This window comes from Microvirga pudoricolor (genome assembly GCF_016892705.1).
Taxonomy (GTDB): domain Bacteria; phylum Pseudomonadota; class Alphaproteobacteria; order Rhizobiales; family Beijerinckiaceae; genus Microvirga; species Microvirga pudoricolor.
The window spans coordinates 1,580,245-1,634,660 of the sequence record NZ_JAFEMB010000001.1 but is presented as its reverse complement, the minus strand read 5'-3'; the positions used below and the strand labels follow the sequence as shown (position 1 = coordinate 1,634,660).

The window sequence follows — 54,416 nt, the reverse complement described above, 5'->3', positions numbered from 1 at the left end:
TGGCGGGTGGCCGAGGAGGCGCGCCAGCTCGCCCAGGCGCTCGCCGCCACGGAGCTCGTGCTCGCCCGCGAGCAGCACCTGTCCCAGCTCGACGGCCTCGCGGCGGCGGCCGCCCATGAACTCGGCACGCCGCTGGCCACCATCGCCCTCGTGGCCAAGGAGATGGACCACGCCCTGCCCCAGGACGGCCCCGTGGCCGAGGACCTGAAGCTCCTGCGCGAGCAGGTGGAGCGCTGCCGGACCATCCTGACCAAGCTCACCTCCATGGGCGATGACGGGTCGGGGTTCCTGCAGACGATCTCGCTGCACCATTTCGTCGAGGAGCTGGTGGCGCCCCAGCGGTCGCTCGGTGTCGACATCGACGTCGTTCACGAGGGGCGAGGGCCCGAGCCCATGGGGCGGCGCAATCCGGGGGTGGTCTACAGCCTGTCCAACATCCTCGACAACGCGGTGGATTTCGCCGCCGAGACGGTGACGATCACGGCCCGTTGGACCCCCGACGAGGTCAGCCTGGAGATCCGCGACGACGGCCCGGGCTTTGCCCCGGACGTGCTCCTGCGGGTGGGCGAGCCCTATGTGACCACCCGCGCGGCCGTCGACCGATCAGACGATAGTGAAGAGGGGGGAGGCTTGGGCCTGGGGCTGTTCATTGCTAAGACTTTGATCGAGCGGTCGGGGGCCGAGCTGACCTTCGGCAACGCCCTTCCGCCGGCCTCCGGGGCGGTGACGCGGATCGTTTGGCCTCGTCATGCGTTTGAAAGGGGTGCGGCAATATCGCCGCAGGGGTCTTAGAGTCCGACCCTCACGAAACATGGGGAGCGTTCCTATATTGGATTCAAGCATTTGAGCTTGAATTTCAAGGAGTTCCCAGGATGCAGGGAGACGTTCTGATGGCCGATACCCCCGTGGCGTTCGAGGATCGAGCCGACAAGAGCCTCTTGATCGTGGACGACGACCGTCCCTTCTCCACCCGCCTCGCCCGGGCCATGGAAACCCGTGGCTACCAGGTGCGCGTGGCCGAAAGCGTGGCGGAGGGCCTGTCGGCCATCGAGAGCGAGGCTCCGGCCTTCGCGGTGATCGACATGCGCCTCGGCGACGGCAACGGCCTCGACGTGATCGAACGCCTGAAGAACCGCCGCCCCGAGGCCCGCGGCGTCATCCTGACGGGCTACGGCAACATCGCCACCGCCGTGACGGCCGTGAAGATGGGCGCCTTCGACTACCTCGCCAAGCCGGCCGACGCCGACGAGATCCACGCGGCCCTCATGGCCATGCCCAATGAGCGCGCGACGCCGCCGGAGAATCCCATGTCGGCCGACCGGGTCCGGTGGGAGCACATTCAGCGCGTCTACGAGCTGTGCGGCCGCAACGTGTCGGAAACGGCCCGCCGCCTCAACATGCACCGCCGCACGCTTCAGCGCATCCTGGCCAAGCGCGCGCCGCGCTAGAGTGCCTCTCCGCCCATCGGGCAACGGATGAAGACAGGCCGGATTCCCGCAGGGGTCCGGCCTTTCTCATGACTCGCAGATGTAGCTCACGGTACGGATGCGCCGCTCCCGCAGGTTGGCGACCTGGTTGCGGGCCATGGCGGGAAAATCGTTCCCCATGAACGTCTGAAACGTCACGGCCGGAGACCCCTGGGCAAGCCGCTCCGCCGCCGCCTCGAACCAAATTCGGCTCTCCTCCGTCGAATCCCGGACGCTCAGCACCGTGAATCCGGCCCCGGACAGAAGGGCCGACATCTCGTCCGGCGTCGCCAGATGGCTGATCGACGGCTCCCGCGCCCAGGGCACCGGAAAGTGGATCGCGCCGCCCTCGCCCTGCAGGACGTCGTAGATCGCGAAGCGCGCGCGGGGCTTCAGGACGCGCCTGGCTTCCGCGTACATCCGGTCCTTGGCGGCGACGTTCATGGCCACATGAAGGGTCATGGCGGCGTCGAACGTCGCGTCGTCGAACGGGAGGGCGGTGGCGTCGCCCTGGCGGAAATCCACCCGGCCGCTCAAGCCGACCCATTCGCTGAGAACCGTCGCGGCGTTGCAAAAGTCCGGCGTCAGATCGATGCCCGTCACGCGGCATCCGTAGGCTTCGGCCAGTGTGCGCGCCGGTCCGCCCAGGCCGCTGCCGATATCGAGCACATGATCGGTGGCCGCGATGTCGAGGGATGCCGCGAGCTCGAGGGTGGCCTTCCGTCCCCGGATATGGAACTCGTCCACCGATGCCAGATCGGTCGCGGTCAGCCGATCCGGATCTTTTCCGGCCTCGCGCAGCCCCGTGGAGATCGCGTCCAAGAGACCGCCACCGCCGCTGTAGTGAACGGCCACCTGATCGTTCATGAGCTGTCCCCCGCAGATGCGGTTCGCTACGGCGTCTTCCGCGCAAGATCCTTACGCGCAGGGCCCGTGCTTAAGCCATCGTACCAGAGCGCGGCCTGGCCCCGGAATCGCAAACGTTAGGCCGCCGCGACCCGGCCCAAGGCGGGTTCAGAGCCTGCCGTCGCTCACCGCGTCGGGATCGCTCAAGGAATGGAGCGTGGAGGCGGCCGCGTGGGCGAAGCGCAGGGTGACGGCCTTGCGGCGGGCCCCGGCCAGCGGCACGTGAACGGCCTCGCGCATGATCGCCGCCCCAAAGGAATCGGCGACGATCAGGCCGCGATCCTCCGGCAGGATGTCGAAGGGAATCGTCTCGGAGATCGCAAAGTAGAAGCGGTCGCAAAAGCCCTCGTAATCCGGCCATTTGCGATCCGCCCGGAAGTCCGCCACGCTCGACTTGATCTCCACGATGGTCAGGCCCCCGTCCGGCGCGAGCGCGATGAGGTCGGCCCGGCGCCCGTTGGCGAGGGTGAATTCCGGCAACGTCACGTGGCCGAGCTGCGCGAACAGCCGGCGCACCCCGCGCTGGATCCCGGCCGCCACGGGCGATTGCCGCCGGTCGACGGGCAGGATGATGGGCGCTGGGAGCTGAATCGGGGCGGGCGAATCGGACATCCGGCCAGCTTAAGGCGCGAGCCTTCCGCCGCAACCGCCGGAATGTCGCGCGGGGCCGGGCGCGCCTTCAGTGCAGCATCAGGGTCTGGGGATCGAGCTCGTCGATCAGCTCCCGCAAGCCCAGAAGGTGAGGGTTCATCGAGAGCGCCACCTGGAAGGCTACGCGGGCCTCGTTGAGATGGCCGTTGCGCAGGCAGATCTGCCCGAAGCCCGACACCGCCGCGAAGTGGCGCGGCTCGCGGCGCAGCACCTGCTCGATGTCCCGCACGCTGTCGGCGTCGCGCTTCTCGATGAAGGCCAGGGTCGCGCGCTTGTTCCAGGCCTCGGCCCAGTCCGGATGCGTCTCGACCAGATGGTCGAGCAGGGGACGGGCCTGCTTCAGGGCTCCCGACGCCATGGCCTCGATGGCGGCCGCCATGGTCTCCTCGGCCGCCGGGTCTTCGTGGGAGATCCAAAGGGCCCAGATCAGGTCCTCGATGTCGTCGGCGGCCTCGGGCGGCTCCGGCCGGGCGAGATCGCGGAACAGCCCCTTGAGCCGGCGCGGCGCGGCCGGCGGCTGGCGGGAGGGCAGCTCGACGATGAGCCCGAAAACCGCATCGATCGGAAGGGATGACGTCATGATGAAGGAAGCATTCCTCCGTCCGGGAGCAACGAGAGGGGGCAGATAGGGCCCGCCGGGGCGTAGGCGAGACCTTGACGGGGCACCGATCGACGCAAAGGGGCTGGTTTTCCGTCACGTCTTGTGTAGCGTCCCGGGCGTATGCCCAATTTCGGGCCGGTGAACGTCGAGCGCCCGTCGGATGTCCGGGCCCGTCGCAGTCTTGGGATGTCACATGGAGCGCGATCCGCTTCGCCTGGCGTGGACGACGGCCCCCGGCCGGCACGCCGCCGCGTTGATCCTGCTGGTCGTGGTGGGCGGGCTCCTCCTGTGGGAGATCGACCTCGTGCGCGCGGTGGTCGACGGGGTCGTTCCGGGCGCCGCCACGGTCCCGTTCGGGCGCATCGCGCTCCCGATGCCCCAGCGCCTGGGCTTCGAGCCCGTCGTGCTCTATCCCGGCATCCCGTTGGAGGCGGCGTTCTTCGAGCGGATCGCCATCGTGAGCCTGGGGCTCATCCCGTTCGTGATGGGATCGCTTCTCGTGGCGGTGGACTGGATCGCCGTCGGGATCGGCGGCCGGGTGCTGCAGCGGGTCCGCACGACGATCCTCGACGCGATCCTGCGCTCCTCGCCGTCCGCCCGCGAGGAGGCCGTCGCGGCCTCGGCCCTGGCGGGCGACGCGCTCGCCCGGGAGAGCGACATCCTGGGCTTTGCGTGCGTGACCTCGGTCCGGGTCGGCGGGATGGTCGCCCTGGGCGTGATCTACACCCTCGTCACGGACTGGCATCTCGGCATCGCCCTGGCGGCGGTGCTGGGCGTCGGCGCGATGCTGTTCTCCCGCCGCCTGCTCGGCCGTGTCCGGGCCGGGCACGCCCGGCGCACCGAGGGGGAGCGGACCGGACAGATTCTCCAGGATCTCCTGAACCGCATGCCGGCGCTCCGGGCCCACGGCACCGGCCCCTACGAGCGCGGCCGCATCGGCGAGAAGATCGTCAAGGTTCACGGCCCCGTGCAGGGCCTCGAGCGCCGGGCCGCCGCGACGGACATCTTCGCCCCCATCGTCCTGATGCTGGCGCCGGTCGCTGTCCTGGGCCTGGGGCTCTGGGACGTGGCGGAGCGGCAGATCACACCGGGAAGCCTCGCGGCCTGCACCCTGGCGGCGGCGCTCAGCGCGGGCGGCACCCGGGAGCTGGTGCAGTGGCACCGGATGGCCGAGCGGGTCCGCGGCCTCCTCGTGGACATCGCCCGGGGCATCGCGAGCCTCCAGACCCGCGACCGCCGCACCGCCCCGGTGCCCCTGCCGGCCTCCGGGGCGCTTCTGGCCAGGGGCGTATCCGCCTATGACCCATCGAGCGGCGGGCGCATCGCCAATATCGACCTGAACATCCCGTTCCCGGCCCACGTGGCCCTCGTGGGCGACGGGGATTCCGGCGCCCGTCTCTTCGCGGCCCTGGCCGGCGGGCACCTCGACGCCTCGACCGGAAACCTCACCTACGGGGGCGTCGACCTGTCGGCCGTCGATCCCGCCACCCGGGCTCACCGCATCGCCTTCGCCGGGGATACGATCCTCATCCCCGGAACCCTGCGGGACAACTTCCTCTACGGGGCGCCCGCCGACGGGGACGTGGAGGCCCGGCTCGCGCAGGCGGTCCAAGCGGCGGGGCTCGACCGGCTGGTTCATGCCCGCGGCATGGAAGGAACCTTCAATCCGGCTCGGGAGCCCAGGCTGGCCGCCTCCATCCTGGAGGCCCGCGGGGCCGTCCAGGCCGCCCTCCTGGCGGAGGGCATCGCGGGCTTCGTCGATCCGTTCAACGCCAGCCGCTACAACAGCCACGCCTCCATCGGCCGCAACATCCTGTTCGGGAAGCCGATCGGCGACACGTTCAGCGAGGAGCATCTCGCCTCGCATCCCTTCGTGCGCGCCGTGCTGGAGGCGGGCGACCTGACCAAGCCCCTCGTACGCATGGGCTTTTCCATCGCCACCAGCATGATCGAGATCTTCGCCGACGTGCCGGACGGGCATCCGCTGTTCGAGCGCTTCGCCTTCTTCTCGGCCGCCGACCGCCCCTATTTCGAGGACCTGGTCGCCCGCCGCAACGAGAAGCGTCGGGGCGTGGAATCCGCCCGCGACCGGGAGCGCCTGATGGGGCTCGCCCTGCGCTATTCCGAGAGCCGCCACCGCCTGGGCCTTCTCGACGAGGCTCTGCAGGCCCGCATCCTCACGGCCCGCGCGGATTTCGCCAAGATGCTGCCCCCAAGCCTCCAGGCCGCCATCGAGTTCTATCACGAGGACCGGTTCTGCACCGCCGCGAGCGTTCTGGACAACCTCCTGTTCGGCCGCATCGCGTCCGAGCAGGCCGGCGCCGAGGCCGCCGTCCAGGCGGTGATCCGCCGCGTCCTCGCCGAGCGCGGCCTCGACGGCGATCTGTCCCGCATCGGCTACGACACCCCTGTCGACGTGCGGGGCGGCGACCTGACGCTGAGCGAGATCGCCGCCATCGACCTCGTGCGCTGCCTGGTGCGCCGGCCCGACATGCTCATCGTCGAGCGGGCGCTCGACGGCCTGCCCGGGCCCGCGGCCGACCGGATGGTGGCGGCCCTGCGCCGGGCCATGGCGGGACGCGGTCTCATGATCGTGACCCCGGCCGTCTCGGCCGCCATGGACGATCCCCCCTTCGACGCCGTGATCCGCTTCGCCCGCGGCGTTCCCACCCTGGAGGCCCGCGCCTTGAGGAAAGAGGAGGCCCTGGTATGATCATTGGGGCAACAAAAGGACAGTTCCGGAAGTTCATGTGCGCCAGCGCACGTGACAGGGGGGTCGAACGGACCATGATCGAGCGATGAATAGGCGGGCGGCATCTTCCGACGGGCTTCAGATCTGCTTCTGGGGGACCCGTGGCTCGACTCCCGTTTCGGGCGCGGCCTTCTGCGAGTTCGGCGGCCACACGCCCTGCGTGGAGGTGCGCTGCGGCGAGCGCCTCTTCATCGTCGACGCCGGGACGGGCCTCAGCTCGCTCGGCGAGGCCTGGGGCGACGAGCTGCCCGACAACGTGGACATCCTGCTCAGCCACCTCCACCTCGACCATGTGGGCGGCTTTCCATTCTTCAAGCCGGCGGTCCTGAACAAGGACCGGGTCATCCATACCTGGTGCGGCCACCTCAACGGCGCGAGCGCCGAGGAAGGGCTCGACCGGCTCTTCTCGCCTCCCATCTTCCCCATCAACCTGGAGCGCCTGCCCGCCCGGTTCCGCCACCATGGCTTCAAGGCGGGCGAGACCCTGACCTTCCGCGATGGAACGACTGTCGAGACCCACCTCCTCAACCACCCGGGCGGCGCCACGGGGTTCCGGTTCCGCCACGGGGGCCGGTCCGTCTGCTATATCAGCGACATCGAGCACACCACGCCCTGGCCCGACCCCGCCCTCGTGGCGTTCGTGCGAGGAGCCGATCTCATCATCTTCGACGGCATGTTCACGGAGCGGGAATATTCCCATTGCCAGGGCTGGGGCCACTCGACCTGGCAGAAGGGCGTCGAGCTGTGCCAGGGCGCGGATGTCGGCGCGCTGGCGATCTTTCACCTCTATCCGGGCCATAACGACGCTTATCTGCGCAAGCTCGAGGCCGAGATGCAGGCCGTGATGCCCACCGCCTTCGTGGCCCGGGAACGCCAGAGCTTCACCCTAGCCCCGAGGGCGGCGGAAGCCGCGCCGGCGGAGGGGCGGACGGTGCCGGCCGGGGCCTAACGGGTTGTCCCCATTCCGGCCCCGCACCCGCACGAATCCGGATCCCCTTCCGGGAAAAATGCTCTAAGGTGCCGGCCGTCCCGAAGCAGCGAGCCACCCCCCGTTGAACGCCCCCATTCTCGTGACCGGCGCCGCCGGATTCATCGGCTATCACACGGCCCGCCGGCTTCTGGCGCTGGGCCACCCCGTGGTGGGCGTCGACAGCTTCACGCCCTATTACGATGTGGCCCTGAAGGAGGCCCGCTTCGCGCGGCTGACCCCCCATGAGGCCTTTCTGCCCGAGCGCGTTGACCTCGCGGACGCGGCGGCCACGAAGGCGTTGTTTTCGCGCCACCGCTTCGAGCGCGTCATCCATCTGGCGGCCCAGCCCGGCGTCCGCTTCGTGGACCCGCAGCCCTACGCGGCCTCCAATCTCAACGCCTTCATGAACATGCTGGAGGCCTGCCGCCACGGTGGCGTCGCGCATCTGGTCTACGCCTCGTCGAGCTCGGTCTACGGCGCCAACCGCACGCTGCCGTTCTCGGAGCACGATTCCACCGAGCATCCGGTGAGCCTCTACGCCGCCACCAAGAAGGCCAACGAGATGATGGCGCATTCCTACGCGCATCTCTTCGGCCTGCCCGTCACGGGCCTGCGCTTCTTCACGGTCTACGGACCCTGGGGCCGGCCCGACATGGCGGTCTATGCCTTCACCCGCGCCATCGCGGAGGGCCGGCCCATCGCGGTGTCGAATGCCGGCCGGGTCTGGCGCGACTTCACCTATGTGGACGACATCGTGGAAGGCATCGTGCGCCTCGTGGGACAAGCGCCCGCGCCCGATCCGCACTGGGACGCCCTGCATCCCGATCCCGCCACGAGCGCGGCCCCGTACCGGATCTACAACATCGGCAACGACAACCCGGAAGAGCTGAACACCCTGATCGCGCTCATCGAGGACGCGCTCGGAAAAAAGGCCCTCCGCAGCGAGCGCCCGCTGCCGCCCGGAGACGTGCCGGAGACCCGCGCCGACGTGTCGGACCTGCGCCGGGCGGTCGGGTTCTCGCCCGCTACCTCCCTGAGGGACGGGGTCGGGCGGTTCGTGGAGTGGTACCAAGAGTTTCACAGCGCGTGAGATGATGTCGACATCTTTCGTCATCGCTCTAGCCTCGGGCGTGATCGCGGGCGCGGCCGCCCTCAGCGCCGGGCTGATCGTCGTCCTGCGGCCGCTCCTCGTCCGCTATGCGTTGGCCCGTCCCAACGCGCGCTCCAGCCACCGCACGCCAACCCCGCAGGGCGGCGGCATCGCCATCCTGGCCGCCGCGCTCCTGGTCTCGGCCGGAATCCTAGCCTTCGCGCCGCCGCTGCTCGGCGCGTTCCTGCCGGTGGCGGCGGCGGCCCTCCTGCTCGCCGTGGTGGGCGCAGTCGACGACATCCGTCCGCTGCCGGCCCGCCCCCGGCTCCTGCTGCAGGTGATGGCCGTCATCGGCGTCCTGTTCGCGGCCGACCTGCGCATCCTGCCGGACTCCGTGCCGCTTCTCCTGGAGCAGGCGATCCTGCTCCTGGCCGGCGTGTGGTTCGTCAACCTCGTGAACTTCATGGACGGGCTCGATTGGATCACGGTGGCCGAGATGGTGCCCGTCACGGCTTGGCTGGCGCTGTTCGGCGCGCTGGGCGCCGTGCCTCCCGGCCCCGCCCTGGCGGCGGCGGCGTTGTGCGGAGCGCTCCTGGGCTTCGCGCCGTTCAACAGGCCGGTCGCGAAGCTCTTTCTCGGCGACGTCGGATCCCTGCCCATCGGGTTGCTCGTCGGCTGGATGCTCCTCGAACTGGCCGGAACCGGCGCGCTCGCGGCCGCGATCCTGCTGCCGCTCTACTATCTCATGGACGCCACCATCACGCTCCTGAAACGCCTCGCCCGGCGCGAGCGCGTGTGGGAGGCCCACCGCAGCCATTTCTACCAGCAGGCGACCGATAACGGGTTTTCCGCCCTGCAGGTGAGCGCCCAGGTCTTTGGGTTGAACCTTCTCCTGTGCGGTCTCTCGGCCGTCACGCTGATCTGGCCGACCCCGCTCGTCCAGGCCGCCTGCCTGCTCGCGGGCCTCATCCTCGTGGGCGGGCTCCTCCGCCGCTTCGCGACCCCGCGCCGGACGTATTCGCCATGATCGCGTCCCCCCAAGGTCGCGCCCTCCTGATCGAGCTCCCATGACCCAGCCCCTCATCGCGCTCACCGGCGCCACCGGATTCATCGGCCATCATCTCCTGCGCGAATTGCCGGGACGCGGCTATCGCGTCCGGGTTCTGCTGCGCCGTCCGAGCGAGGTGCCGCCGGGCGCCACCAGCGCCGTGATCGGCGACATCGCGTCGCCGCACAACATGGCGGCGGCCCTGCGCGACGTCGACATGGTGATCCACTCGGCGGGGCTGGCGCACGCCATGTCGGGCCGCCCAGAAGACGATTACCGGGCCATCAACACGCAAGGCACCCTGGCGCTCGCGCGGGCCGCCGAACGCGCGGGCGTGCGGCGCTTCGTGTTCCTATCCTCGATCCGGGCCCAGAGCGGCCCGGCGGCCGACAGCATCCTGACGGAGGATGGGGAGCCGCGCCCCACGGACGCCTACGGGCGCTCCAAGCTGGAGGCCGAGCAGGGCTTGGCGTCCTCCAGCCTCGACTGGGCGGCCCTGCGCCCGGTCCTGGTCTACGGCCCCGGCGTGAAGGGCAACATGGCCCAGCTGCTCGGCCTGGCGCAAAAACCCTGGCCGCTGCCCCTCGGGGGCCTCAAGGGCCGTCGCTCGCTCCTGTCCCTCGACAATCTCGTGGCGGCCGTGGACACGGTCCTGAGGGCCGATGGCCCGATCCGCCGCCCCTTCATCGTGGCGGATCCTGAGCCCGTGACGGTGCCGGAGATGATCGCGGCCCTGCGCCGGGGGCTTGGCCGCGAGCCCGGACTCGTCCCGGTTCCGGCCTTCGTGCTGAAAACCGCCGCGACGCTTACGGGCAAGGCGGAAGCCTATGAGCGGATCGCCGGTTCGCTGGTGGCGAGCCCGGACGCGCTCAGGCGCTTCGGCTGGCAGCCGCCGGTCGCGACGCCGGAGGGTCTGGCTGCGCTGGCGCGGGAATCGGCTGCAGCCGGCGCTTGAATTCGGGGATCGCTTCCTCGAAGACCCGGTCGGCCGCCGCCCGGTCCCCCGCCACGAGAGCCTGCTTCAGGGCGTCCAGCCACTCGTTCACCCGCGCCCGGTCGGCGAAAATGGGCTTGGCCGCCATCACGCCCGCGATGCCGATCTCGGCCATGGGCTCGTCCCGGGCGAACAGGATCTCGTGCAGGCGCTCGCCCGGCCGGGTGCCCGTGACGTTGATCTCGATATCCTCGCCCGGCTCGTAGCCCGCAAGCCGGATCATGCGCTCGGCGAGCTCGTAGATGCGCACCGGCTGGCCCATGTTGAGCACGTAGACCGAGGCGCGGTCGTCCGTGTTGGCCCGAGGGTCGAGGGTGCGGCCCTCCTGGTTGGCGTGGCTGGCCGACGTCAGCACGAGGTCGGCGGCCTCCCGGATGGTCATGAAGTAGCGGACCATGTCGGCATGGGTGACGGTGATCGGCCCGCCGCGCGCGATCTGCGCCTTGAACTTCGGCACCACGGAGCCGACGGAGCCCAAGACATTGCCGAAGCGCACCGCGATGATGCGGGTCGCGTCGCCCCGGCCCCGGAACTCAGCGTCGAGCGCCTGCCCGTACATCTCGGCGAAGCGCTTGGTGGCGCCCAGCATCGAGACCGGGTCGATGGCCTTGTCGGTGGACACCAGCACGATGGCGCGAACCCCCGCCTCCACGGCCGCATCGGCCACGTTCACGGAGCCGAACACGTTGGTCTTGATGCCCTCCATCCAGTGGGCCTCGAGATAGGGCACGTGCTTGAGCGCGGCGGCGTGGAACACCACGTCCGGCTTGAAGGCGCCCATCACCTCCCGCATCCGCTCCCGGTCTCGCACGTCGGCGATGACGCCTTCGACGGCCGTGTCGGAATCGATGAGCGTCGGGTTCTCCAGGATGTGGAACAGGGACGGCTCCGAGCTTTCCACGATCATGAGGTCGCTCGCCCCGAACGCCACCACGCGGGTGCAGATCTCCGACCCGATGGAGCCGCCCCCGCCCGTGACCAGCACGCGCTTGCCGCGGATGAACGTCTCGAGCCGCGTGCGGTCGATCTGCACGGTCGGACGCAGGAGCAGGTCCTCGATCTCCAGGGGCGCCAGCTCGGCGTTGCGCATGCCCTCGCCGAGGCTCGTGACCCGCACCAGCGGCAGCCCGAGGCGGCGGGCCCGGGCGATGAGCATGTCGGGATGGGCCTCCGGCGACAGGGCGCTGGGGGTCGCCACGAGGCGGCGGATGGGCGAGCCGCGCTCCTGGAAATCCTGCACCACCTGGTCGAGATCCGTGAAGGTGCCCAGCACCGGGACGCCCCGGATCGACTGGCCGAGATCGTCGGACCGGTAGGAGAGCACGCCCTTGGGCTGCATCTTCTTCACGGTGCCGGACTCGATGGCCCGCAGGATCACCTCGATATCGGCGCCGCGCCCGAGCAGCAGGGTCGGGGTGTTGGAATCCCGCTCCAACCCGGTGCGCGACTGGGCATATTTGAAATAGCGGAAGGCCAGGCGCGGGCCGCCCAGCAGGAACATCTGGATCAGCCAGTAGAGCGCGATGGTGATCTTGCCGAAGTAGAAAAACCCGAACAGCTGCGGCGACACCAAGATGTAGTCAGCCACCAGCAGGGCCAGCGCCAGCACCGTCGAGGCCCGGAAGATGTTGAACAGGTCCGGCAGGGAGGCGAAGCGCCATTTGGACCGGTACAGCTGGAAGAACCAGTAGACCAGCCCGGCGAACACGATGAAGGGCGGCAGGAACAGGGGCAGCTGCTGCAGGCGCTCGTTCAGAAGCCAGCCATCGAACCGCACCACGAAGGTCAGGACGACGGCGAGGGCCGTCATCAGGAGATCGTGCGCGATGATGAGCGTTTTCTTGAGAAGCTGACGATTCATGAACCCGGCCGAGAAACGCAACGGGGTATCCGCCGGGACCGGGGCTTTGTCAATGTGAGGGCCGGGCAGGCGGAAGTGCCTTCTCTCGCGTTCAGACCTGCCTGACCGGCCCTGGATAACGGGCGATCGTCGCATCCGCCGTCAGCAAAACGACCCCTTCCACCATGGCTTGGGCGATCAGGATCCGGTCGAAGGGATCTTTGTGAATCGCCGGCAATCCATCGATTGCCACCGCGTGATCGCTGGTGACCGGAATCTCCCGGTAATCCCTGTCCAACAATCCCTGCCGGAGCACCCGAGCATCAATGAGGAAATCGGCACGCGCGAGGCTATTCTTGATGGCGATCTCCCACAGGCTGGCCGCACTGAAGAAGAGTTGGTTATCCTCTGCCTCGATCAACCGGACGGCTTCCGTGGACAGCCTGTCCGGATCCCCCGCGATCCAAACCAGGAGATGAGTATCGAGCAGATATCTCACGTCTCACCGTTGAAGAGTGCCTCGATCTCGTCTTGGGCCATTCGATCAAAATCGTCCGGGACTTTGATTTGACCGATCATGAAACCGGTGCGCTTGAGCTTGGTGGGATTAGGGGTGTCCAACGGCACGACCTTGACCAAGGGCTGGCCAGCCTTGGCGATCACGAAGGATTCTCCTTTGGCGGCCCGATCAACCAGCCGGGACAAGTGAGTCTTGGCCTGATGAATGTTGACCGTTTCCATGGCAATCCTCCGAACTTAGTCCACTGAACTTAGTTCAATAGCAACCTGCCTTCAAGGGGTGTTTGGTCAGATCACGGCAAAGGCCGGTCCGGCGTGACCGTCAGGCGGCCGTCCTGGTGGGTGACATGGGCCGCGATGCCGAAGCTCTCGGCCAGGTGCGCCTCGGTCAGGACCGTCTCGGGCGGCCCTTCGGCCCGGATGCGGCCGCCCTCCAGCAGCACGATCCGGTCCGCATGGCGGGCCGCCAGGGTGAGGTCGTGCATGATGGCGACCACCGTGGCGCCGGAACGGGCCTTGGCGCGCAGAATATCCAGAACGATGAGCTGGTGACGCGGGTCGAGGGCCGCCACGGGCTCGTCCACGAGCAGGACCGGGGCTTGGGTCGCGAGAGCCCGGGCGAGCAGGACCCGGGCGCGCTCGCCGCCGGAGAGGTCCGTCGCGGGGCGGGTCTCGAAACCCTCGAGGCCGACAGCGTGGAGGGCCGTCCGCACCGCCTCCCGGCCCTCCAGGGTCAGGGCGTCCGGGGTCTCGCCATGGGGCAGGCGGCCGAGCGCCGCCACGCCCGCGACGGGCAGCGGCCAGGCCAGCGTGGCGGATTGCGGCAGATAGGCGATGGACCGCGCCCGCTCATGGCCGGACAGGTCGGACAGGGCGCGCCCGTCGAGCCTCACCGCGCCCTGCCGGGGCTTGAGGAGACCGGCGAGCGCCCGGATTAAGGTGGTCTTGCCCGCCCCGTTGGGCCCGACGACCACCGTGAGGGACCCGGCCTCGAACGCGAGGTCGATCCCGCCGAGCACCGGCTTGCGGCCGAGATCGACGGCGAGTCCTCTTGCGTCGAGCCGGGTCACGCGGGCGTCTCCGACAATTCGGCCTTCCGGCGGGCGATGATCCAGAGGAAGAACGGCACGCCGATGAGCGCCGTCAGCACCCCGATCTTGACCTCGGCGGGGGTCGGGATCAGCCGCACGGCGATATCGGCGGCAAGCAGCAGGGCCGCGCCCGCGAGTCCCGCCGGCACGAGGGCGCGGGCCGGGTCGTGCCCCACCAGGGGCCGGATCAGGTGGGGCACGACCAGGCCCACGAAGCCGATCGACCCGGCCACCGCCACGGCCGCGCCCGTGCCGAGCGCGGAGGCGAGCACGATCCCGAACCGCAGGCGCGGCACGTTCACGCCGAGGCTCGCGGCGGTCTCCTCGCCCAGCGCCAGGGCGCGCAAGCCGGGCCCGCAGGCGAGCAGGAGCCCGCTCGCGAGAAGGCAGAACGGAAAGGCGAGCCACAGATGGGTGAGGGACCGGTCCTCCAGGGAGCCCAGGAGCCAGAACACGATCTCGGTGACGGCGAAGGGATTGGGCGACAGGCTGATGGCGAGCGACGTGGCGGCCCCGGCGAGGCTTCCCACCGCCAGCCCGGCCAGAACCAGCACCACGACCGTGGTGGACCGGCCCGCCACCGCCACCACGAGCCCGATGGACAGGAGGGCCCCGCCGATGGCGGCGGCCGGCAACGCCCACGACAGGGCGCCGACGAGCCCGAAATACAGCACCGACACCGCCCCGAACGCCGCCGCCTGGGAGGCGCCGAACACGGAGGTGTCGGCGAGGGGGTTGCGCAGGAGCCCCTGGAGCGCCGCTCCCGTAAGCCCGAAGGTCCAGCCGATCAGGAGCGCCAGCAGGGTGCGCGGCAGGCGGATCTCCCGCACCACCACGCTGGCGCTGCCCTGGTCCGTCACGAGCGCTTTCAGGGCAAGTCCCGGCGATAGGGGCGCGGGCCCGAGCATCAGGGATGCGAGCGCGAGCCCGCCCGCGAGAGCCAGGAGGCCGAGGATCAGGGGCTTGGTCGAGCGGAGCATGGCGAGCCGGGTTGCGTCCTTGTCGCGATAGCAAGGGCGGGGCTGTGAGTCACGCGGGCTGTGCTCTCTGGCCTTGCGGGAAGGGTCATGCGCCGTGTCTGCGATCCACCAATCCCGCGTGTCATCGCGCCCGCACCGTGCTACGAACCCGACCCGGCCCAACAACCAACCCGTGAGCGCGGCATGAACCCGATCTTCGCCAACCTTCCGACCACCATCTTCGAGGTGATGTCGAGCCTCGCCCGGGAGACCGGTGCGGTGAATCTCGGCCAGGGCTTTCCGGACGATCCGGGGCCGGAGGACGTGCGGCGCAAGGCGGCGGAAGCCTCGCTCGACGGCTACAACCAGTACCCGTCCATGATGGGCATCCCGGAACTTCGCTCCGCCATCGCGGCCCATTACGGGCACTGGCAGGGCCTCGACCTCGACGCCAACACCGAGGTGATGGTCACGTCCGGCGCCACGGAGGCGCTGGCGGGCGCGATCCTGGGCATCGTGGAGCCCGGCGACGAGGTGGTGCTGTTCGAGCCCATGTACGACGCCTACCTGCCCCTGGTGCGGTTGGCCGGCGGCATCCCCAAATTCGTGACGCTCCAGCCGCCGCATTTCCGGCTGACTGAGGAGGCTTTGGCCAAGGCTTTCTCGCCCAAGACCAAGGCGGTCGTCTTCAACAACCCGCTCAACCCCACGGCCACGATCTTTTCCCAGGACGACCTGAACCTGCTGGCCGATTTCTGCCGCCGCTTCGACGCCATCGCGATCTCCGACGAGGTCTGGGAGCACGTGGTGTTCGACGGACGCCGGCATCAGCCGGTGCTGGGGCTTCCGGGCATGCGCGAGCGCTCGGTCAAGATCGGCTCGGCGGGCAAGATCTTCAGCCTCACGGGCTGGAAGGTCGGGTTCGTCTGCGCCGCGCCGCACATCCTGAAGGTCCTGGCGAAATCGCACCAGTTCCTCACCTTCACGACCCCGCCCAACCTCCAGGCGGCCGTGGCCTACGGGCTCGCCAAGGACGACGTCTATTTCGAGACCATGCGGGCCGGCTTCGCCCGCAGCCGCGACCGCTTCTCGGCGGGGCTGGAGACCCTCGGCTTCAAGGTCATCCCGAGCCAGGGCACGTATTTTCTCAACATCGACATCGCGCCCCTGGGCGAGAGCGACGACGTGGCGTTCTGCCGCCGCCTGGTGATGGATCACGGGGTCGCGGCCATCCCGGTCTCGGCCTTCTACGCGGAGGGCGCGGTCAAGAATGTGGTCCGGTTCTGCTTCGCCAAGCGGGACGCGACCCTGGACGCGGGCCTTGAACGGCTCGCGGACGCGGTGCGGCGCGCGGCGTGAGGCGGTGCATGCGCTTGTTTCCAAGCCCGGAATTTCCTAGCTTCCGAGGGGCCGCATCGGCGCGGCCGGCTTAACCTTACGGAGTTCCCACCCCTGATGATCCGCACCCTCGTGTCAGCCGTTCTCAGCCTCGGCGTCGCCCTCGGGGCAACGTCGGCCGCCCTCGCCCAGGACAAGACGGTCAACGTCTATAACTGGTCCGATTATATCGACCCGAAGGCCCTGGACGCATTCACCAAGGAGACCGGCATCAAGGTCGTGTACGACACCTACGACAACAACGAGATCGTGGAGACCAAGCTGCTCGCGGGCAAGTCGGGCTACGACATCGTGGTGCCGTCCGGACCGTTCCTGCAGAGGCTCATCGGGGCCAAGATCTTCCAGCGCCTCGACAAGGCCAAGCTGCCGAATCTCTCCAATGCGTGGCCCGAGATCGCGCAACGCCTTGCGGTCTTCGATCCCGGCAACCAATACGCTGTGAACTACATGTGGGGCACCACGGGGATTGGGCTCAACACCAAGAAGGTGCGCGAGATCCTGGGCGAGAACGTGCCGCTCAACACCTGGGACCTGCTCATGAAGCCGGAATACGCCTCCAAGCTGAAGGCGTGCGGCATCTACGTGCTGGATAGCCCCGAGGACCTGTTCCCGGGCATCCTGGCCTATCTCGGTCTCAACCCGGATTCGAAGCGCACCGACGACCTGACCAAGGCGGGCGACGCCCTGTTCCGGGTGCGCGGCAACGTCCAGAAATTTCACTCGTCGGAATACATCAACGCCCTCGCCAACGGCGACATCTGCATGGCGGTGGGCTATTCGGGCGACATGATCCAGGCCAAGAACCGGGCCGAGGAGGCCAAGAACGGCGTCGAGATCTCCTACGTGATCCCCCGCGAGGGCGCCCTGATGTGGTTCGACAACTTCGCGATCCCGGCCGACGCCCGGAACGTGGCCGAGGCGCACGCCTTCATCAACTTCATGATGCGGCCCGAGATCGCCGCCATGAACACGAACTTCGTGTCCTATGCTTCGGGCAACCTCGCCGCCAAGGCGGCGGTCAAGCCGGAGATCCTCAACGACCCCGGCATCTACCCGGACGAGGCGACCTTCAAGCGGCTGTTCACCAACACGGCCTATGACGACCGCTCGCAGCGCACCGTCACCCGGCTCTGGACCCGGGTGAAGACGGGCCGTTAAGCGCCCCTTCAGGCCCACCTCGGTAAGGTCGCGAACTCCTGGTGACGCCGGATCGTAGGTTCGGCTTCACCGTTCTTTCGCCGCATTTCCGACGGCAAACCGGCGTCCGCTTTGCCGGGAATGCTCCGGGGCGGAGTTCGTTTTCGAGGATCCCTTTCATGCGCCTTTTGTCTGCATCCGCTCTCGCGGCCGTTCTTCTTGCCTCCCCGGCCATGGCCCAAGACCCGTCCGTCCGCGGCCCGCGCCCCGCCACGATCAGCGTGTCGGGCACCGGCGAGGCGGAGCTGAAGCCCGATTTCGCGCGGGTTTTCGTGCTGGTGGAAACGCAAGGCGACACCGTGGCCAAGACCGTGGACCAGAACCGCACCTCCTCGGAGGAGGTGCTGGCGCGCATCCAGGGCCTGGGCATCAAGAAGGACGACATCCGCACGGAGAACTTTCAGGTCTTCCAGACCCCGCTCCGCGCCGACCGCAACGGCAATGAGATCAAGCAGCCCAAATTCACCGTCCATCACCGCCTGCGGATCACCACCCGCGACCTGAGCGGCGTCGGGCGGCTGGCGGGCGAGATTCTGGCCAGCCCCAACATGCTGTTCCAGTCGGTCTCCTTCGGTCTCGACCGGCAGGAGGAGGGCGGCGACGAGGCCCGGCGGGCGGCGGTGCGGGATGCCCGGCGTCAGGCCGAGCTTTATGCGGAAGCCTCCGGCGTGAGCCTCGGGCGCATCCTGGAGATCCGGGACGGCTCGGCCCAGCCCTATATGGAGCGCAACGACGGCATGATGCGGATGCAGGCCATGAAGGCCGCCCCGGCCGAGGAGGTGCCCATCGTGCCGCCCGCGACCCTGCGCTACACGTCCGGCATCCAGATGGTGTGGGAGATCGCCCCGAAGCCATGAGAGGGCCCGGGTTCCCACCCGGTCCGGCCCGCCTCCGAGGCGGCCGGCCGGGATCGCGGCGCGCGCCTAGCGGTGGATCCCGATCATCGCGGTCAGGCCGCCGTCAATGGGCAGCACCGTACCGGTGATGTAGGCTGCGGGCTCGCTCATCAGGAAAGCGGCGAGCCCCGCGATTTCCTCCGGCTTGGCGAAGCGGCCCGCCGGGATCTGCTTTTCCATGGTGTCGCGATAGGCCGCGTAAGGCGCCATCATGTCGGTGTCGATGAAGCCCGGCGCGATGACGTTGACGGTGACGCCGCGCTTGGCGGTCTCGATGGCGAGGGTGCGGCAATAGGAGATCAACGCGCCCTTGGAGGCCGCATAGGCGGCGTTGCCGGGATTGCCCTGGAGCGCCGCCACCGACCCGATGCCGACGATGCGGCCCGCTTTCGCCCGGATCATGCCGCGCATGAGGGCCTTGGCGATGCGGGTCATGGACCAGAAGTTCACCTGCATGGCGGCTTCGGCCTTGTCCTGCTGCATCATGGCGGCGAGTGCGTCGTAGGGCTGGCCCGCATTATGCACGAACCCGAACCAGCTCTCGCCTTCGATGCTCTCGCAGAAGGCTTCCACGGCCTGCGTGTCGGAGAGGTCGACGGGATGGATCGCGACCGTGCGGCCCGGATGGGCACCCATGAGCTCGTCGGCGAGCGCGGTGGCCGCATCGGCCGACGACCGGTAGGTGAAATCCACATCGTGGCCCGCCGCCACGAGGGCCCGCACGATAGCGGCGCCGACGCCCTTGCCGCCGCCGGTGACGAGAACACGGGTCATGGATGGGACTCCAATCCCCTCCCCCCTTGTGGGGGAGGGCTAGGGAGGGGGGTGGGCGCAAACGGGCCGAAGGCGCACTTGCTCATCCCGATGGCGACATACCCCCCTCTCCATCTCTCCCCCACCGCAAGTCGGGTGTTCCCGACTTGCGTTTTTCCGACGGGATATCGGGCAGGCCCGATATCCTTGGGGGAGAGGGTTAAGTGGTGTTTCCGAGCAATGGCTGCGCCCAGACTCGTCACGCCGGTTCCGCCCCGAGCACGAGGCAGGTGTTCTGCCCGCCGAAGCCGAAGGAGTTCGACAGCACGGTGGTGACATTGGCGTCGCGGGCGACGTTCGGCACCACGTCCAGCGGGATCGCCGGGTCGGGCACGTTGTAGTTGATCGTCGGCGGGATGCGGCCGTTGAGGATCGTCATCAGGGACATCACGGCCTCGACGGCACCCGCGGCCGTGAGCGTGTGGCCGATCATCGACTTGTTGGACGAGATCGGAACGGTCGCCATGCGCTCGCCGAACACGGCTTTGCAACTCATGGCCTCCATCTTGTCGTTCTCGGGCGTCGAGGTCCCGTGGGCGTTGATGGTGTCGATCCGGTCCGGATGCAGGCCCGCATCGTCGAGCGCCGCCCGGATGGCCGCGATGCCTGGCGCACCGTCCGGGCTCGATCGGGTGCGGTGGAAACCGTCGCCCCGCTCGCCTGCGCCAAGGACATATCCGAGAATCTTGGCGCCCCGTGCGATCGCGGCGTCGGCGTTCTCCAGCACGAGGGCGGCCCCGCCCTCGCCCATCACGAAACCGTCCCGGTTCTTGGAGAACGGCTTGGAGGCCCCTTCCGGGTTCTCGTTCTGGGTCGAAAGCGCGGAGAGCAGCGAGAAGCGGATGAGGGATTCCGGGTTCACGGACCCGTCGGTGCCGATGCAGAGCGCCGCATCCGTCTCGCCCCGCCGAATCGCCTCGACGCCGAGCTGGATCGCGGTCGCGCCGGACGAGCAGGCGGTGGAGAGCGAGATCGGCGAGCCCTTGGTGCCGAAGCGGTCGGCCACCCGATCGGCCACGGTGCCGAAGATGAACAGGTTGTGCCAGGCCTTGAAGCGGCCCGTCTCGGCGGCCTTCAGGAGATCCGCGTAGGTGATGTCCCCGGTTTGGCCGGAGGCATCGGCCAGGGCCTCACGCTGGGGCCACTCCATCTCGACGGGCGGCACCGCGATGAAGAGCGCACCCGGAAAATCGTTGTGCGACAGGCCAGCCTGGGAGACCGCCTCCTCGGCGGCCAACACGGCGAAGCGCTCGGACAGCATGGGGGCGCTGAACGGATCCTCCACCTCCACGTCGTCGACGGTGCCCGCCATGGTGGTGCGCAGGCCCTCGGTGGGAAAGCGGCTGATGCGCTTGATGCCCGACCGGCCCGCGGTCAGCGAAGCCCAGGTCTCGTCCTTGCCGTGGCCGATGGACGTGACGGCGCCCATGCCGGTGACGGCCACGAGCGGTCGGCCCTGTTTGTCGCGAAGCGCCATGGTGTTGTCTCCCTTACGCTCCCGAAGCGCGGACGAGCCGGACGGCCCCCTCGCCACGCTGGTGGCCGACCGAGGTCACGAGGGCCTCGGAGGCCTGTCCGTCGGCAATGAGCGCGGCCGCGAGGCCCACGCCCGCCGGGGCTTGGCCCTCCATCGTATGCCCGATCAGGTCGCCGGTCATCCGAACCGCGGCCTGCGGGGCCAGGGCCGCGATGGCTGCCATTTCCTCCCCCGTCATCTCCGCCACGCCCGTGGCGCCGGAGATCACGAGATCGGGCTTGGCATCGAGATCGCCCGCCAGTTTCGTGAGGGCTTTCGTAACGCTGCCCGGTTCGCGTCGCGCGCGGTCGGAGGCCACGCCCGCGATGGCCGCCAGGGGCTTCGCGCCCCGCGCCTCCGCGTGCTCGCGGGATTCCAGCACCAGGAAGCAGGCGCCGCTGCCCAGGATCATGCCGCCCTCCGGGCCGCGCTCGCGCACGGGCCGGTAGGGCTGCTTCCAAAGGAAGCCGCCCATCTCGTAGATGAGAAGCACGTCGGGGCGCTCGGCATTGTAGGCGCCGCCCACGAGGAAGATGTCGTTCTGGCCCGACGCGATGCGGGCTTGGGCGATGCGGATCGCGTCGACGCCGCTCGATTCCTCGCCCATGAAGGTGCGCGACGCGCCCGTGACCCCGTGCACGATGGAGATGTTGCCGGCGAGCAGGTTGGAGAGCTGGGCCAGGAACAGGGTCGGCCGCAGGTCGCCCATGAGGCGCTCGTTGAGGAACACGCCGGGATTCTCGGCCTGGCGCAGGCCCGTCAGGATCTGGCCGTCGACCGCGTAGTCGCGCTCGCCGCCACCTGCCGCCACCACGAGGTGCATGCGGGCCTTCAGCTCGGCATCGTCCTTCACGCCCGCCGCGTCCAGCGCTAGCCCCGCCGCGTAGACGCCGATGCGCTGCCAGGCTTCCATCTGGCGCTGGTCGGACTTTTTGGGGATCTGCTTGTCGTAGTCCAGCGCCGCCAGGGGATGGACCGGATGGGGCGCGAAGCGCTCCGCGTCGGTCCGGGGCGGAGCCCCCGCCGCCAGGGCCTGGAGGTGCGCCTCGACCCCCTCGCCCGCGTTGGACACGAGCCCGATGCCGGTGACGACCACTTCCCGCGTCATGCTGCCTCCAGAAGGCCGATCCGCCGCGCCTGTCCGCGCATCTGCTCGCTTAAATCCGCCGGGAAGGGCATGATCCGGAAGCGCAGCTCCGCGTCGCAGATCGGCTTGCCCTCCACCGCGATCCTCGCCTTGGTGACGGCATAGCCCGAACCCTCATGCTCCAGGGTGGCGGTGATCGCCAGCACGGTTCCGGGCCCTACGAAAGTGCGGAAGCGCGCCTTATCGACCGCCATAAGGAACGGCATGTGCGAGAAATCCATCAGGCCCAGCACCAAGTAACCGGAGGCCTGGGCCATGGTCTCGGTGAGCAGCACGCCCGGCACCAGGGGATGACCCGGAAAATGGCCCTCGAAGACGGGGCTTTCGGTCGGCACCGTGGAGCGCGCCTCGATCCGCTTCGCGTCGCGGTCGAGCCCGACCACGCGGTCGATCATCTCGAAATATTCGAGGCGCATGGGTTTGTCTTTTAAGCGTTCTTGGCAGCGATGAGGGCGTCGATGCGGGCCACGAGGTTCTTCAGTACGAAGTATTCCTCGGCCGGAGCCTTGCCCTCGTTCACTTCCTGGGTCCACTGCTCCAGCGGCAGCTTGATCCCGAAGGCCTTGTCGATCGCGAACGCGATGTCCAGGAAGGCGAGCGAGTCGATGCCGAGATCGTCGATGGCATGGCTCTCGGGGGTGATCTGGTCGCGCGGAATGTCGGCCGTATCGGAAATGATGCCGGCGACGGTCTCGAAGGTGGACGACATGCTCGTCGCTCTCCTGAAATGATGGATCGTCGGGAAGGCGTCGGGCGGCATGAGCGCCGGCCGAGGCGCCTCCCGCCGTGGAAGACGGATCGAACCGCACCCCTTACACGACGGGCCGCAGGGCGGCAACTGATCCGACGCAACTTGTCGGGCGAGCGGCGGCGGGATGGCCCCTGCGACACGCCTGCCTCGTCGGAAGCTGCCCCAGAGGCGGCCGAGCCCGGCATCGGACCACGCAGGCCTCGCCGCCGGTTGTCCCTGCTTTCCCCGTGGCCACGAAAAAATTCGCGGGGCGGCCTTGTCTTTCGCAACGTAATGTCATATCGATATCGGCAAGCCGGTCAACCGGCAGGACAAGGCGGGCGACAAGGCCCGCACGACAGAGATCCGGGCCCCAACCCGGGCACCTCTCGGGGCTCTCCTAAGAACGGCAGCGCCATCCCGGCCGGTTTTCGGCCGAAGTTTGGATCGAGTCTCGGAGCCGACGCCGAGGCAGACGACGCGAAGGTGCGTGCCTTCGCGCGGACTGCCGATGCCGAACCGCTCCCACCGAACGTCGACGGCACCGGGACCAAGGCCCCGGTCTCCTCCGCAGGGCTTGTCCCTGGCCTGAGTTTGAATCACGAAAGCTTTCTGATCTACGCGTAAACCAAAGTCATGTTGATCCGGCAGCGTTGGGCTGCCATTGCAAAGAGTGCGGCCTGGGGCAACCTGGGCCGCTTTTTTGCGAGGTGGGTGGAATTTTGCCCGACGAGGGCGTCGCGTTGCCCTCGTGGCCGCGCACTGGTAAGGGCTGGCGGCCTCGAACCCGATAACCGAACGCTTGTGATCAACCGCTTCCTCAAACCCGAAACCCGCTATGCCCGCCGCATGGCCCGCATCGCCCGTTGGGATCAGCCGATCCAGGGCGGTCTCGGGCGTCTGCGCGCCTGGACCAACATGCTGCTGGTGGACCACGGGGTTTTTCGCCTCGCCTATCTCAACAAGCACCGGGTCTCGGAGCGCCTGTGGCGCTCGGCCCAGCCGGCCCCCTACCAGATCGCGCGCCTGAAGGCGGAGGGCGTGCGGACCATCGTGAACCTGCGCGGCGGGCGTGAGCACGGCTCCTGGCAGCTCCAGAAGGAGATCTGCGAGCGGCTCGGCATCCACCTGACCGAGTTCATCGTGCGCTCGCGCGGCGCGCCGGACCGGGACACCATCCTGAGCGCGGTCGCGTTTTTCGACAGGCTCGAATATCCGGCCGTGCTCCACTGCAAGTCGGGCGCCGACCGGGCCGGATTCGTGGCGGCGCTCTACCTCATCGTGCACGAGGGCAAGCCCGTCGCCGAGGCCCTGCGCCAGCTCTCCGTGCGGTTCGGCCATTTCCGCTTCTCGAAGACCGGGATCCTGGACGCGTTCTTCGACCGCTACCGGGCGGAAGGCGAGGCCAAGGGCATCCCGTTCCTCGCCTGGGTCGAGACGATCTACGACCCGGAGGCGCTGGAGCGCGATTTCAAGCCCGGCTTCTGGTCCAACGTGCTCGTCGACCGCGTCATGCGGCGGGAGTGATCGGGCCCACGGAGACCGGATCGAGGTCGTTCGACAGCTGGAGCGCGTGCAGGCGGGCATAGATGCCCGATTCGGCCACCAGGTCCGCGTGCGACCCCACCTCGGCGACCCGGCCCGCCTCCATCACGACGATCCGGTCCGCGTCGCGCACGGTGGAGAGCCGGTGCGCGATGACCAGCGTCGTGCGTCCGCGCATCAGCTCCTTGATGGCATTCTGGACCAGCCGCTCCGATTCGGAATCAAGCGCGCTCGTGGCCTCGTCGAGAAGCAGGATCGGGGCGTTCTTCAGGAACGCGCGGGCAAGCGACACGCGCTGGCGCTCGCCTCCCGACAGTCGGCTGCCGCCGGTGCCGACCCGGGTCTCGTAGCCCTCCGGCATCCGCCCGATGAAATCATGCGCGGCGGCGGCCCGCGCGGCCGCTTCGATCTCGGCGTCGGTGGCCCCCGGCCGCCCGAAGGCGATGTTGGCCCGCACCGTGTCGTCGAACAGCAAGACGTCCTGGCTCACCACCGCGATGGCGTCGCGCAAGGTGGTGAGCGACACGTCGCGCACGTCCTGGCCGTCGATGAGGACCGCGCCGCCCGTCACGTCGTAGAGGCGCGGCACGAGAGACAGCAGCGTCGACTTGCCGGAGCCCGATCGCCCGACCAGGGCCGTGGTGCGCCCGCCCTCCGCCACGAGATCGATGCCTTTCAGGGCCGCGCTCTCGGACCCGTAGGCGAAGCTCACATCCATGAAGCGGATCTCGCCCTCCGCCACGGTGAGCGGCGCGGCATCCGGCTTGGCCCGGATCGTCGGCTTCTCGTCCATCACGTGGAAGGTGCGCTGGAGCGCGGCCGCCGCCTCCTGCACGATGGCGTTGAGGTTGCCCAAGGCCCGGATGGGTTGGGCCGCCAGGATCAGGGCGCTCACGAAACCCGTGAAATCGCCGACTGTGCTCTCGCCCGACAGGATGCGCCAGCCGATGAGCACCAGCACCGCCGCTACCGCGAAGCCGCCGCCCGCCTCCAGCAGAGGGTCGAGCCGCCCGCGCGCGTTGGCGGCCTTCATCTTCAACGCCCGCACCTCGTCGAAGGTGTGGGCGCCCTTGGCCTTGAGATAGCCTTCGAGATTGTAGGTCTTGGCCACGCGGGTGCCGGCAAGGCTCTCGGTGATCAGCGACGCCATCTGGCCCGTCTGCTCCTGGGTCGAAATCGCGACCCGGCGCAGCTTCTTGCCGATCTTGCCGATGGGATGCGCGATGAACGGCACCGTGACGGCGGCCACGAGCGTGCCGACAGGGTCGATCCACAGCATGGCGCCAATCAGCGCGATGATCGTCGTGACCTCGCGCAGGAACACCGTGGACAGGCGGGTCAGCGCCTCCTTGATGAAGAGGAAATCCGTGGTGAAGCGCTGCGTGAAGGCGGCGGGGCTCTCCCGCGACACCTGGGCCAGGTCCGCGTCGACGAGATGCCCGAAGAGCGCCGTCTGCATGTCGGCCTCGATGCGGGTGACCACCTTGTTGGTGAGGACAGTCAGCGCCAGGAGCGAAAAACCCTTCACGGACGTGACCGCGATCACAAAGAGCGGCGCCAGCAGGATCGCCCGCTGGTCCTTGGCCGTGAAGGCGTCGAAGGCCGCCTTGATGAGCACCGGGTAGAGCCCCGTCGCGCCCGCCACGAGGGCGACCAGCACGAGGACCACGCTCAGGGTGCGCGCGTGCGGCCGCATCCAGTCGGCCCACAGGCGCCGGATCAGGGGAAGCGTGTCGCCCTTGACGGGGCTTTTGCCGAACAGGCTCTTGCGGACCATCGCCGTTCCGTTTGCCGCTCTCACGAGGCCTGCGGGGTAGCATGCGGCGCGCGAGGCGGCAAACGGGTGAGCGCGCCCGCTGGGCCGCCTTGCGGGTGGCTGCGCGTCGGCGTAAGCCCGCTCGGGGAGCCTTCGCCATGCCCGATGGACCGACATTTCTCACCTTCTACGCGGCCGTGCTGGCCCTGCAGCTCGCGCCCGGACCCGACATGATGCTGCTGCTCAGCCGCGGCGTCGGGCAGGGACGGCGCGCGGCCGTCCTGACGGCGGTCGGCATGACCCTCGTGGCGGGCCTGGTGCAGCTGCCGCTGCTGGCGTTGGGGGTCACGTCCCTCATCGCGGCCTCGCCGCTCGCCTTCGATCTGCTGCGCTGGGCGGGGGCGGCCTATCTGGTTTGGCTCGGGGCCACGCTGCTCGTCGGGTCGTTCCGCCGGCACCGCCTCGACCGCAAGGCCGCCCGGCCGGTCTCGGACCTCGCCGCGCTTCGCCAGGGCCTGATCAACAACCTCACCAACCCGAAGGCCATGGTGTTCATGCTGGCGTTCCTGCCGCAATTCGTGGATCCGGCGAGTGCGTGGCCCGTGACGGTCCAGCTGCTGTTCCTCGGCGGCGTGCAGAAGCTGTCGGGCTTCGTGATCCTCGGAGCGGTGGCGCTCGGCACCGGCACCATCGGCAACTGGCTCGCGCGCCGTCCCGGGCTCATCGCCTGGCAGGAGCGTTGCGCGGGGGTGGTCATGGTGGCGCTGGGCCTGCGCCTCGCGCTGACCGGCGACGCGTCGCCGGTCAGGCGTTGAGAAGGCGGCTCAGTAGATCACGATGTCGGAATGCTTCAGGGCGAATCCGGCCTTGAACCGGGCGATCTGGACCGCCGCGAGGGCGCCGTTGCCATCCGGGTCGTAGGAGAGCACGCCGGAGGCCCTGTCGTAGATCAGCCGGTCGTCGGCCTCGAGAGCCGTTTTTCCAGCCACGAAGGAGGATTTCCGGAGCGTGGCCGTCTTGGCGTCGAGGGCGAAGTCCGACGTGGTCTTGACGGTGCCCGAGGCGTCGGTGGCCAGCGCCTCCCGCAGACCCTTGTGGAACTTCAGCGCCAGGACGATCTTGTCACCCTCCTGGCGGTTGAAGTCCTTGACGAGGTCGACGTTGTTGGCCTTCGGAGACGTGTCGAACACGAAATAATCCGCGCCCTTGCCGCCGTACAGGATGTCCCGTCCGGGGCCCCCGAACAGAAGGTCGTTGCCGTCGAGGCCGTAGAGGGTGTCGTTGCCCTTCTGGCCAAAGAGTTCGTTCGGGCCGTTTCCGGCCCGCACGACGTCGCTGGCGCTGTCGCTGATGTACTGGGCCGGTTCGAATTGGAGGGGGCCGCCGCCCGTGGAATAGCCGAGCGTTCGCGCAGTCGTGACTGCCATGTGAAATCCATAGGGTGATAAGCAATGAAAGGATGGGCCGGGCACCGCCAGGCTTGGCCCCTCATAGCGATATATCGGTGCATTTTCAAGGAAATTGGCTGCCATGTCGGGGCCGGGACCCAACGGCAAAAAGCCGCCCGAGGGCGGCTTTTGCATTTCCAAGCATGTCTGGAAAAATGGAGCGGGCGAAGGGATTCGAACCCTCGACCCCAACCTTGGCAAGGTTGTGCTCTACCCCTGAGCTACACCCGCGCTCCGCGGCGCCGAGGCACCGTTGCGAGGACGCCCATTTGCCCCAAATCGATTCACATTGCAAGAGCCCCGGGCCAAACTTTTTCTCGCCGCGCCGGGTCGCTCCGGCCACGCGGTGCGGGCGGCCGTCGCGGGGGAGGGTCCCTTTTGGGGCGCGATGCGCTAGAACGCAGGCTTCTTTGCCGCAAGACCCGGAGACACCCGCCTTGTCCCACCTGTCGCCCCAACAGCTCCTCGACCGCCTGGACGAACTCGGCATCGCGGCCGAGACCGTGGAGCACGAGCCCGTTTTCACGGTGGCCCAGTCCCGGCCCGTGAAGGCGCGGATTCCGGGCGCCCATTCCAAGAACCTGTTCGTGAAGGACAAGAATGGCCGCCTGTTCCTGATCACGGCGAAGGACGAGACCGCCATCGACCTCAAGCGCGCCCACGAGGCCATCGGGGCCTCGGGGCGGCTGTCCTTCGGATCCGCGGAACTCCTGCGGGCGACCCTGGGCGTCGAGCCGGGGTCCGTGACGCCTTTCGCGGTCGCCAACGACGCCACCGGGCAGGTGACCCTGATCCTCGACGCCAACCTCATGGAGCACGCGCGGGTGAACTTTCATCCCCTGGTCAATTCCATGACCACCGGCGTCTCCCGCGACGATCTCCTGAAGTTCCTCCGCGCGGTCGACCACGAGCCCCGGATTATCCGCCTGCCGGAGCCCCCCGGAGAATTGCCAAACGCCGCGCCGGAGCCCATGTGAAGGGCAACATCCCTGTGGGGGGCCCTTTCCCCGTGAGGGGCAACACCCCGACGAGCCTGACCCGGACGGGAGCCCTCTCCCTGCACGCACCGAGGACGCCATGCTGACCGATCCCCCAGCCGCCCCCTTTCCTTCCGCGGCCGACGATCTCGTAAAGGACACCACCACGGCCGGTTTCCGCCAGGACGTGATGGCCGAATCGATGAAGCAGCCCGTGCTGGTCGATTTCTGGGCGCCCTGGTGTGGGCCCTGCAAGCAGCTCACGCCGATCCTCGAGAAGGCCGTGCGCGAGGCGGGCGGCAAGGTGAAGCTCGTCAAGATGAACATCGACGAGCATCCCCAGATCGCGGGCCAGCTCGGGGTGCAGTCGATCCCGGCGGTGTTTGCCTTCCAGCGCGGCCAGCCCGTGGACGGCTTCATGGGGGCCTTGCCCGAAAGTGGGGTGAAGAGCTTCATCGAGCGTCTTGTCGGCCCCCTCGGCCCCAGCGCCGCCGAGGAGCTGCTCGCGGAGGCGGATGCCCTCGTGACGGCGGGCGATATCGGCGGGGCGGCCGAGCTCTACGCCGCCGTGCTGGCCCAGGACCCGGAAAACGCCGCCGCGCTGGCCGCCCTGGTGAAGCTCCATGTGGACCTGGGCGATCTCGAGGGCGCGAAGCGTTTCCTCGCCATGGCGCCGGATTCCAAGGCCGGGGACCCCGCCATCGTGGGGGCGCGGGCCGCCATCGAGCTCGCCGAACAGGCCGGCTCCCTGGGCGATCTCGCGGATCTGCAGCGACGGGTCGAGGCCGATCCGGGGGACCACCAGGCCCGGTTCGACCTCGCGGTCGGACTGAACGCGGGAGGGAAGCGTCAGGAAGCGGCAGGTCAACTCCTTGAAATCGTCCGCCGCGACCGCAATTGGAACGAGGATGGCGCGCGCAAGCAGCTTCTCCAGTTCTTCGAGGCCTGGGGCCCCATGGACGACGCAACCGTCGCAGGACGGCGGCGCCTGTCCTCGATCCTGTTTGCCTGACGCCGCACGCATCGGCCAGAGTTTGGAATGGGCAGGAGACCGGGATGGGAATGAACGCGGTTTACCGGGGGCCACAGGATTGCCCGGCGGTCATCCCCGTTTTTCCCTTGCCCGGAGCCCTGCTGCTGCCCCGCGGCCAGATGCCCCTCAACATCTTCGAGCCGCGCTACCTGTCCATGGTGGACGAGGCCCTGAGGGGTGACCGTCTCATCGGCATGATCCAGCCCGATCCCGATCACTCCGAGATGGCCTCCGTGCCCAAGCTCTACCGGGTCGGCTGCGCGGGCCGCATCACGCAGTTCGCCGAAACGGGGGATGGCCGCTACCTCGTCACCCTCATCGGGGTGGGGCGTTTCGAGGTGGAGCAGGAATTGCCCACCACCACGCTGTACCGGCAGTGCCGCGTGAACTTCAAACCGTTCGAGTCGGATTTCACCGCCCGGGCGGGCGAGGAGGCCGTCGACCGTGGCGGCGTCATCAAGGCCCTGCGGGATTTCGTGGAGGCGGCCGACGTGCGCGTCGATTGGCAGGGGATCGAGGAGGCTCCCAACGAAGCCCTCGTCAACGCGCTCAGCATGATGAGCCCCTTCGGATCCCGCGAGAAGCAGGCCTTGCTCGAAGCCCCCGACCTCAAGACGCGGGCCGAGGTGCTCATCGCGCTGACCGAGATCGAGCTCGCCCGCACCGGCGGCCCGGACACGACCCTCCAGTAAGGACCCGGCATGACCGACGACGCCTCCGCGCCCGCCCCGCCTCCGGTGGAGGCCACCCGGGTCGATCCCAAGCTCCTGGAGATCCTCGTCTGTCCCCTGACGAAGGCGACCCTTGAATACGATCCCGAGAGGCAGGAGCTGATCAGCCGCCAGGCGCGCCTCGCCTACCCGATCCGGGATGGCATCCCCATCATGCTGCCCGAAGAGGCCCGGCCCCTGACGGAGTGAGCATCCGCATGCATGTGGACAGCATCGACCATTTCGTCCTCGTGGTGGCGGATGTGGCCCGCACCTGCGACTTTTACGGCCGCGTGCTCGGCATGGAGGCGCGGGAGATGAGCCCGGGGCGCTGGGCGCTGCATTTCGGCCGCCAGAAGATCAACCTCCAGCAGGTGGGCGTGAGCGTCGACCCCCTCGCCCGGAACCCGACGCCCGGCGCCGGCGATTTCTGCCTACTGACCTCGCTGCCCCTGGACGACGTGATGGACCACCTGAAGCGCCAGGGCGTCGCGATCTTCAGCGGGCCCGTTGAGCGAATCGGCGCGGCCGGGACGCTCCGGTCGGTCTATTTCTACGACCCGGACGACAACATGGTCGAGGTGTCGAACCTCCTGCCCATGCGCCGGGAGGCCTGAGGGTCCCTAGTCCCGCTCCCGGATCGCGGTCGCCAGCGCCAGGGTTCGCTCGGCCATGTCGGCGTGAAGCCGCTCCACCATGCGGCCCTCCAGACCGATCACGGCCCGGCCCGCGTTCTCCGGGCGCGCGAAGGCGTCCACGACGGCGCGCGCCAGCGCCACCTCCTCGGCGGAGGGCGCGAAGACCGCATTGGCGGACGCGATCTGGCCCGGATGGACCAGGGTCTTTCCATCAAAGCCGAGATCCCGGCCCTGCTCGCACTCCGCCCTGAAGCCGCCTGCGTCCGAGAGGTCGTTGTACACGCCGTCGAGGATGTCGAGGCCGTAGGCGCGGGCGGCCGTGAGGGTGCCCATGAGCCAAGGCAGCATCGGGACCCGGCCCGGCACGAGACGCGTACGGGTGTCCTTGGCGAGATCGTTCGTGCCCATGACGAAGCCGGACAGGCGGGTGTCCACGTCGCCCGCCGTGCTGGCCAGGGCCCGGGCGTCGAGAACCGCCAGGGGCGTCTCGATCATGGCCCAGACGCGGGTCTTGTCCGGTGCGCCATGGCGGCGCAGCCGGAGGCCCACCGCCACCAGGTCCTCGGGCGAGTGGACCTTCGGCACGAGCACGGCGTCCGGCCCCGCTCCCGCCACGGCGGCGAGGTCCGCTTCGCCCCAGGGCGATTCGAGGGGGTTGATGCGCACGACCAGTTCCCGGGGACCGTAGCCGCCCCCGGCCACGGCCGCGCGGACGGCCTCGCGGGCGCTCTCCTTGGCGTCCGGCGCCACCGCGTCCTCCAGATCGAAGATCAGCGCATCCGCCGGAAGCGTCCTGGCCTTCTCCAGGGCCCGGGCATTCGAGCCCGGCATGTAGAGAACGCTGCGGCGGGGACGGATGGCGATCATCGGCGTTTCCTCGATAGGGCGTGGGTCGATCCCCGATCTTTAGGGGGTTGCGGGCCGGAACGCCAACCGGAGACCGCGCATGCCCCCTTGGATCGCCGGCGTGGACGGATGCCCGAAGGGCTGGATCGTCGCCTTGAGCCGCCTCGACGATCCGGGCGCAGTCGGGTTTCGCCTCGTGCCCGACTTCGCCGCGGTCCTGGCCGTTTCGGAACGGCCCGCCATCGTGGCGGTCGACATGCCGGTCGGGCTTCCCGACCGGGTCGAGCGGGGCGGGCGGCGGGCCGAGGTGCTGGTGCGGCCGCTCCTCGGACGCCTCGGCGCGTCGGTGTTTCCCACCTCCGTGCGGGCCGTGGTGGAGGCGCCCGCCTACGGCGAGGCCATCGCGCTCGCCCGGTCGGGCCTGCAGCCCTTCGCGCCCTCGCCCTTCGCCAACGCCATCGTGCCGCGCATCCGCCAGATCGATGCCCTTCTGCGGGCGGACCCGGCCCTGCGCGGGCGTGTCTACGAGGTGCATCCCGAACTCGCCTTCTGGACCCTGAACGGCGAGCGGCCCCTCGATCACCGCAAGAAGACGCCCGCGGGCCTCGACGAGCGGCGGGCGCTCCTCGGGCGCGGGGGGATTCCGGCCCCGGTGACGGAGGGGATCCCGCCCAAGGGCGCGAAAACCGACGACATGCTGGACGCTCTCGCGGCCCTCGTGGTGGCGAGGGCCATCGCGGCCGGGCGCGGCCGTCCCTATCCCGACCCGCCCGAGATCGACGCCCACGGCATCCCGGCCGCCATCTGGACCTTCGCGGGGGCCAACAATTCGGTTCCATGAGCCCGCGGGATCGGTCTAGAAAGCCCCATGACCCAGCCTCTTCCGACCCGCGCCGCCATCGAGGCGGCGCATGCCCGCATCGCTCCCCATATCCGCCGCACGCCGGTCTGGACCCTGCCCCGGGGCTTCGGCCATGACGGCCCGGTGAGTTTGAAGCTCGAATACCTCCAGCATTCGGGCTCGTTCAAGGCGCGGGGCGCCTTCAACACGCTCCTGTCCCACGAGATCCCGGAGGCGGGCGTGGCGGCGGCATCCGGGGGCAATCACGGAGCCGCGGTGGCCTACGCGGCCAGGCAGCTTGGGCTGAAGGCGCGCATCTTCGTGCCGGAGATCTCGAGCCCGGCGAAGATCGCGGTGATTCGCTCCCACGGGGCCGAGGTGGTCATCGGCGGCGCGCGCTACGCGGACGCCCAGGAGGCCTGCGACCGCTACGTGGCGGAGAGCGGCGCCCTGCGGGTCCATCCCTTCGCGGCTCCCTCCACCATGATCGGGCAGGGTACGATCGGCCTCGAATGGGAGGGGGACGCGTCCGCCCTCGATACGGTGCTGGTGGCGGTCGGCGGCGGCGGCCTCATCAGCGGCATCGCGAGCTGGTGGAAGGGCCGCGTGAAAGTGGTGGGCGTGGAGCCGGAGGGCTCGCGGGCCCTGCACGCGGCGCTGGAGGCGGGCGGGCCCGTCGACGTGGACGTGAACTCCGTGGCGGGGGATTCGCTGGGCGCCCGCAATGTGGGCGACCTCGTTTATGCGGCCTGCCGCGACGCGGTCGACCACGTCGCGCTCGTGGCCGACGAGGCCATCCGGGAGGCGCAGGCGGCCCTGTGGCGCGACTGGCGCATCGCCAGCGAGCCCGGCGGCGCGGCAGCGCTGGGCGCGCTGATCTCCGGGGCCTACCGGCCACGCTCCGGCGAGCGAGTCGGCGTGCTGCTCTGCGGCGCCAATGTGGATCTGGCCAAGCTCGACGCCCTCACGGTGGCCTGAGGCTATTTCCGGGTTTCGAACGCCATGCGCAGGGCCAGCCCGCCGAGCAGCGTGCCCATGAGCCAGCGCTGCGCCGTCGCGACGCCCGGCCGCCGCGCCAGGACCGCCGCGATGCTGCCCGCCATGAGCGCGATGATCGCGTTGACCGAGAGGCTGATGGCGATCTGGGCGGAGCCCAGCAGGAGCGATTGCTCCAGCACGTGACCCCGGGCCGGATCGATGAATTGCGGCAGCAGGGACAGGTACAGCATCGCGATCTTGGGGTTCAGCAGGTTCGTGGCCAGCCCCATGGCGAACAGCTTGCGATGGCTGTCCCGGGGCAGGTCGCGCACCTGGAAGGGCGAGCGGCCTCCGGGCCTGACCGACTGCCAGGCCAGGTACAGCATGTAGGCCGCGCCCGTGAGGCGCAGGGCGTCGTAGGCATACGGGACGGCGAACAGCAGCGACGTGATGCCGAAGGCCGCGCAGAGCATGTAGAAGACAAATCCGGCCGCCACGCCGCCGAGCGAGACGAGGCCCGCCAGGCGTCCCTGGCAGATGGAGCGTGAGATCAGGTAGATCATGTTCGGGCCTGGTGTCAGCACCATGCCGAGCGCGATGAGGCCGAAGGCCGCGAGCGTTGACGGGTCGACCATGCCGGCTCCTGGGTTCGGCCCACGCTAGCACCGCGCAAAGCCGTGGGAAATGCCCCGGACGAGTTGCCAAGGGGTCCCGTTGCGCCTAGGTGGGGATCAGCAACAAGGAGGCCCAGCCGTGTTTCCCCAAAACCTGACCGACGGCTACCGCGCGTTTCTCGGCTCCAGCTTCCCCCGCGAGAAGGGCCGCTACGAGCTCCTGGCCGAAAAGGGCCAGTCGCCCGAGGTGATGATCATCGGCTGCTGCGACAGCCGCGTCTCGCCGGAGGTGATCTTCGATGCGAGCCCCGGCGAGCTGTTCGTGGTGCGCAACGTCGCCAACCTCGTGCCGCCCTTCGAGACCCAGGGCGATTTCCACGGAACCTCGGCGGCGCTGGAATTCGCCGTGCAGGCCCTGCGGGTGAAGCACATCGTGGTGCTGGGCCATGCCCGCTGCGGCGGCATCCGGGCGTTTGCCGACGACACCGCGCCGCTCTCGCCGGGCGATTTCATCGGCCGCTGGATGAGCCTGATCGCACCCGCCGCCGAACCGGCGGGCCCGCGCGGCGACGACTTCGCCGAGTACCTGACCCGCCTCGAACTCGCCGCCATCGAGAACAGCCTCAACAACCTCATGACGTTCCCGTGCGTGCGCATCCTGGTGGAGCGCGGCAAGCTCCAGCTCCACGGGGCCTATTTCGGCGTGGCGACCGGAATCCTGATGATCCGGGATCCGGAGACGAAGCAGTTCCGGCCCGCGGTGGAGACCATCCCGGACCGGGTGTCGATGTTCCGGGCGACGTGAGCCACACTCCGGCGCGGCGCAACCGGCCCATTTTTAGGCTGCGCCGGGCCCTGAAAACGCGCTAAAGCCAGGACCGCCATCCTCACCGGTCCGCGATGCTCAAGCCCGACACCCTCGCCCTCACGGTCACCCTGGCGCTGCTCACGGCGCTGGGACCGCTCTCCACGGACATGTACCTGCCGTCCCTGCCCACCATCGCGGGAACGCTCGGGGCTTCGACCGCAGGGGTGCAGCTGACCCTGTCGTCCTTCCTGCTGGGCTTCGCGGTCGGGCAGTTCTTCTACGGTCCGGTCGCCGACAAGATCGGCCGCAAGCCCGTGCTGCTCTTCGGGCTCGGTCTCTACGTCCTTGCGAGCTTTCTCTGCGCCTCGGCGCAGACCATCGAGACCCTGACCCTCGCCCGCTTCGCCCAGGCGCTCGGCGCCTCCGGTCCCATCGTGCTGGCGCGGGCCATCGTGCGGGATCTCTACGAGGGCCCGCGGGCCGGACGGGAGCTCTCCCGGATGGCCATGATCATGGGCGTCGTTCCGGCGGTCGCGCCGGTGCTGGGCGGGCTGATCGCGGTGTTCGTCGGCTGGCGCGGCATCTTTTTCGTCATGGTGACGGCCAGCCTCATCCTGGCCGCCGTGGTGGCCCTGCGGCTGCCCGAAACCATCCGGCTGAAATCCCCGGCTCCCCTTTCGTTCGGGTCGATTCTGCGCGGCTTCGCCGTTCTGCTGCGGCACCGGGGCTACCGGGTCTACGTGATGCTGTCCATGCTCGGCTATGGGGGCCTGTTCGCCTTCATCTCGGGCTCGTCCTTCGTGCTCCAGGGCGTGTATGGCTTGAACGAACTCACCTTCGCGTTCTCGTTCGCCTTCATGGTGTTGGGCTTCATCTCGGGCACCACCCTGGCGCAGCGTGTGGTGGGGCGGCGCGGCCTCGACGGCACGATCCAGCTCGGCGTGGTCTTCCTGGCGGCGGGCGGCCTCCTGATGCTGGCCTGCGTGGGGCTCGGCGTGCCCTCGTCGCTCGCCGTCACGCTGCCCATGACGGTCTACGCGGTGGGGGTCGGCCTCACCATGCCGCAATCCATGGCCTCGGCCATGATGCCGTTTCCCGACCGGGCGGGCGCGGCCTCGTCCCTGCTCGGCATCTGCCAGATGACCTTCGCGGCGCTCCTGGGCATCGGCCTTGGCCAGTTCCTGGGCGATTCGGCCCTGCCCCTGCCGATCACTATCTCGGGCACGGGCGTCCTGGCGCTGGTAATCTTTACGATGACCGGGAAGGTGCGGCAGGGCTGAGTGCAGGCGCTATGCAACTTCCCGAGCCGAGGTCCGGAATTCGGCCGCGGGACCCTCACGCTGGACCCGCGCATGGCATCGATGAACCGGGATCCCTGACGGGCCGATGTCGCCGTCCAGGCCGGGTCAGCGGCTGAACAGCAGGCGCCCGCCCATGCCGATCAGGACCAGACCCATGGTGGCCTCGATCCCCGCCTTCGCCCGGGTGAAGATGCGCCGGGCGAAGCCGTGGGAGAACAGAACCGCCAGGCCGCAATACCAGATCGCTGAGATCGTGGCGGCGAGCGCCACGACCGCGACGTAAAACCAGGACCCGGCATGGGCCGGCACCATGACGCTGAAGATGCTGCCGTAGAACGCGACGGATTTGGGGTTCGTCAGGCTGACCAGGAAGGCCTTTCGAAAAGCCGTGGCGTCCTTGAGGCTCCCGTCGGTCTCCTCCGGGACAGGCTTGCGCGCGCCGAGCACCATCTTGATCCCGAGCCCCATCAGATACGTGGCACCCGCAACCTTCACGGCCGTATAGATCCAGGGGACCTGGGTCAGGATGAGGCCGATCCCGGCAACCGCGAGCAGCGCCCAGGTGAACGACGCCGCCGCGAGGCCGAGGCCCGCCAGGATCCCGGCACGGCGCGACACGCCCATCGCCGTGGAGGTCACGATGGCAAAGTTTGGGCCGGGGCTGACGGCGCTCAGGAGAAACACGCCCGCGATCGTCAGAAGCTGCAGCCATTCGTGCATCGAATTCCCTCCGCGATCCCGGAAGGATGATGATCGCAGGGTTGCTCGGGACGTATCGCAACCGATCTCGCGCCAGCAAGGCGCGAGCCGCATCATCACAATCCAAACAACCGCTCGAAGAAGTTCTTCTCCGGGGAGCCGCGGCGGGCGGGCTGGGGCTGGACCCAGCCTTCGCCGCCCGCGCTGGCGTAGTTGTTGCCGGGGCCGCCCGCCACGGGCACGTCGGAGGGTCCGAAGCGCTCGCCGCCCGGCAGGCCCACGGGGGGCTTGCCCTTGAGCGCCGCCAGCATGAAGTTGTGCCAGACTTCCGTGGGCAGGTTGCCGCCGGTCACGCGCTTGGTGAGCGTGCCGTCGTCGTTGCCGAGCCACACGCCCGCCACGAGGTTGCCGGAAAAGCCCACGAACCACGCATCCTTGTAATCCTGCGTGGTGCCGGTCTTGCCCGCCAGCGCCCAGCCGGGGATCTGCGCTTTCTTGGCGGTGCCGATGACGAAGGTGTTGTGCATCATCTCGTTCATCATGGCGACCGAGCCCGGATCGATGACGCGGCCGAGATTGCCGCTGCCGGCCGGGCGCTGGTAGATCACCTTGCCGTCGGCGGTCTTCACGGCGGTTATCACATATGGAATCACGCCGGTGCCGCCGTTGGCGAAGGCCGCGTAGGCGCTCACCAGTTCGAGGGGCGTCACCTCGGAGGTGCCCAGCGCCAGCGACGGGTTGGCCTGAAGCGGGGATGCGATGCCGAGCCGCTGGGCCGTCTGCACCACGGCTTTCGGGCCGACCTCGAGGCCGAGCTTCACGGCGATGGTGTTGAGCGACAGCGCGAGCGCGTCGCGCAGCTGGACCGGGCCGCGATAGCCGTGGTCGTAGTTCTCCGGCGCCCAGCCCTTGTAGCGCACAGGCGAATCCTCGCGCACCGTGTCGGGGGTCAGGCCCTGCTCGATGGCGGTGAGATACACGAAGGGCTTGAACGAGGAGCCGGGCTGGCGGCGGGCCACGGTGGCCCGGTTGAACTGGCTCGTCTCGTAGTTGCGTCCGCCGACGAGGGCCCGCAGCGCCCCGTCCGGCTGCATGGCCACGAGCGCGCCCTGGCTCACGTTGAACTTCTGGCCCTTGGCGTTGAGCTCGTCCACGAGGGAACGCTCGCCGGCGGCCTGCATCGTAGGATCGATGGTGGTCGACACCACGATGTCGGACTCGATGGTCCCCACGAAGTCGTCGAGCACGTCCATCACGTAATCGGCGGCGTAGTTCGCGGAGCCCGCGCCCTTCGGCTTGGTGGGCTCGGCGGGCGTGCCCAGCGCGGTCTTGGTCATGCCGGGCGTGATGAGGCCCTGCTCGTTCATGGCCGCGATCACGAGTTCGGCCCGGTCCTGGGCGGCCTTCGGGTTGCGGTTGGGAGCAAGGCGCGAGGGGCTCTGCACCACGCCCGCCAGCACGGCGGCCTCGGCCAGCGACAGGTTGCGGGCCGACTTGCCGTAATAGCGCTGCGCCGCCGCCTCGACGCCATAGGCGCCCGCGCCGAAATAGACGCGGTTCATGTAGAGTTCGAGGATCTGGTCCTTGGTGAAGTTCCGCTCCAGCCACAGGGACAGGATGGCTTCCTGGATCTTGCGGGAGGCGGTGCGCTCGTGGGTGAGGAACAGGTTCTTGGCGAGCTGCTGGGTGAGCGTCGAGCCGCCCTGCGCCACGCCGCCGCCCGTCACGTTGCGCATCATGGCGCGGGTGATGCCGATGGGGTCGATGCCGAAATGCTGGTAGAAGCGCCGATCCTCGATGGCCACGAAGGCCTTGGGCAGGTAGGGCGGCAGCTCCTTGATGGAGACGTTGCGGCCGCCGGTCTCGCCCCGGTTGGCCAAAAGCGTGCCGTCGCTCGCCATGATGGCGATGTTGGGCGGACGCTTGGGAACGGTGAGCTGGTCGATGGGCGGCAATTGCGCGGCGTAATAGGCGACGACGCCGCCCACCGCGATCACGCCCCACAGGCACATGACGATGCCGGCGTAGAACAGGCGGCTCAACAGCGAGCGGCCGCCCCGGCGCCTGGCCTTCTTGACCTTGCGCCGCGCCGGCGGCTTGCCCGCGTTCCGCTCGCCCGAAGCGCCCCGACGCGCCATCCTGCCCCCTGACCGATCCTCCGGCGAGAGACGGATGTCCGTCTCCCCCGCATCGACGGCGGGCGCATCGAAAACCGGCTCGCGCCGGCCACGTCCGTTCGCCACGTTGATCCCCGATTCCATCACCGGCCGGTTCCAAGGTCCGGCCTTTCCATGGATGCTCTCAGGCACTGTAATTGTGGCAGTTTAAGGGGCGGTTAAGCGAGCGATCTTGAAAAAGCCGAACGTTTCCGAGGCTTTAGCAAAGGACTCCTGGGTTTGCGCCCGGCTGCGGCAGCGATGCAACACCTCTGTCGCGCCGCCAAGGTTCGACCTGGGGCCGCCGTCGGTTCACTCGGCCGCCAGCGGCAGCTCCCCGGTGTCGAGGTCGGCCAGCGACAGGTCGCGGATCCGGGCGAGGTCCTGCACGAACAGGTCGTAGGCCTCGCGCTTGGAGTGCTCGTCGGGCAGGCGTAGCAGGTAGGACGGGTGCACCGTGATGTAGCCCTGCCGTTCGCCGAACGCGGCCCGGCCCCGGGCCCGCGTGATGGGAATCTGCTTGCCCGAGAGCGCCAGCACGGCGGTGGCGCCGAGCGCCACCACGAGTTTCGGGCGCACCAGTTCCAGCTCCTTCATGAGCCAGGGCCGGTAATGCTTCACCTCGCCCGCCGTGGGCTTGGCGTGGATGCGGCGATGGCCGCGCTGCTCGAACTTGAAGTGCTTCACCGCATTGGTGAGGTAGATCTTGCTCTGGTCGAGGCCGACCTCGCCCATGGCCTTCATGAGAAGCTTGCCGGCCGGGCCCACGAAGGGGCGGCCCTGCAGGTCCTCCTGGTCGCCGGGCTGCTCGCCCACGAACACGATATCGGCATGGGCCGGTCCTTCGCCGAACACGGCTTGGGTGGCGCCGGGCACCAGCGGACCCGCCTTGCCGATGATGGCGTTGAGCTGCTCGAGGGTCTTGGGCTCCTGATCCCACATGGCCTCGATGGCGCGCTCAGGCGTTCGCTTTGCCGGCATGGTGGCCTCCTGTTCGATCATCCTCTCAACGCGCTGGGACGCGGTTTGGATCAGGGCCGGGATGGAGGCGGCCTCAGGCATGTTGTGCCAGTACTTCTTCGGCATCTCGGCCCGCATGGCGGTGGGGTTGACCCGCGCGGGGTTGAACACGCTCTCGTAATAGTCGCGCCAGCCGTTTTCGAAGCTGTCTTCGGACGGGGCGTCCTCCTTGCGGGCCGGCGGCCCATAGGTGAGCTTCGCCCTGTCCCATCGCATAGAGCCGACCGGCGTCAGGATCGTCCAGTCCAGGGAGCGGAAGCGGTCGATGAAGAACCCTGCCGTCGCCTCCAGGATGAAATGATCCGGCTCGAACCAGGCCACGAACCGTTCCAGATGCTGGCCGCCGACTTTCCGGAAGCGCAGGAAGGCGTGCATCTTGTGCAGGTCGCGGCGGATAGTGCGCGCCATCAGGTCGAGGCGGTGCACCAGCGGGTCGCTGGCGATCTGTAGGAGTTCGCGCTCGCCGTTGAGCACGCGCCAGACGAGCTGGTGCAGCAGGGCGTAGCGCTCCGGGTCCCGGTGGCAGACGACCAATTGAATGAGTTCACCCACGGGGCGGGGCAGGGCGACCGGCGCCGCCTCGCCGCCCGCATCGTCGCCGAACAGGTCGGGCTCGCTGCCGATTGTCCAGACCACGTGCTGCGGCGCCAGCTCCTCGGCGATGACCCGGCGCACCGCCCGGCGGAACCCGTCGAGATCCGCGCCGTCCTTCAGGGTGATGCGGTGCAGGCTCATGCGAACAAGCTCAACTGTTCGGGCTTCTCCACCAGCCGCTCGCGCAGGCGCTCCCCATCGAGGCTCTTCTTCGGGTGGTGGTCGGCCGCCACGAGGAACGGGCGGGCTCGTTTCAGGCCCGAGGTGAGCCGCGCCACGTCCTCCAGCCGGAGGGTAGTGTGGCGGCGGGCCAGCACGATTTTGTCCACGGCCCGCGCGCCCAGGCCCGGCACCCGCAGGAGCATCTCGCGGTCGGCGGTGTTCACGTCGACGGGGAAGCGATGGCGGTTCTTCAGCGCCCAGGCGAGCTTGGGGTCGATGTCGAGATCGAGCATCCCGGCCTCGCCGCCCGACGCGATCTCGTCCACGTCGAAGCCGTAATAGCGCAGCAGCCAATCGGCTTGGTAGAGCCGGTTCTCGCGCTGGAGCGGCGGCGGCTTCAAGGGCAGCACGGACGACGAATCCGGGATTGGGCTGAAGGCCGAGTAATAGACGCGCCGGAGCTTGTAATGGCCGTAGAGCTTGTCGCTCACCTTCAGCACGTCGTGGTCGGTGGTGGCGTCCGCCCCCACGATCATCTGGGTCGATTGCCCGGCGGGCGAGAAATGGCGGCGCTCCTCGCGGGCCTCCTCGATGCGCTCGCTCATCTGCGCCATGGCGTCCTGGATCGAGGCGCCGTCCTTCTCGGGCGCCAGCCGCTCCAGGCTCTTCTCGGTGGGCAGTTCGAGGTTGATGGAGAGGCGGTCGGCCCAGAGGCCCGCCTCCTCGATCAGCCAGGGGCTCGCCTCCGGAATGGTCTTGAGGTGGATGTAGCCCCGGAAGCCGTGGTCGCGCCGGAGCTTCTTGGCCACCAGCAGCATCTGCTCCATGGTATAGTCCGGCGACCGGATGATGCCGGAGGACAGGAACAGGCCCTCGATATAGTTGCGCTTGTAGAACTCGATCGTGAGGGTCACGACCTCGTCCACCGTGAACTTGGCTCGGCGCACGTTCGAGGAGCGGCGGTTCACGCAATAGACGCAGTCGAACAGGCAGTAATTGGTCAGCAGGATCTTGAGCAGCGAGACGCAGCGCCCGTCCGGCGTGTAGGCGTGGCAGATGCCTGAGCCCGTGGTGGAGCCCAAGCCGTCCACATCCGCCTTGCGTTTGGGCGCGCCCGAGGAGGCGCAGGAGGCATCGTATTTCGCCGCATCGGCCAGGATGCGCAGCTTCTTGGCGAGCTTCTCGTCCATGTCACGCTACTCGATCATAGTTCGCTGTTTGTTCTAGCATAATCTGGGGCGGAAACGATAGGTTCCGAGGGGACCCGAGGTCGCAGGAGGAGGGGGGATCCGGAAGCCGGTGCCTGTCCTCGCCCCGGCTCGAGGACAGGCACCGGCCTTGTGACGGTCCACCGGGAAGACGGTAGGCCCGGAGAGCCGAATCGGCGTTCCTTCAGGCCGTCCCCACCGTCATCCCCGGCCTTGAGCCGGGGACCTCGATTGTCCGGGAGGCGTCTTGCGGTGTGAGCCCGTGGGTGGCCGGGTCAAGTCCGGCCATGACGGTAGCGGCGTCCGCGCCTTTGACCCGCAAAGCCGGAGAACACGGGCCTAGGGTTCTTCATAGCTGTGCGACGCTCTCCCGTGAGAAAACGTCCGGCCCGTCAGCGCGTGGCGCCGGCCCGCCGTTCCATGCACTCGGCGATGAGCGCGTCGCGGGGGCTGCGCTTGCGCGACAGGGAGCCCGGCGGGTGGGCGGCCGCCACCTCCGCCTTGCAGGCCTCCCGCGCGTCCCCGGACGCGGCCTTGCTCTTGGCGGCCGGAGCGGCGCTCGCGGCCCCGCAGGCCAGGAGCGCGACGGCGCCCGCCAGGATCGTCCCCGACATCCGGTGTTTCACGTCCACCCTCCACGGCAGTGTTCGCCCGAGCTTAAAGCCCCTTGGTCAGGCCGCAAGAGGCCGTCAAACCCCATGGCATCACGCCAGCCCCCAAGCGAGGACGTCTCGCGCGCCGGGCATGAGGCCCGGTCGCCCGAGCCATGATGACGCAAGCTCTCCCGGTCGGGCCTAGCGCCTCCCATCTTCCATGACGAGGCAGGCAAACCGCGCCCCTGGCGGTACCCGCCCGCCATCCTGCCGGATCATCCCTGTCCCCAAGGCGTTGCGTCTCCCATGAGCGCTCTCCCGTCCCCTTCCGCCGCCCCGCCGCCCAAGCTGTGGCGGCCCCGGCGCGTGCTCGTCACGCCGGCGGCCCTCGACTACGATCACGGGCGCGCCATGGTGGAGCGGGCCGAGGCGCTGGGCTCCGAGATCGTGCGTCTCAAGGCCAACCGGCTCACGGGGCTGAACGGGGACGACCCGCGCCGGGCCTATGCGGAGGCCAAGAACACGCTCGCGGTGGTGGTGGCGCCGCCCACCAAGCTCAGGCTCCAGCCGATCCCGCCCAGCGCCGATTGGCGGGTCGACCTCGCCGAGGGCTGCCCCGCCCATTGCCAGTATTGCTACCTGGCCGGATCGCTCTCCGGGCCGCCCGTGACGCGGGCCTATGCCAATCTCGACGAGATCCTGGGCGTCCTGCCGGGTTTCGTCGGCGGCGGCACGGTCACGTCCCGGCAGGCCGGGCGGGCGCACGAGGGCACGACCTTCGAGGCCTCGTGCTACACCGATCCGCTCGGCATCGAGCACATCACCGGCTCGCTCGCCCGCCTGATCCTGCATTTCGGGGCCTGGGATGCGCCGGTCCAGCTGCGCTTCACCACCAAGTTCGACGCGGTCGAGCCCCTGCTCGGGCTCGCTCACAACCGCCGCACGCGGGTGCGCTTCTCCGTGAACGCGGCTCCGGCCGCGCGGTTCGAGGGCGGCACCGCGTCCCTGGCGGCGCGCTTTGGCGCCCTGCGCCGCATGGCGCTGGCGGGCTACCGCATCGGCCTCACAATCGCGCCAATCATGCCGGTGGAGCGCTGGCGCGACGCTTACGAGGATCTCCTGGTCCAGGCCGCGCAGGCCCTGGACGGCGTGCCCGATCCGGACCTCACGGTCGAGCTCATCACGCACCGCTTCACGCCGGGGTCGAAGGAGGTGCTGACGGGCTGGTATCCGGGCTCGTCCCTCGACATGGAAGAGGCCAAGCGCAGCCGCAAGCTCACCAAGTTCGGCTCGACCAAATACGTGTACCCGGCGGACGCGATGCGCGAGATGCGGGCTTTCTTCGAGGAGCGGATTCCGGCGCGCCTGCCTGGCGCTCGGGTTCTCTACTGGACCTGACGGGCCTCGCCATCGGGCCCCCCAGACCCTATTCTTGCGCCATGCATCTTCCCGTTCCGTCCACCGCCCGAACCCTTTGGCTGCGCTTCCGCCTCAACGAGGTCGGGCCGCTCCTGTCCCTGCTGGCCCTGGCGGTTTGCGCCTGGGTCTTCATCGAACTGGCGGATTACGTCACGGAGGGCCAGACCCACGAATGGGACCAGGCCATCATGCTGGCTCTGCGCAACCCGCAGAACCCGGCGGATCCCCTGGGCCCCGGCTGGCTCGAGGAGGCCGCGCGGGACATCACGGCGCTCGGCGGCACCACGATCCTGCTCCTGGTGACGTTCGCGGCGATCGTCTACCTGCTCATGGCGGGCAAGAAGGCGGCGGCCGTGCTGGTCTTCGTCACGGTGGACGGCGGACTTCTCTTGTCGAACGGTCTGAAGATGCTGTTCGACCGCCCCCGCCCGGACCTCGTCGCCCATGCGGTGCGGGTCTACACGGCGAGCTTTCCCAGCGGCCACGCCATGCTGTCGGCCGTTGTGTATCTGACGCTCGGCGCGCTGCTCACCCGCATCGTCAAGCGGCGGCGCATCAAGGTGTTCTTCATGGGGCTGGCGATCTTTCTCACGCTGATGGTCGGGTCGAGCCGCGTCTATCTCGGCGTCCACTGGCCGAGCGACGTGCTGGCGGGCTGGTGCGTGGGCGCCGCCTGGGCGTCGCTGTGCTGGTTCATCGCCCTGCAATTGCAGCGCGGCGGCCAGGTGGAGCGGCCCGGCGAGCACTCATGAGCGATTTCGAGGATCGGCCGCCCCAGCGGCCCGACAAGGAGCGCAAGGCCCCTGCGGAGCGAAAGCCGCCCCGCAAGGTCACGCCCGCCTATCTCCAGCGGGCCGCCATGGCTTATCTGGAGCGCTATTCGTCCTCGGCCGAGAACCTGCGCCGGGTGCTGCGCCGCAAGGTGGACAAGCGCTGCCGCCTGCGGGGGGAAGATCCGGCGGAGTTCCGGGAGGCCATCGACGAGGTGGTGGCCAAGAGCCTGCGGGTCGGCCTCATCGACGACACCCGCTACGCGGAGGCCCGCGTCGCCACCTTGCGTCGCCGGGGCGGCTCCGCCCGGGCGATCCGGGCGAAGCTCTCCGCCAAGGGCGTGGACCGCAACGCCATCGCGGCGGCGCTGGAGGGCGAGGAGGGCGACGAGGAGGCGGCCGCCCACGCCTTCGCCAAGCGCCGCAAGCTCGGACCCTATCGGCCCGGCGAGCGGGCCCCTTACCGCGACAAGGACATGGCCTCCCTCGCCCGCGCGGGCTTCAGCTTCGACGTGGTGCGGCGGGTGATCGAGGGCGAGCGGCCGGAGGAGTGAGGCCGTTCCACGCCCTCGCTCGTCATCCCCGGCCCTGAGCCGGGGATCCATGTCTTGACACGCCTGCCTCTTGGGCCGTGGCCACGTGGGTGGCCGTGTCAAGCCCGGCCATGACGCCCGTAGGGCGCCTTACGATCCCGCCTTCTTGTAGGCGTCGATCACGGCCTGCCCGTCGGGCCCGGCCTTCTTCAGCCAATCCTGGGTCAGCTGCTCGCCCACCTTCTGCAGGCCCGCCTTCAGCTCCGGGCTCGGGGGCTGGATCTTCATGCCCTTGGCGGCCATCTGGTCCGTGTACCAGTTGGTCTTTTCCTGGGCGGTCTTCCAGCCGCGCTCCTGCGCCGCCTGGGCGGCCTTCAACACGGCGTCCTGCGTCGGCTTGTCGAGGGCGTCGAACGCGGCCTTGTTGATGAAGGTCAGGTTCTTGGGGATCCAGGCCTGGGTGTCGTAGAAGTGGGAGAGCGACTCCCACACCTTCGCGTCGTAGCCCGTGGCGCCCGACGTCATGAAGGTGTTGACCACGCCGGTGGCGAGCGCCTGCGGCAGTTCCGCCGCCTGCACGGTGACGGGCTGCGCGCCGACCAGCTCCGCGATGCGCGCGGTGCCGGGATTGTAGGAGCGCCATTTCACGCCCTTCAGGTCCTCGACCGTGTTGATGTCCTTCTTGGCGAAGATGCCCTGCGGCGGCCACGGCACGGCAAACAGCAGCATCAGGTTCTGGCTTGCGAACTTCTTTTCCACCGCGGGCTTCTGCACGTCCCACAGCTTCTTGGACTGATCGAAGGACGTGGCCAGGAACGGCACCACGTCGAGGCCGTAGATCGGGTCCTCGTTCTCGTAGAGCGAGATCAGGACCTCGCCGGCCTGGGCCTGGCCGGTCTGCACCGCGCGCTTGATCTCAGGTGCCTTGAACAGGGATGCGTTGGCGTGAACCGTGATCTGCAGCTTGCCGCCCGAGGCCTCCGCCACGTCCTTGGCGAACTGGGTCAGATTCTCGGTGTGGAAATTGTCCTGCGGATAGGCGGCGGGCAGGTTCCACTTGGTCTGCGCCATGGCGGGCAAGCACAGCAGCAGGGCGCCGGTGACGCCGAGAGCCGCGCGGGTCAGATGTCTCATGGTGGATTCTCCTCTGGTTTTCTTGGATGTTAGTCGGGAAAGGCGAGCTTGGGCAGGTAGAGCGCGATGTCTGGAAAGATCGTGATGATCGCCACCGCCACCACCAGCAGGCCGAAGAACGGGAGCGCCGCGAGCGCTACCGTGTTCGAATCCTTGCCGCTCATGGTCTGGAGCACGAACAGGTTGAAGCCGACCGGGGGCGAGACCTCCGCCATCTCGATGACGAGCACCAGGAAGATGCCGAACCACACGAGATCGAAACCGGCGGCCTTCACCATGGGGATCACCACCGCGGTGGTGAGCACGATCATGGAGATGCCGTCGAGCGCGGTGCCGAGGAGGATGTACATGATCGTCAGCACGGCGATGAGCGCGTAGGGCGACAGGTGCAGGCTCTCGACCCAGCCCGCCAGCGCCAGCGGGATGCCCGTATAGGCGAGCGAGGTCGACATGAAGGACGCGCCCGCCAGGATCAGCATGATCATGCAGGTGATGCGCGTGGTGCCCATGACGCTGGCCCGGAAATTCTCCCAGGTGAGCGAGCCCGACCACCACGCGATGGCGAGCGAGCCGAGCACGCCCCAGGCGGCGCATTCGGTGGCGGTCGCCCAGCCGAACATCAGGGTGAGGAACACGAGCGCGATGAGGAGCGAGACCGGAATGAGGTTCGCCGAGGCGCGCATCTTCTCCGCGAATGTCATGCGCGGCTCGGGTGGCGGGGAGCGCTCCGGATGCAGCACCGACCACAGCGCGATGTAGCCCGAATAGAGCGCCATCACGAGCAGCCCCGGCAGGAAGCCCGCCAGGAAGATCTGGATGATCGACACGTTGGCGGCGACCGCGTAGACCACCATGGTGATGGAGGGCGGGATCAGGATGCCGAGCGTGCCCGCGCCCGCGAGGCTGCCTAAGCTCACGGTCTCGTCGTAGCCGCGCTTCTTCAGCTCCGGCAGGGCGATCTTGGCCACGGTGGCGCAGGTGGCGGCGGACGAGCCCGAGACGGATCCGAAGATGCCGCAGGCGAGCACGTTCACGTGCATCAGGCGGCCCGGCAACCAGTTCAGCCAGGGCGCCAATCCCTTGAACATTTCCTCGGACAGGCGCGTGCGGAACAGGATCTCGCCCATCCAGATGAAGAGCGGCAGCGCCGCCAGCGTCCAGGAGGCGGAGTTGCCCCAGATCGTGGTGGCGAGCACGGAGCCCGCCGGGATGCCGCCGCCCACGAACTGCATGCCCACCCAGCCGCAGGCCATGAGCGCGATGGCGATCCACACGCCGCCCGCCAGCAGCACGATGAGGAGGACGAGCAGGAGGCCCGAGATGGTGACGAGTTCCATGGCCTAGACCCCGCTCTGGATGGCGCGCTCGACCACTTCCTCGGCATTGGCCGGAGGCGGCTTCTCGTAGCGCGGTTCTCCGCCCGCCAGTGCATGCACGAACTCGTCCACGAAGGCGACGAACAGGATGACGAGGCCCGTGCAGTACCCGAGCTGCGGGATCCAGAGCGGCACCGCCAGCACCCCCTGCGCCATGTCGTTGAAGCGCCAGCTGTCATAGGTGAGCATTACGGCGTGCCAGGCGAAGAATCCCGTGAAGGCGAGGCCCAGCACCAGGGAGAAGAGTTCGAACGCCCGGCGCGTGCGGCCGTGAAAGCGGTCGATGAGTAGCCCCACCCGGATCATCTCGCCCGACCGGAAGGTATGGGCCAATCCGAGGAACGCCATGGCGGCCATGCACCAGGAGGCGAAATCGTCGCCCGCCGGGATGTTGACCCCCACCTCGCGGCCCAGGGACAGGCCCATCATGAGAAGAAAGATGACGATGAGGAAAAGGCCCGCCAGATAGCCTGCGGCCAGATAGAGGCCATCGAGGAAGGATCGGATCATACGCTGTTCTTGAACTCCTGACAGGCCTCGCAGAATGCAAGATGCAGGCCAGGAGCTTACGGGAACCCCATGGCCGGGCAAGCCGGCTTTGGGCGTAGGCGCGAGGCCCCGCGATCCCCTCAGATCAAGCTTGCCGCCACGTTGATGGCGAGCGCCAGGATGGTGGTGTTGAACAGGAAGGCCAGGATCGTATGGGCCAGCACGAGGCGGCGCATGCGCCGGGACACGACGGTCACGTCCGAGGTCTGGGCGGCCGCGCCCATGTTGAAGGAAAAATAGAGAAACTCCCCGTAGACCGGTGCTTCCTCCTCCGGGAACTTCAGACCGCGCCGCTCCTCCCCGTCGCCCCCGTAGAACTCGTGGGCGTAATGCACCGCGTAGATCGTATGCACGAAGAACCAGGAGCACAGGATGGTCAGGCCCGCCAGGCCGATCCGCAGGGTGCTCTGGGCGGGTTGGGCGTCGCGGACGCCGTGCAGCTCGAGCGCGATGGCCGCGAGACTCGCCAACGCCGCCGCGAGGGTCATCGCCAGGACGGCCACGGCGCCGTCGTCCTCCACCTTGGCCCGCGCCATGATGTTGTCCCGCGTGGCCCGCATCATCATGAAGCCCGTTGCCGCCAGATAGAGCAGGACGCCCACGTCCCAGGCAGCCAAGAGCCGCGTGTTCACCGTCCAATCCCCCGGCAGCACGCCGAAGACCAGGACCGCCGCCAGGGCGGAGCTGACGAGGCGGGGACGCAGGCGGGGATGCAGGTGGAACATCGGGAGGCCTAGGGCGTGGCGGCAAGCCGGTCCCCTGGAAAATAGGGCGGCGACGGGACAGGAGGCATAGCCCATCTTCACCCATGTTCGGAATCGCGTCTCCCGGACAGGTTCCCGGTTCGGCCCGAGCGGGCCGGCATGCCCTGCGGGCCAGGGTTTGGGGCTGGAGTTTCGGGCATCCTGTCCTAGTTCCTGCGATGCTTCACACAGGGAGAGCACCATGAACCGCAAGGCGAAGGCCGTTTGGCAGGGCACGGGCAAAGACGGCACCGGCCACCTCACCACCGATTCCGGCGTCCTGTCCTCCACGCCGTATTCGTTCAAGACCCGCTTCGAGAACGAGAAGGGCACGAACCCGGAGGAATTGATCGCGGCTGCGCATGCGGGCTGCTTCACCATGGCGCTCGCTTTTCAGCTCCAGGGCGCGGGCTTCACGCCCACCGAACTCGCCACCGAATCCGTGGTTTCGCTGGACAAGGATGGCGACGGTTTCAAGGTGTCGAAATCGGCCCTGACGCTCCAGGCCAAGGTGCCGGGCATCGACAACGCCAAGTTCGAGGAGCTCGCGCGGACCGCCGAGAAGAACTGCCCGATCTCGAAGGTGCTCAACGCCGAGATCACGATGACCTTCACGCTGTCGCAATAGCCCACCGCTCAACGAATCGGGCGGGGCTTACGCGCTTGCCCGATCCTTGAAACCGAGTTACGGTCACGGCGTTTCACCCTTGTGTGCCCTAGCGCAGCGAGCTTCCCGTGACCCTCGAACGGCCGAGACCCTCACGAGCCTATGTGTTCGCCCTGCAGTCCATCGCTGCAGGGCCGACCACGCGCGTGAATCGGCTGGCCGTCTCCTCCGCCTTTCCCGGTTTTCTCCAGGTCTGTCCCAAACAGCGAATGTGGTGACGAACACGTTTCGTCCGTTGCTTGGCCCCTTGGCCTAGAGCCGCGCCCTCGCGCGGCGAGGCCCGACCTGCGAGATTTTCATGACCTCCCTTCCCGATCGCCCGCGCGGCCCTTTGGCCGCGCGCCTGCCGTCGCTTCTGCACTCCATCCTGCGGACGTTCGGTCTCAAGACTCGACCCACCTTCGGGCGCCTCGCCGATCCGCGCTGGCTGAGCGACCGGCTGCGCGAGGATGCGCGCCTGCCCCATTCTCGCCTGCCGGATGCGCGCCGGACACGGCAGGAGGATTGGTGGTCGCGGCCGCCTCCGCCGCTCTGACGGTTTCAGACGCCGAGCCGCCCTGCCCATTCGGACGGGGCGGCGATGTCGGTCAGCCCCAGCCAACCCGCCATCAGGCGCAGCTCCTCGCCCAGCGGTCCCGCGACGGTATCGGGAGCGGCGTGGTGTTCGAGATGGATCGCGTGCACGATCAGGCGGCGTGAGGCCCGGTCGGCCTTGAGGTCGAGACGCGCCACGATGGCCTCGCCCAGGACGAAGGGCAGGCAGTAATAGCCGAACTCGCGCTTCTCGGCCGGGGTGTAGATTTCGATGCGGTAGCGGAAATCGAACAGCTTTTCCGTGCGGGTGCGCTCCCAGACGACCGGGTCGAAGGGCGACACCAGGGCGCGGGCCCCGACCTTGCGCGGCATCCGGGCCGCTGGGTCGAGATAGACCGGCCCCCAGCCCTCCACGGTGGCGGGCACGAGGTCGCCCGCCTCGACGAGCTCGGGAATGCGCGCTTTCGCGTCCGCGGCCTCCAGGCGAAAGTAATCGCGCAGGCAGCGCTCGCTGGCGACCCCGAGCGCCCGGACGGAATGGCGCAGCAATTCGCGCTGCGCCTCCTCGTCGGAAGGCGTGGGTGCGTTCAGCACCGCATCGGGCAGGACCCGCTCGGTGAGGTCGTAGATCCGCTCGAAGCCGCGCCGGGTCAGCGTCGTCACCTCGCCGGCCCAGAACAGCCATTCGAGCGCCCGCTTGCCGTCGCTCCAGCCCCACCAGGCGCTCTGGGACTTGCCGCCGTCGGTCAGTTCGCCCGCCCCGATGGGGCCCCGCGCCCGGATCTCCTCCCGGACCCGGTCGATGAAGTCCTTCCGCTCATGTCCGAACCGGGCGAGCCCGCCATAGATGCCCTCGCCCCGCGCGGCCCGGGCCATGCGCCAGCGGAAGAGCGGGTGCAGGTCGAGATGGATGAGGGAGGCCTCGTGGCCCCAATACTCGAAGGCGATGCGCTTTGTCCGATGATAGCCGATCCGCTCCAGCAGGCCCTGGTCGTAGGCGCCCAGCCGGGAGAACAGGGGCATGTAATGGGCCCGCACCAGCACGTTCACCGAATCGATCTGGAGCAGGTGCGAGCGCGAGAGCGCGCGGGCGAGGTGCCGGGCCGTGACCCGCTCGGGCCTCGGCTCGTGCAGGCCTTGCGCCGCCAGGGCGATGCGCCGGGCCTGGGCTTGCGTGAGGTGGGCGCGGGTCATGCGCGGGGCGGAGCCGGGGGAAGCGGCGCCGGGGGTGGGGCGGGCGGGCGCCCCGCGACCGCCCAATAGACGAGGCCCGCCACGGCGCCGGTGAGCCCCAGCACCACGCTGATATGCAACTCCGTGGGCGAGGTCATGCGGGGCGAGCCGCGCAGGATCCACGGCACGGCGGCGGTGAGCACGCCCGTGGCGCCCGCCATCCAGAGCAGGCTCCGGGCCCGCGTCACCTCGCTCACGAGGGCGACGAGCAGGAGCGGCAGGACCAGGAAGGTGAACAGCACCCGGCTCACGTCGCCCAGGGTCTGGGCCATCAGGAATCCGGGATCGTCCGATTCGAAGATCGCGTCGAGGAGCGACCAGAAGCCGACGAACACCGTGTTGCCCATCAGGTCCGCCATCACCGGATCGGCCACGGACGCGACGAAGAGAAAGACGCTGCTCGCGCTGATCGCGAGAAAGAGGGCAAGCGGGATGAGGATGAGCCAGCGCAGGAGCATCCGCCGGTTATGGCACGGGCTCAGGCTTGGAGCCAGCGACGGCGATGCGCCAGTAGATCCAGCCGCAGATGGCGCCGGCAGGAAGAAAAATCGATGCGGATTCGACCGCGAAGATCAACCGGTGTTCCTCGGATGGGATTCTCATGCTCAAAAGAACGAAGCATCCGCCGAAGCATGCTCCGCCGATCGAGCTCGCATACCAAGTTCGTAGACCTGTTGCGTAGATGATCCCAGCAACGAGGGTAGACCCTACAAGAAGCGGAGGGCCTAAGATCTTGAGGATGATATAGTTGCCGATCAGAAGGCCTGGTATCAGCCTTAGAAGATAAGCAAGATCAACATGGCCATTCAACAGGCCACGGCATAATCCTACCGCTGCAATAAGGAACATCGTGACCAAGGGGGCTGTCGCGGTGACGACAAGAACTCCGATGATATGGCGGAGCCCAGCGCTGGCTGTCATGGGAATACGCGTGCAGCTATAGGCCGTTCATCCAGCCACATGACGGTCTGCCAGGGACCGTCATGGAGTCTATGGGTTGAAGCCCCTCGATAGTGTGGTCGGAGCCGCTCGTTCCCGGCATGCTTGATCCAGGGAAGCCGACACGGCCAATCATTCATGTAAGTCCAGAGCCCTGCTCAAGCCAATAATAAACGATATAGTATATCGATAGTCAGTTATTGCAAGGCTGAATGGGAGCGAAGAAAAGCTTACTCTCCCGTCCCCACCGCATACACCCCTTCCGCCCCGATGCCCTGCTCGGCCATCATGCGGGCGCGGGCGCGCAGCTTTTCGGTCTCGCTCTTGAGCTGGCCGCAGGCAGCGAGAATGTCGCGGCCGCGCGGGGTGCGGACCGGGGAGGCGTAGCCGGCCCGGTAGACGATCTCCGAGAAGCGCTCGATGCGCTCCCAGTCCGAGCACTCGTATTTCGAGCCCGGCCAGGGGTTGAACGGGATCAGGTTGATCTTGGCCGGGATGCCCTTGAGCAGCCGCACCAGCTCGCGGGCGTCGGCGTCGGAATCGTTCACGCCCTTCAGCATCACGTATTCGAAGGTGATGCGGCGGGCATTCGACAGGCCTGGGTAGGCCCGGCAGGCATCGAGCAGCTGCTTGATGTCGTATTTGCGGTTGATGGGCACGAGCTCGTCGCGCAACTCGTCCCGCACCGCGTGGAGCGAGATGGCCAGCATGGTGTTGGCCTCGGCGCCCAGGCGCTCCATCTGCGGCACGACGCCGGAGGTCGAGACCGTGATGCGGCGGCGCGACAGGGTCAGGCCCTCGCCGTCGGACATGACGTCGATGGCGTTGACCACATCGCCGATGTTGTAGAGGGGCTCGCCCATGCCCATGAACACGATGTTCGACACGAAGCGGGAGCCGTCGTTCGGCACGAAGGCGCCCTCCGGCGGGGTGGCGTCGGGCCAGTCGCCGAGGCGGTCGCGGGCCACCACGAGCTGGGCCACGATCTCGGCGGAGGTCAGATTGCGCACGAGGCGCTGGGTGCCGGTGTGGCAGAACGAGCAGGTCAGCGTGCAGCCAACCTGGCTCGACACGCAGAGCGTGCCGCGGTCGGTCTCGGGGATGTACACGCACTCGATCTCGGCGCCTTTATCGAGGGGGCCGGTGGAGGGCATGCGGATCAGCCACTTGCGGGTGCCGTCCTTGGACACCTGCTCGGACACCACCTCGGGGCGGGACAGCGTATAGGCCTCGGACAGGGAGGCACGCAGGCTCTTGCCCACATTGGTCATCTCGTCGAAGCCCTGCGCGCCCCGGAAATAGATCCAGTGCCAGAGCTGGGCCACGCGCATCCTGGCCTCGCGCTCGGCGACGCCGATGGCCAGGAGCTTGTCCTTCAGCTCGTCCCGCGTCAGACCCACCAGGGACACGTGGCCCGGCACCTTGCCGGCCGAAACGGACATCTCCGCCGTCTTCTCGATGCCGGCCAGGCGCGCCGCCTCGGTCACGGCGACAGGGGCCGCATTGGCATTGTGTTTGGCGATGTCGAGCACCGTCGCCATGGGGGTCACGCTCTCTCTGATTGGGATTTGCGCGTCCCTATAACACGATTGCGTCGGAATCGTGAGGTTTTTACGAGCATTCCTTGCGGGCGCGCTCGAGGGCCGCCCCGAAGCCGCTGAGCGAGTAGCGGTCGGTGAGCGAGTTGCCCCGGGCCGACTGGGCCTTGACCACGAGGCTCGAGCCCCGGGACATGGTCGCGATGGCCTGGCCTTCCTCGGCGGGGTTCTTCAGCCAGGCGTTGGAGGCCTTGGTGAGGAGCGCGTAGGAGGTGCTGCCGATGGCGGCCTCGGACGGGCCGTTCTCCTTGGTGGCGAAGCCCATCACGAGGGCGACCTCGTTGCGGACGTTCTCGGCCGGGCGAAACGACACGAACACGTAGGCCGGATCGCGGTTGAGGTTCTTGGGCAGCCGCTCCTTGGGCTGGCTCAGCGCGTAGCAGATCTTGGACCGGCCGCTCTGGGCCGCG

57 protein-coding genes and 1 tRNA gene (2 of these 58 only partly in view) are annotated in these 54,416 nt (G+C 68.5%); 26 read left to right on the top strand and 32 right to left on the bottom strand.

Going from position 1 to position 54,416, the window contains the following annotated elements:
• Together ILT42_RS07585 and ILT42_RS07580 are read left to right on the top strand one after the other, a co-directional pair.
• On the top strand, positions 1-792 hold the 3' portion of the coding sequence (locus ILT42_RS07585) for an ActS/PrrB/RegB family redox-sensitive histidine kinase (RefSeq protein ID WP_204214829.1). Its footprint begins 540 nt before the window's first position; the window shows 792 of its 1,332 coding nt (coding positions 541-1,332); the start codon falls outside the window, past its left edge; the stop codon is at positions 790-792.
• Positions 793-890: 98 nt separating this feature from the next.
• Complete coding sequence (locus ILT42_RS07580; RefSeq protein ID WP_204214828.1) at positions 891-1,448, top strand: ActR/PrrA/RegA family redox response regulator transcription factor; 558 nt, start codon at positions 891-893, stop codon at positions 1,446-1,448.
• Positions 1,449-1,514: 66 nt separating this feature from the next.
• On the opposite strand, the gene ILT42_RS07575 is transcribed toward ILT42_RS07580, so the two are convergent.
• The 3 genes from ILT42_RS07575 to ILT42_RS07565 form a co-directional block, all read right to left on the bottom strand.
• Positions 1,515-2,333 (bottom strand): class I SAM-dependent methyltransferase, encoded by an 819-nt coding sequence (locus tag ILT42_RS07575; RefSeq protein WP_204214827.1) that lies wholly within the window; start codon positions 2,331-2,333, stop codon positions 1,515-1,517.
• Between the two features lie 147 nt (positions 2,334-2,480).
• Positions 2,481-2,984 (bottom strand): MmcB family DNA repair protein, encoded by a 504-nt coding sequence (locus ILT42_RS07570; protein WP_204214826.1) that lies wholly within the window; start codon positions 2,982-2,984, stop codon positions 2,481-2,483.
• 67 nt (positions 2,985-3,051) lie between these two features.
• Complete coding sequence (locus tag ILT42_RS07565) at positions 3,052-3,603, bottom strand: tetratricopeptide repeat protein (RefSeq protein ID WP_204214825.1); 552 nt, start codon at positions 3,601-3,603, stop codon at positions 3,052-3,054.
• A 214-nt stretch (positions 3,604-3,817) separates the two neighbouring features.
• Between ILT42_RS07565 and ILT42_RS07560 the strand changes: the two genes are divergently transcribed.
• The 5 genes from ILT42_RS07560 to ILT42_RS07540 all read left to right on the top strand — a co-directional run bounded on the left by ILT42_RS07560 (position 3,818) and on the right by ILT42_RS07540 (position 10,439).
• Positions 3,818-6,337, top strand: coding sequence for an ABC transporter ATP-binding protein (locus ILT42_RS07560; RefSeq protein WP_204214824.1), 2,520 nt, complete (start codon positions 3,818-3,820; stop codon positions 6,335-6,337).
• A gap of 85 nt (positions 6,338-6,422) precedes the next feature.
• On the top strand, positions 6,423-7,325 hold the full coding sequence (locus tag ILT42_RS07555; RefSeq protein WP_204214823.1) for an MBL fold metallo-hydrolase: 903 nt from the start codon (positions 6,423-6,425) through the stop codon (positions 7,323-7,325).
• Positions 7,326-7,428: 103 nt separating this feature from the next.
• Positions 7,429-8,436: an NAD-dependent epimerase/dehydratase family protein gene (locus tag ILT42_RS07550; protein ID WP_204214822.1), complete on the top strand. Its 1,008-nt coding sequence runs from the start codon at positions 7,429-7,431 to the stop codon at positions 8,434-8,436.
• A 4-nt stretch (positions 8,437-8,440) separates the two neighbouring features.
• On the top strand, positions 8,441-9,463 hold the full coding sequence (locus ILT42_RS07545) for an MraY family glycosyltransferase (RefSeq protein WP_204214821.1): 1,023 nt from the start codon (positions 8,441-8,443) through the stop codon (positions 9,461-9,463).
• 40 nt (positions 9,464-9,503) lie between these two features.
• Complete coding sequence (locus ILT42_RS07540) at positions 9,504-10,439, top strand: NAD-dependent epimerase/dehydratase family protein (RefSeq protein ID WP_204214820.1); 936 nt, start codon at positions 9,504-9,506, stop codon at positions 10,437-10,439.
• On the opposite strand, the gene ILT42_RS07535 is transcribed toward ILT42_RS07540, so the two are convergent.
• From ILT42_RS07535 to ILT42_RS07515, 5 genes are all read right to left on the bottom strand, one after another.
• Positions 10,354-12,339: a nucleoside-diphosphate sugar epimerase/dehydratase gene (locus ILT42_RS07535; protein ID WP_204214819.1), complete on the bottom strand. Its 1,986-nt coding sequence runs from the start codon at positions 12,337-12,339 to the stop codon at positions 10,354-10,356. The genes ILT42_RS07540 and ILT42_RS07535 overlap by 86 nt on opposite strands.
• 91 nt (positions 12,340-12,430) lie before the next feature.
• Complete coding sequence (locus ILT42_RS07530) at positions 12,431-12,817, bottom strand: type II toxin-antitoxin system VapC family toxin (protein ID WP_204214818.1); 387 nt, start codon at positions 12,815-12,817, stop codon at positions 12,431-12,433.
• Complete coding sequence (locus ILT42_RS07525) at positions 12,814-13,059, bottom strand: type II toxin-antitoxin system Phd/YefM family antitoxin (RefSeq protein WP_204214817.1); 246 nt, start codon at positions 13,057-13,059, stop codon at positions 12,814-12,816. Before ILT42_RS07525 ends, ILT42_RS07530 begins: the two co-directional genes overlap by 4 nt.
• Before the next feature lie 71 nt (positions 13,060-13,130).
• Positions 13,131-13,907: an ABC transporter ATP-binding protein gene (locus ILT42_RS07520; RefSeq protein ID WP_204214816.1), complete on the bottom strand. Its 777-nt coding sequence runs from the start codon at positions 13,905-13,907 to the stop codon at positions 13,131-13,133.
• A complete protein-coding gene (locus ILT42_RS07515) occupies positions 13,904-14,908 on the bottom strand; it encodes a FecCD family ABC transporter permease (protein ID WP_204214815.1) in 1,005 nt (334 codons plus the stop codon). The genes ILT42_RS07520 and ILT42_RS07515 overlap by 4 nt, the downstream gene beginning before the upstream one ends.
• Before the next feature lie 183 nt (positions 14,909-15,091).
• Between ILT42_RS07515 and ILT42_RS07510 the strand changes: the two genes are divergently transcribed.
• The 3 genes from ILT42_RS07510 to ILT42_RS07500 all read left to right on the top strand — a co-directional run bounded on the left by ILT42_RS07510 (position 15,092) and on the right by ILT42_RS07500 (position 18,339).
• Positions 15,092-16,246, top strand: coding sequence for an aminotransferase (locus ILT42_RS07510; protein WP_204214814.1), 1,155 nt, complete (start codon positions 15,092-15,094; stop codon positions 16,244-16,246).
• A gap of 96 nt (positions 16,247-16,342) precedes the next feature.
• Entirely contained in the window at positions 16,343-17,443 is a 1,101-nt protein-coding gene (locus ILT42_RS07505) for a polyamine ABC transporter substrate-binding protein (protein ID WP_204214813.1), read from the top strand.
• A 158-nt stretch (positions 17,444-17,601) separates the two neighbouring features.
• Positions 17,602-18,339 (top strand): SIMPL domain-containing protein, encoded by a 738-nt coding sequence (locus ILT42_RS07500; protein WP_204214812.1) that lies wholly within the window; start codon positions 17,602-17,604, stop codon positions 18,337-18,339.
• 66 nt (positions 18,340-18,405) lie between these two features.
• On the opposite strand, the gene ILT42_RS07495 is transcribed toward ILT42_RS07500, so the two are convergent.
• From ILT42_RS07495 to ILT42_RS07475, 5 genes are all read right to left on the bottom strand, one after another.
• Positions 18,406-19,152 (bottom strand): SDR family NAD(P)-dependent oxidoreductase, encoded by a 747-nt coding sequence (locus tag ILT42_RS07495; protein WP_204214811.1) that lies wholly within the window; start codon positions 19,150-19,152, stop codon positions 18,406-18,408.
• Positions 19,153-19,390: 238 nt separating this feature from the next.
• Positions 19,391-20,668 (bottom strand): beta-ketoacyl-ACP synthase, encoded by a 1,278-nt coding sequence (locus ILT42_RS07490; protein ID WP_204214810.1) that lies wholly within the window; start codon positions 20,666-20,668, stop codon positions 19,391-19,393.
• Positions 20,669-20,681: 13 nt separating this feature from the next.
• Complete coding sequence (locus tag ILT42_RS07485; RefSeq protein WP_204214809.1) at positions 20,682-21,815, bottom strand: beta-ketoacyl-ACP synthase; 1,134 nt, start codon at positions 21,813-21,815, stop codon at positions 20,682-20,684.
• On the bottom strand, positions 21,812-22,270 hold the full coding sequence (locus ILT42_RS07480; protein WP_204214808.1) for a 3-hydroxyacyl-ACP dehydratase FabZ family protein: 459 nt from the start codon (positions 22,268-22,270) through the stop codon (positions 21,812-21,814). Before ILT42_RS07480 ends, ILT42_RS07485 begins: the two co-directional genes overlap by 4 nt.
• 11 nt (positions 22,271-22,281) lie before the next feature.
• Positions 22,282-22,563, bottom strand: a complete 282-nt coding sequence (locus ILT42_RS07475) for an acyl carrier protein (protein WP_204214807.1) — start codon at positions 22,561-22,563, stop codon at positions 22,282-22,284.
• An 825-nt stretch (positions 22,564-23,388) separates the two neighbouring features.
• Here ILT42_RS07475 and ILT42_RS07470 point away from each other — a divergent pair.
• Positions 23,389-24,111, top strand: coding sequence for a fused DSP-PTPase phosphatase/NAD kinase-like protein (locus ILT42_RS07470; RefSeq protein WP_204214806.1), 723 nt, complete (start codon positions 23,389-23,391; stop codon positions 24,109-24,111).
• Here the strand turns inward: ILT42_RS07470 and ILT42_RS07465 are convergent.
• Complete coding sequence (locus ILT42_RS07465) at positions 24,095-25,906, bottom strand: ABC transporter ATP-binding protein (protein ID WP_204214805.1); 1,812 nt, start codon at positions 25,904-25,906, stop codon at positions 24,095-24,097. The genes ILT42_RS07470 and ILT42_RS07465 overlap by 17 nt on opposite strands.
• Before the next feature lie 137 nt (positions 25,907-26,043).
• On the opposite strand from ILT42_RS07465, the gene ILT42_RS07460 reads away from it, so the two are divergent.
• The gene (locus ILT42_RS07460; RefSeq protein ID WP_204214804.1) at positions 26,044-26,700 is read left to right on the top strand and encodes a LysE family translocator; all 657 of its coding nucleotides are present in this window, start codon (positions 26,044-26,046) and stop codon (positions 26,698-26,700) included.
• 9 nt (positions 26,701-26,709) lie between these two features.
• Here ILT42_RS07460 and ILT42_RS07455 read toward each other — a convergent pair whose 3' ends face one another.
• Positions 26,710-27,312, bottom strand: a complete 603-nt coding sequence (locus ILT42_RS07455; protein WP_204214803.1) for a calcium-binding protein — start codon at positions 27,310-27,312, stop codon at positions 26,710-26,712.
• 177 nt (positions 27,313-27,489) lie between these two features.
• Positions 27,490-27,564: transfer RNA gene (locus ILT42_RS07450), tRNA-Gly, on the bottom strand.
• Positions 27,565-27,770: 206 nt separating this feature from the next.
• On the opposite strand from ILT42_RS07450, the gene ILT42_RS07445 reads away from it, so the two are divergent.
• The 5 genes from ILT42_RS07445 (at position 27,771) to ILT42_RS07425 (ending at position 30,670) form a co-directional block, all read left to right on the top strand.
• On the top strand, positions 27,771-28,310 hold the full coding sequence (locus ILT42_RS07445; RefSeq protein ID WP_204214802.1) for a prolyl-tRNA synthetase associated domain-containing protein: 540 nt from the start codon (positions 27,771-27,773) through the stop codon (positions 28,308-28,310).
• 100 nt (positions 28,311-28,410) lie between these two features.
• Positions 28,411-29,322, top strand: a complete 912-nt coding sequence (gene trxA / locus ILT42_RS07440) for a thioredoxin (protein WP_204214801.1) — start codon at positions 28,411-28,413, stop codon at positions 29,320-29,322.
• Between the two features lie 44 nt (positions 29,323-29,366).
• Entirely contained in the window at positions 29,367-30,035 is a 669-nt protein-coding gene (locus ILT42_RS07435) for an LON peptidase substrate-binding domain-containing protein (RefSeq protein ID WP_229428359.1), read from the top strand.
• 9 nt (positions 30,036-30,044) lie between these two features.
• Complete coding sequence (locus ILT42_RS07430) at positions 30,045-30,263, top strand: Trm112 family protein (protein WP_204214799.1); 219 nt, start codon at positions 30,045-30,047, stop codon at positions 30,261-30,263.
• A gap of 8 nt (positions 30,264-30,271) precedes the next feature.
• Positions 30,272-30,670, top strand: coding sequence for a VOC family protein (locus ILT42_RS07425; protein WP_204214798.1), 399 nt, complete (start codon positions 30,272-30,274; stop codon positions 30,668-30,670).
• 6 nt (positions 30,671-30,676) lie between these two features.
• Here ILT42_RS07425 and ILT42_RS07420 read toward each other — a convergent pair whose 3' ends face one another.
• Complete coding sequence (locus ILT42_RS07420) at positions 30,677-31,558, bottom strand: HpcH/HpaI aldolase/citrate lyase family protein (protein WP_204214797.1); 882 nt, start codon at positions 31,556-31,558, stop codon at positions 30,677-30,679.
• A gap of 79 nt (positions 31,559-31,637) precedes the next feature.
• On the opposite strand from ILT42_RS07420, the gene ILT42_RS07415 reads away from it, so the two are divergent.
• The gene (locus ILT42_RS07415) at positions 31,638-32,378 is read left to right on the top strand and encodes a DUF429 domain-containing protein (protein WP_204214796.1); all 741 of its coding nucleotides are present in this window, start codon (positions 31,638-31,640) and stop codon (positions 32,376-32,378) included.
• Positions 32,379-32,405: 27 nt separating this feature from the next.
• Positions 32,406-33,356, top strand: a complete 951-nt coding sequence (locus ILT42_RS07410) for a threonine/serine dehydratase (RefSeq protein WP_204214795.1) — start codon at positions 32,406-32,408, stop codon at positions 33,354-33,356.
• 2 nt (positions 33,357-33,358) lie between these two features.
• Here ILT42_RS07410 and ILT42_RS07405 read toward each other — a convergent pair whose 3' ends face one another.
• Positions 33,359-33,991, bottom strand: coding sequence for a LysE family translocator (locus ILT42_RS07405; RefSeq protein ID WP_204214794.1), 633 nt, complete (start codon positions 33,989-33,991; stop codon positions 33,359-33,361).
• A 118-nt stretch (positions 33,992-34,109) separates the two neighbouring features.
• Here ILT42_RS07405 and ILT42_RS07400 point away from each other — a divergent pair, with 118 nt between their 5' ends.
• Together ILT42_RS07400 and ILT42_RS07395 are read left to right on the top strand one after the other, a co-directional pair.
• Positions 34,110-34,775, top strand: a complete 666-nt coding sequence (locus ILT42_RS07400; RefSeq protein WP_204214793.1) for a carbonic anhydrase — start codon at positions 34,110-34,112, stop codon at positions 34,773-34,775.
• A gap of 95 nt (positions 34,776-34,870) precedes the next feature.
• The gene (locus ILT42_RS07395) at positions 34,871-36,058 is read left to right on the top strand and encodes a multidrug effflux MFS transporter (protein WP_204214792.1); all 1,188 of its coding nucleotides are present in this window, start codon (positions 34,871-34,873) and stop codon (positions 36,056-36,058) included.
• A 126-nt stretch (positions 36,059-36,184) separates the two neighbouring features.
• On the opposite strand, the gene ILT42_RS07390 is transcribed toward ILT42_RS07395, so the two are convergent.
• The 5 genes from ILT42_RS07390 to ILT42_RS07370 all read right to left on the bottom strand — a co-directional run bounded on the left by ILT42_RS07390 (position 36,185) and on the right by ILT42_RS07370 (position 42,544).
• The gene (locus ILT42_RS07390) at positions 36,185-36,799 is read right to left on the bottom strand and encodes a LysE family translocator (RefSeq protein ID WP_204214791.1); all 615 of its coding nucleotides are present in this window, start codon (positions 36,797-36,799) and stop codon (positions 36,185-36,187) included.
• Between the two features lie 95 nt (positions 36,800-36,894).
• Complete coding sequence (locus ILT42_RS07385) at positions 36,895-39,021, bottom strand: transglycosylase domain-containing protein (protein WP_324617722.1); 2,127 nt, start codon at positions 39,019-39,021, stop codon at positions 36,895-36,897.
• Positions 39,022-39,246: 225 nt separating this feature from the next.
• Positions 39,247-40,689, bottom strand: coding sequence for a UdgX family uracil-DNA binding protein (locus ILT42_RS07380; protein ID WP_204214789.1), 1,443 nt, complete (start codon positions 40,687-40,689; stop codon positions 39,247-39,249).
• Positions 40,686-41,900 carry a putative DNA modification/repair radical SAM protein gene (locus tag ILT42_RS07375; RefSeq protein ID WP_204214788.1) on the bottom strand — a complete coding sequence of 405 codons (1,215 nt, stop codon included), beginning with the start codon at positions 41,898-41,900 and terminating at the stop codon, positions 40,686-40,688. The genes ILT42_RS07380 and ILT42_RS07375 overlap by 4 nt, the downstream gene beginning before the upstream one ends.
• A 410-nt stretch (positions 41,901-42,310) precedes the next feature.
• Positions 42,311-42,544, bottom strand: a complete 234-nt coding sequence (locus tag ILT42_RS07370) for a hypothetical protein (protein WP_204214787.1) — start codon at positions 42,542-42,544, stop codon at positions 42,311-42,313.
• Between the two features lie 273 nt (positions 42,545-42,817).
• On the opposite strand from ILT42_RS07370, the gene ILT42_RS07365 reads away from it, so the two are divergent.
• From ILT42_RS07365 to ILT42_RS07355, 3 genes are read left to right on the top strand one after another with little or no spacing between them, the layout of a single operon-like run.
• Positions 42,818-43,909: a spore photoproduct lyase family protein gene (locus ILT42_RS07365; protein WP_204214786.1), complete on the top strand. Its 1,092-nt coding sequence runs from the start codon at positions 42,818-42,820 to the stop codon at positions 43,907-43,909.
• Positions 43,910-43,950: 41 nt separating this feature from the next.
• Entirely contained in the window at positions 43,951-44,682 is a 732-nt protein-coding gene (locus ILT42_RS07360) for a phosphatase PAP2 family protein (protein ID WP_204214785.1), read from the top strand.
• On the top strand, positions 44,679-45,254 hold the full coding sequence (locus ILT42_RS07355) for a regulatory protein RecX (protein WP_204214784.1): 576 nt from the start codon (positions 44,679-44,681) through the stop codon (positions 45,252-45,254). The genes ILT42_RS07360 and ILT42_RS07355 overlap by 4 nt, the downstream gene beginning before the upstream one ends.
• 129 nt (positions 45,255-45,383) lie before the next feature.
• Here ILT42_RS07355 and ILT42_RS07350 read toward each other — a convergent pair whose 3' ends face one another.
• The 4 genes from ILT42_RS07350 to ILT42_RS07335 form a co-directional block, all read right to left on the bottom strand.
• Positions 45,384-46,367 carry a TRAP transporter substrate-binding protein gene (locus ILT42_RS07350; protein WP_204214783.1) on the bottom strand — a complete coding sequence of 328 codons (984 nt, stop codon included), beginning with the start codon at positions 46,365-46,367 and terminating at the stop codon, positions 45,384-45,386.
• A 29-nt stretch (positions 46,368-46,396) separates the two neighbouring features.
• On the bottom strand, positions 46,397-47,704 hold the full coding sequence (locus tag ILT42_RS07345) for a TRAP transporter large permease (protein WP_204214782.1): 1,308 nt from the start codon (positions 47,702-47,704) through the stop codon (positions 46,397-46,399).
• Between the two features lie 3 nt (positions 47,705-47,707).
• Positions 47,708-48,253: a TRAP transporter small permease gene (locus tag ILT42_RS07340; RefSeq protein ID WP_204214781.1), complete on the bottom strand. Its 546-nt coding sequence runs from the start codon at positions 48,251-48,253 to the stop codon at positions 47,708-47,710.
• Positions 48,254-48,372: 119 nt separating this feature from the next.
• Positions 48,373-49,017 (bottom strand): DUF1345 domain-containing protein, encoded by a 645-nt coding sequence (locus tag ILT42_RS07335; protein ID WP_204214780.1) that lies wholly within the window; start codon positions 49,015-49,017, stop codon positions 48,373-48,375.
• A gap of 220 nt (positions 49,018-49,237) precedes the next feature.
• On the opposite strand from ILT42_RS07335, the gene ILT42_RS07330 reads away from it, so the two are divergent.
• Both ILT42_RS07330 and ILT42_RS07325 read left to right on the top strand, forming a co-directional pair.
• On the top strand, positions 49,238-49,663 hold the full coding sequence (locus tag ILT42_RS07330) for an OsmC family protein (protein WP_204214779.1): 426 nt from the start codon (positions 49,238-49,240) through the stop codon (positions 49,661-49,663).
• A 337-nt stretch (positions 49,664-50,000) separates the two neighbouring features.
• Entirely contained in the window at positions 50,001-50,237 is a 237-nt protein-coding gene (locus ILT42_RS07325; protein WP_204214778.1) for a hypothetical protein, read from the top strand.
• Between the two features lie 5 nt (positions 50,238-50,242).
• Here the strand turns inward: ILT42_RS07325 and ILT42_RS07320 are convergent, their stop codons facing one another.
• The 5 genes from ILT42_RS07320 to ILT42_RS07300 all read right to left on the bottom strand — a co-directional run.
• A complete protein-coding gene (locus tag ILT42_RS07320) occupies positions 50,243-51,430 on the bottom strand; it encodes a winged helix-turn-helix domain-containing protein (RefSeq protein WP_204214777.1) in 1,188 nt (395 codons plus the stop codon).
• A complete protein-coding gene (locus ILT42_RS07315; protein WP_204214776.1) occupies positions 51,427-51,927 on the bottom strand; it encodes a hypothetical protein in 501 nt (166 codons plus the stop codon). Before ILT42_RS07315 ends, ILT42_RS07320 begins: the two co-directional genes overlap by 4 nt.
• Positions 51,928-51,934: 7 nt before the next feature.
• Positions 51,935-52,390: a hypothetical protein gene (locus ILT42_RS07310; protein WP_204214775.1), complete on the bottom strand. Its 456-nt coding sequence runs from the start codon at positions 52,388-52,390 to the stop codon at positions 51,935-51,937.
• Between the two features lie 248 nt (positions 52,391-52,638).
• A complete protein-coding gene (rlmN, locus tag ILT42_RS07305) occupies positions 52,639-53,850 on the bottom strand; it encodes a 23S rRNA (adenine(2503)-C(2))-methyltransferase RlmN (RefSeq protein WP_229428519.1) in 1,212 nt (403 codons plus the stop codon).
• Between the two features lie 169 nt (positions 53,851-54,019).
• On the bottom strand, positions 54,020-54,416 hold the 3' portion of the coding sequence (locus ILT42_RS07300; protein ID WP_204214773.1) for an invasion associated locus B family protein. 281 nt of this gene lie beyond the right edge of the window; the window shows 397 of its 678 coding nt (coding positions 282-678); the start codon falls outside the window, past its right edge — the gene reads right to left on this strand; the stop codon is at positions 54,020-54,022.

Bases quoted from the DNA above. Each gene is read 5' to 3' on its own strand.
- ILT42_RS07580 (WP_204214828.1), top strand. From the start codon at position 891: ATGGCCGATACCCCCGTGGCGTTCGAGGATCGAGCCGACAAGAGCCTC.
- ILT42_RS07575 (WP_204214827.1), bottom strand. From the start codon at position 2,333: ATGAACGATCAGGTGGCCGTTCACTACAGCGGCGGTGGCGGTCTCTTG.
- ILT42_RS07570 (WP_204214826.1), bottom strand. From the start codon at position 2,984: ATGTCCGATTCGCCCGCCCCGATTCAGCTCCCAGCGCCCATCATCCTG.
- ILT42_RS07565 (WP_204214825.1), bottom strand. From the start codon at position 3,603: ATGACGTCATCCCTTCCGATCGATGCGGTTTTCGGGCTCATCGTCGAG.
- ILT42_RS07560 (WP_204214824.1), top strand. From the start codon at position 3,818: ATGGAGCGCGATCCGCTTCGCCTGGCGTGGACGACGGCCCCCGGCCGG.
- ILT42_RS07555 (WP_204214823.1), top strand. From the start codon at position 6,423: ATGAATAGGCGGGCGGCATCTTCCGACGGGCTTCAGATCTGCTTCTGG.
- ILT42_RS07545 (WP_204214821.1), top strand. From the start codon at position 8,441: ATGTCGACATCTTTCGTCATCGCTCTAGCCTCGGGCGTGATCGCGGGC.
- ILT42_RS07540 (WP_204214820.1), top strand. From the start codon at position 9,504: ATGACCCAGCCCCTCATCGCGCTCACCGGCGCCACCGGATTCATCGGC.
- ILT42_RS07535 (WP_204214819.1), bottom strand. From the start codon at position 12,339: ATGAATCGTCAGCTTCTCAAGAAAACGCTCATCATCGCGCACGATCTC.
- ILT42_RS07525 (WP_204214817.1), bottom strand. From the start codon at position 13,059: ATGGAAACGGTCAACATTCATCAGGCCAAGACTCACTTGTCCCGGCTG.
- ILT42_RS07515 (WP_204214815.1), bottom strand. From the start codon at position 14,908: ATGCTCCGCTCGACCAAGCCCCTGATCCTCGGCCTCCTGGCTCTCGCG.
- ILT42_RS07510 (WP_204214814.1), top strand. From the start codon at position 15,092: ATGAACCCGATCTTCGCCAACCTTCCGACCACCATCTTCGAGGTGATG.
- ILT42_RS07505 (WP_204214813.1), top strand. From the start codon at position 16,343: ATGATCCGCACCCTCGTGTCAGCCGTTCTCAGCCTCGGCGTCGCCCTC.
- ILT42_RS07500 (WP_204214812.1), top strand. From the start codon at position 17,602: ATGCGCCTTTTGTCTGCATCCGCTCTCGCGGCCGTTCTTCTTGCCTCC.
- ILT42_RS07495 (WP_204214811.1), bottom strand. From the start codon at position 19,152: ATGACCCGTGTTCTCGTCACCGGCGGCGGCAAGGGCGTCGGCGCCGCT.
- ILT42_RS07490 (WP_204214810.1), bottom strand. From the start codon at position 20,668: ATGGCGCTTCGCGACAAACAGGGCCGACCGCTCGTGGCCGTCACCGGC.
- ILT42_RS07485 (WP_204214809.1), bottom strand. From the start codon at position 21,815: ATGACGCGGGAAGTGGTCGTCACCGGCATCGGGCTCGTGTCCAACGCG.
- ILT42_RS07480 (WP_204214808.1), bottom strand. From the start codon at position 22,270: ATGCGCCTCGAATATTTCGAGATGATCGACCGCGTGGTCGGGCTCGAC.
- ILT42_RS07475 (WP_204214807.1), bottom strand. From the start codon at position 22,563: ATGTCGTCCACCTTCGAGACCGTCGCCGGCATCATTTCCGATACGGCC.
- ILT42_RS07465 (WP_204214805.1), bottom strand. From the start codon at position 25,906: ATGGTCCGCAAGAGCCTGTTCGGCAAAAGCCCCGTCAAGGGCGACACG.
- ILT42_RS07460 (WP_204214804.1), top strand. From the start codon at position 26,044: ATGCCCGATGGACCGACATTTCTCACCTTCTACGCGGCCGTGCTGGCC.
- ILT42_RS07455 (WP_204214803.1), bottom strand. From the start codon at position 27,312: ATGGCAGTCACGACTGCGCGAACGCTCGGCTATTCCACGGGCGGCGGC.
- trxA (WP_204214801.1), top strand. From the start codon at position 28,411: ATGCTGACCGATCCCCCAGCCGCCCCCTTTCCTTCCGCGGCCGACGAT.
- ILT42_RS07435 (WP_229428359.1), top strand. From the start codon at position 29,367: ATGGGAATGAACGCGGTTTACCGGGGGCCACAGGATTGCCCGGCGGTC.
- ILT42_RS07430 (WP_204214799.1), top strand. From the start codon at position 30,045: ATGACCGACGACGCCTCCGCGCCCGCCCCGCCTCCGGTGGAGGCCACC.
- ILT42_RS07425 (WP_204214798.1), top strand. From the start codon at position 30,272: ATGCATGTGGACAGCATCGACCATTTCGTCCTCGTGGTGGCGGATGTG.
- ILT42_RS07420 (WP_204214797.1), bottom strand. From the start codon at position 31,558: ATGATCGCCATCCGTCCCCGCCGCAGCGTTCTCTACATGCCGGGCTCG.
- ILT42_RS07415 (WP_204214796.1), top strand. From the start codon at position 31,638: ATGCCCCCTTGGATCGCCGGCGTGGACGGATGCCCGAAGGGCTGGATC.
- ILT42_RS07410 (WP_204214795.1), top strand. From the start codon at position 32,406: ATGACCCAGCCTCTTCCGACCCGCGCCGCCATCGAGGCGGCGCATGCC.
- ILT42_RS07405 (WP_204214794.1), bottom strand. From the start codon at position 33,991: ATGGTCGACCCGTCAACGCTCGCGGCCTTCGGCCTCATCGCGCTCGGC.
- ILT42_RS07395 (WP_204214792.1), top strand. From the start codon at position 34,871: ATGCTCAAGCCCGACACCCTCGCCCTCACGGTCACCCTGGCGCTGCTC.
- ILT42_RS07390 (WP_204214791.1), bottom strand. From the start codon at position 36,799: ATGCACGAATGGCTGCAGCTTCTGACGATCGCGGGCGTGTTTCTCCTG.
- ILT42_RS07380 (WP_204214789.1), bottom strand. From the start codon at position 40,689: ATGAGCCTGCACCGCATCACCCTGAAGGACGGCGCGGATCTCGACGGG.
- ILT42_RS07375 (WP_204214788.1), bottom strand. From the start codon at position 41,900: ATGGACGAGAAGCTCGCCAAGAAGCTGCGCATCCTGGCCGATGCGGCG.
- ILT42_RS07365 (WP_204214786.1), top strand. From the start codon at position 42,818: ATGAGCGCTCTCCCGTCCCCTTCCGCCGCCCCGCCGCCCAAGCTGTGG.
- ILT42_RS07360 (WP_204214785.1), top strand. From the start codon at position 43,951: ATGCATCTTCCCGTTCCGTCCACCGCCCGAACCCTTTGGCTGCGCTTC.
- ILT42_RS07355 (WP_204214784.1), top strand. From the start codon at position 44,679: ATGAGCGATTTCGAGGATCGGCCGCCCCAGCGGCCCGACAAGGAGCGC.
- ILT42_RS07350 (WP_204214783.1), bottom strand. From the start codon at position 46,367: ATGAGACATCTGACCCGCGCGGCTCTCGGCGTCACCGGCGCCCTGCTG.
- ILT42_RS07345 (WP_204214782.1), bottom strand. From the start codon at position 47,704: ATGGAACTCGTCACCATCTCGGGCCTCCTGCTCGTCCTCCTCATCGTG.
- ILT42_RS07340 (WP_204214781.1), bottom strand. From the start codon at position 48,253: ATGATCCGATCCTTCCTCGATGGCCTCTATCTGGCCGCAGGCTATCTG.
- ILT42_RS07335 (WP_204214780.1), bottom strand. From the start codon at position 49,017: ATGTTCCACCTGCATCCCCGCCTGCGTCCCCGCCTCGTCAGCTCCGCC.
- ILT42_RS07330 (WP_204214779.1), top strand. From the start codon at position 49,238: ATGAACCGCAAGGCGAAGGCCGTTTGGCAGGGCACGGGCAAAGACGGC.
- ILT42_RS07325 (WP_204214778.1), top strand. From the start codon at position 50,001: ATGACCTCCCTTCCCGATCGCCCGCGCGGCCCTTTGGCCGCGCGCCTG.
- ILT42_RS07320 (WP_204214777.1), bottom strand. From the start codon at position 51,430: ATGACCCGCGCCCACCTCACGCAAGCCCAGGCCCGGCGCATCGCCCTG.
- ILT42_RS07315 (WP_204214776.1), bottom strand. From the start codon at position 51,927: ATGCTCCTGCGCTGGCTCATCCTCATCCCGCTTGCCCTCTTTCTCGCG.
- ILT42_RS07310 (WP_204214775.1), bottom strand. From the start codon at position 52,390: ATGACAGCCAGCGCTGGGCTCCGCCATATCATCGGAGTTCTTGTCGTC.
- rlmN (WP_229428519.1), bottom strand. From the start codon at position 53,850: ATGTCCGTTTCGGCCGGCAAGGTGCCGGGCCACGTGTCCCTGGTGGGT.